Below are 57,671 nucleotides of genomic sequence, written 5' to 3'. Positions count from 1 at the left end.
GAACGTGTATTTAGTAGGGGCGGTTATTATTTCGTTACTACTCATGCTAGTGGTTATATATTATCCACCGTTACAACCAATCTTTAGCACAATGCCGATACAAGCAAGAGATTGGTTATTAATTGGAGGTTTGTCATCAATTCCGACTTTCTTACTAGTAGGTTCTTTATTAACAGGGAAAAAGGCTAAGAAGAAAAAGCCGATATTATATAAGAAGGGATTAAACTTGAAATAGTCAATGTTATGAAAATGTGATATAATTTACAGAAGGTAGTAGAGCCTTGTCTCTATTACCTTTTTCATTGAGTTATTTTATGGCTTGGATGTGATAAAAATGATTTCTAGTATGACAGGGTTTGGAAGATCGAAAGTAGAAAGTGATACTTTTCAAATTACAGTAGAAATGAAATCGGTGAACCACCGTTTTTTAGAGATGAGTATTCGACTTCCTAAGCAAATGATGGTATTTGAGGACAAAATTCGTAAAATAATTGCACAGCAAGTTCGACGTGGACGCATTGAAGTGTCTATTAGTATAGCGGGTGAAGGACTTGTTGAAAGAAAATTAAGTGTGAATTGGTCACTTCTTGAGCAGTACCAATCGATGATGGAAGATATAAAAGGGAAATTTCAATTACAAGATTCTATTACACTTCAGCAATTAATGGCAATGCCAGAAGTAACAGCAATTGAAGAAATAGAAAATGTAAATGAACATTTTGAGAACAGTTTATATGAGGCTGTTCGTCAAGCTGCTCATATGTTGAAAACGATGAGAGATGGCGAAGGAGAACGATTACATAAAGATATAGCGTATCGTTTACAAGAGATTAGCAATTGTGTAAATGCAATTATTCCACATGCACCAATTGTTACACAAAAATATCGTGAACGATTAGAAAATCGCTTAAAAGAATTACATAATCAAGATCTAGATGAACAAAGATTGCTAACAGAAGTCGCAATCTTTGCAGAGCGTTGTGATATTCATGAAGAGTTAGTTCGTTTGCAAAGTCATTTAGAGCAATTTCGTGAAACATTGCAGATTGAAGAGCCTGTTGGAAGGAAAATGGATTTCATCGTGCAAGAGATGCATAGAGAAATTAATACGATTGGTTCTAAGGCAAATGACTTAACAATTTCAAAATATGTTGTAGAAATGAAAAATAACCTTGAAAAAATTCGTGAACAAGTACAAAATATTGAGTAGCTTTCAAAAAATATATAAAGTTATACGTGGTGGAGAAATCGGATAGACTTACTAGGAGGCGCAAACTATGGCCATGCGGTTTTTAAATATTGGATACGGAAATATTGTATCTGCTCATCGAATTATTGCTATTGTAAGTCCGGAGTCAGCTCCTATTAAACGAACAGTACAGGAAGCACGCGAACATAATGCTTTGCTTGATGCTACGTATGGGAGAAAAACAAGGGCGGTTATTGTTATGGATGATGGGCATGTTGTATTAAGTCCAATTCAACCAGAGACGATTGCACATCGTTTGAATAATAAAGAAGATTTAAGTGAGGAAGGGTAGGTTTTACATATTTATGAGAAGTAGAAGAGGATTGCTCATCGTTCTTTCAGGGCCTTCTGGGGTTGGAAAAGGGACGGTTCGTAAAGAGCTGTTTAGCCATGAGGATACACGTTTTCAGTACTCTATTTCAGTAACGACACGTAAGCCGCGTGAAGGTGAAGTAGATGGTGTGGATTATTTCTTTAAAGAAAGAGAAGAATTCGAGGAAATGATTCGTAATGAAAAATTACTTGAGTGGGCTGAGTTCGTAGGTAATTATTACGGAACACCGATTGACTATGTTGAAAAAACATTACAAGAAGGAAAAGATGTATTCTTAGAAATTGAAGTGCAAGGAGCAATTCAAGTTAAGAAAGCTTTCCCAGAAGGTGTATTTATTTTCTTAGCACCTCCAAGTTTATCTGAACTAAAGAGCCGTATTGTCGGACGTGGTACAGAGACTGAAGATGTTATTGAAAATCGTTTAACTGTAGCGAAAGAAGAAATCGAGATGATGGACGCTTACGACTATGTAGTAGAAAACGATCAAGTTGAATTAGCTTGTGATAGAATTAAAGCAATTGTGGTTGGCGAACATTGCCGCCGCGAAAGGGTAGCAAAATATTATAAAGAAATGACGGAGGGTCTATAATTATGTTAAATCCATCAATTGACTCATTACTACAAAAAATCGATTCTAAGTACACATTAGTAACAGTAGCTGCAAAACGCGCGCGTGAAATGCAACTTGCTAATAACTGTGTTGTAGAAAAACCTGTTTCTCATAAATGTGTAGGTAAAGCATTAGAAGAAATCGATGCAGAAGCATTAAGCTACGTACCAAGTGAAGATAAAGTAGCTGAATAAGCCTTTGCCTTCGACAAAATAAAACATAGACTTTATAATTTTCTATGTAACGGTAACAACCTATTTACAAGTAGGTTGTTATTTTTTTACGAAAGGAATGAAATATTGGTACTGACGAGCTGAGAATTCTATTTCAGTATTATAAGTTTGAAAAAGAAAGAGGACGAGTCATATGCTAAAAGGGAAAAAGATACTTCTATGTGTAACAGGAGGCATTGCGGTTTTTAAAGCAGCTGCGTTAACGAGTAAATTGACACAATCTGGCGCGATTGTAAAAGTAATGATGAGTGAGTCGGCAATGAAGTTTGTTACGCCTCTTACATTCCAAGCGCTTTCTCGCCATGATGTATATACGGATACATTTGATGAGAAAGACTCAGCTGTTATTGCTCATATTGATTTAGCAGATTGGGCGGATGTTGTACTTGTCGCACCTGCTACTGCCAATTGTATTGGAAAGTTAGCTGGTGGTATTGCAGATGATATGATTACAACTACTTTGTTAGCTACTACAGCTCCGGTATGGATTGCGCCTGCTATGAATGTGCATATGTATGAAAATAAAATAGTTCAAAAAAATATGATGACATTGAAAACGCTAGGATATACATTTATTGAGCCTGGGGAAGGCTTTTTAGCATGTGGATATGTGGCGAAGGGACGACTAGAAGAACCTGAAGCAATTATTGCACGGTTAGAGGAAGCTTTCTCAGAACACAAACCATTGCAGGGAAAAAGAATATTAATAACTGCTGGCCCAACACGTGAAAAGGTTGATCCAGTTCGTTTTATGACAAATTTTTCTTCTGGAAAAATGGGGTATGCGATTGCAGAAGTGGCAGCGAATTTAGGCGCTGATGTTATACTCGTTTCAGGACCGACAGCATTAAATCCACCGTTACATGTAACGACAGTGCAAGTGGAATCTGCACAAGATATGTTAGAAGCGGTTCTTCAACATTATCAAAACGTAGACGTTGTCATTAAAACAGCAGCAGTTGCAGATTATCGTCCGAAATATGTTCATGAGAATAAAATGAAAAAGCAAAATGGTGATGCTGTCATTGAACTTGAAAGAACGGTGGATATTTTAAAAACGTTAGGTCAGAAAAAGGATAAACAGTTACTTATCGGTTTTGCTGCTGAAACGACAAATGTAGAGGAATATGCAACGAAAAAACTACGTGAGAAAAATGCAGATATGATTGTCGCGAATGATGTAAAAGCGCAAGGAGCTGGATTTGGCACGGATACGAATATTGTAACAATGTATAGAAAAGATGGAAAAGTTATTGAGTTGCCAATTTTAATGAAAAAAGAGGTAGCTCGTGAAATATTGAAGCAAATTGAAATGATGTTAGAAGATGATCGTTTATGAAATTTGCAAGTGTAATTGTTGATGTACCTGCCCGTCAGACAGATCGACCATTTGATTACATTATCCCTAAAAAATGGGAAGATATTGTACAGACAGGAATGCGTGTAGTAGTTCCGTTTGGCCCAAGAAAATTGCAAGGTTTTATTATTGGGATTAAAGATTCGGTGGATGTAGAAAGTAAGAAGTTAAAGACAATCCATGAAATATTAGATGTAACACCGGTTTTAAATGATGAATTATTAAAGCTTGGATATTGGCTTACAAGTGAAACGTTATGCTACATGATTTCAGCTTTTCAAGTGATGCTTCCAACTGCGATAAAAGCAACGTATAAAAAACGTCTACAACTTTGTAAACAGGAAGAAATAGCACCTGAAATACTATATTTATTTCAGGATAAAGAAGCAATTGATTTTGAAGTAATCGAGCAACAGCCACATTTATACCGAACTATTCAACAAGAAATTAAAAATGGTACGGTTGAAGTCGTTTATCAAGTGAAAGATAAAGTACAAAAGAAGAAGCAAAGAGTGGTTCAGCCGGAGTTGCCAGAAGATAAATTGGAATTAGCGGCATTTGAACTGAAAAGTAAAAAACAACAAGATGTACTTTATTATTTTGTGGAAAATTATAAAAGTGCACCGTTGAAAGTAATTACAGAAGAGTTACAAATAACAGATGCTCCAATAAAAGCACTTGTTAAAAAGGGATTCATTTCAGAAAAGTATGTGGAAGTATACCGAAATCCGTATGACGATGATGATTTTGAACAAACAAAACCATTTCCACTTACGGAGGAACAAAAACAAGTTATTACACCGATTTTATCATCAATTACAAATGAAACTTATAATCCATTTTTACTATATGGTGTTACAGGAAGTGGAAAGACAGAAGTATATTTACAATCTATAGCAGCAGTGCTCAAGAAAGGAAAAGAAGCTATCGTTCTTGTTCCTGAAATTGCACTAACGCCCCAAATGGTGGATCGTTTTAAAGGTAGATTTGGCTCGCAAGTTGCAGTTCTTCATAGTGCGTTGTCTGTTGGAGAAAAGTATGACGAGTGGCGTAAGATTTTAAGAAAAGAAGTGAAAGTTGTAGTTGGTGCGCGTTCAGCTGTTTTTGCGCCTTTTGAAAATTTAGGGATTATTATTATTGATGAAGAGCATGAATCAAGTTACAAACAAGAAGATAATCCGAGGTATCATGCAAGAGATGTAGCTGTCTGGAGAGGACAATATCATAAATGTCCTATCGTTCTTGGTAGTGCGACACCAACACTTGAATCGTTTGCAAGGGCGAAAAAAGGTGTTTATGAACTATTAACAATGGAAAAACGTATGAATGAACAAGCTTTACCAACGGTAGAGATTGTTGACATGCGAGAAGAACTTCGTGACGGGAATCGATCAATGTTTTCTAAGGCGCTGCATGAAAAAATAGCAGATCGATTAGAAAAGAAAGAACAAATGGTACTCTTTTTAAATAGAAGAGGTCATTCTACATTTGTTATGTGCCGTGATTGTGGGTATGTTGTTCAATGTCCGCATTGTGATATTTCATTGACATATCATAAAATGAATCATCGTTTAAAATGTCATTATTGTAGTTACGAAGAGAATATGCCAACTGAGTGTCCAGCTTGTCAAAGTACATACATTCGTTTCTTTGGTACAGGTACACAAAAGGTAGAAGAAGAAATTACAAAACTATTTCCAGAGGCACGAGTCATTCGAATGGATGTAGATACGACAAGTCGAAAAGGAATGCATGAAAAATTATTAAAGGCGTTCGGGGAAGAAAAAGCAGATATATTACTCGGAACACAAATGATTGCTAAAGGATTAGATTTTCCGAAAGTAACGCTCGTTGGGGTGTTAACTGCAGATACGATGCTTCACTTACCTGATTTTCGGGCGAGTGAAAAGACATATCAGCTATTGACGCAAGTAAGTGGACGAGCGGGTAGACATGAATTGCCAGGGGAAGTTGTGATTCAAACGTATACGCCAGAACATTACAGTATAGAGTTAGCGAAGAACCAACAATATGATGTGTTTTTTGACCAAGAAATGCAAATGAGACGAACAAGACAATATCCCCCATATTACTATGTTGTACTCGTAACTGTATCTCATCCTGAATTATTAAAAGCGGTACAAGTGACGGAAAAAATTGCCTCGTATTTACGAACGCATTGCTCACAGCAAACAATGGTGCTAGGACCAGTTGCTTCAGCGATTCCAAGGATAAAAGATAGATATCGTTATCAATGCATGATAAAATACAAACGGGAACCAAACTTAAAGAACGTGCTCAAAATGGTAAATGAACATTATCAAGCAGAAATGCAAAAAGAGCTACAAATCTCAATTGATTTTAATCCAACAATGTTAATGTAGCGGAGGGAAATATGGCAGTTTTAGAAATAATAAAGCATCCAAATGAAGTGTTAGAAACACCATGCGAAAGAGTAATTAACTTTGATAAAAAGTTAGTGAAATTGTTGAAAGATATGCATGAAACAATGTTAATTGCGGACGGAGTCGGTTTAGCTGCGCCTCAAGTAGGTGTAAGCTTGCAAGTAGCGGTTGTTGATGTCGATGATGATACTGGGAAAATCGAGTTAATCAATCCATCAATATTAGAAAAACGTGGTGAACAAGTAGGTCCCGAAGGCTGTTTAAGCTTCCCGGGACTTTATGGTGAAGTAGAACGTGCCGATTATATTAAAGTAAGAGCGCAAAATCGCCGTGGGAAAGTATTCTTATTAGAAGCGGAAGGATTTTTAGCGCGTGCAATTCAACATGAAATTGATCATTTACACGGTGTTTTATTTACATCGAAAGTGACAAGATATTATGAAGAAAACGAACTAGAATAGGTGTTAAAAGGAGCGGTTTTTAAATGATAAAAGTAGTGTTTATGGGAACACCGGACTTTTCAGTGCCGGTGCTTCGTCGTCTTATTGAAGATGGCTATGAGGTAGTAGGTGTTGTGACGCAACCTGATCGTCCAGTAGGTAGAAAAAAAGTATTAACACCTACACCTGTTAAAGTTGAAGCGGAAAAACATGGTATCCCTGTGTTACAGCCGTTAAAAATTCGTGAAAAAGATGAATATGAAAAAGTATTGGCATTAGAGCCAGATTTAATTGTAACAGCTGCATTTGGGCAGATTGTACCAAATGAAATTTTAGAAGCACCGAAGTATGGATGTATTAATGTTCACGCTTCTTTACTTCCTGAACTTCGTGGTGGTGCACCAATTCATTATGCAATTATGGAAGGTAAAGAAAAAACAGGTATTACAATTATGTATATGGTAGAAAAATTGGATGCTGGTGATATCTTAACGCAAGTGGAAGTTGAAATTGAAGAGCGTGAAACGACAGGCTCATTATTTGATAAATTAAGTGAAGCAGGAGCACACCTTCTATCTAAAACAGTACCTTTATTAATCCAAGGTAAGTTAGAACCGATTAAACAAAACGAAGAAGAAGTAACGTTTGCGTACAATATAAAACGTGAGCAAGAGAAAATTGATTGGACAAAAACAGGTGAAGAAGTATACAATCACATTCGCGGATTGAATCCATGGCCAGTTGCTTATACAACTTTAGCAGGACAAGTTGTTAAAGTATGGTGGGGAGAAAAAGTGCCTATAACTGAACCGGCTGAAGCAGGTACGATTGTTGCAATTGAAGAAGATGGTTTTGTTGTAGCAACGAGTAATGAAACAGGTGTTAAAATTACTGAATTGCAACCTTCTGGTAAAAAGCGTATGAGTTGTTCACAATTTTTACGTGGAACAAAACCTGAAATTGGAACGAAGTTAGGAGAAAATGCATGAGACAAAATGTTCGTGAATTAGCTCTTGATGGTTTAATTCAAGTGGAAAAAAGTGGTGCATATAGCAACTTACTTTTAAATAATCTAATTGAAAAAAGTGCAATTGATAGAAAAGATATTGGTTTATTAACTGAAATTGTATATGGAACGATTCAACGTCGTGACACATTAGATTATTATTTACAGCCTTTTTTAAAAAAGAAGGTTGAGGCGTGGGTAAGAGTATTGCTTCGCTTATCTTTATATCAAATGATTTATTTAGACCGAGTGCCAGAAAGAGCGGCTATTCATGAAGCGGTTGAGATTGCAAAGCGTCGCGGGCATAAAGGAATTGCTGGTATGGTGAACGGTGTATTACGTTCGATTCAGAGAGAAGGTGTACCTTCTGTAGATGAAATCAAGGATCCAGTAGAACGTCTTGCAATTACAACAAGTCATCCAGTTTGGCTTGTCCAAGAGTGGACTTCAGAATACGGTTTAGAAACTGCAGAAAAAATGTGCGAAGTAAACATGTTACCCCCTGTACCAACAGCGCGTGTGAATGTTGATAAGGTAACGGTAGAAGAAGCGATTGAGTTGTTGGCAAGTGAAGGTATAGAAGCAAAACGTGGTGACTTATCAGATGATGCAATTCAGATTGAAAGAGGAAATGTAGCGCATACAGAAGCGTTTAAAAAAGGATTTCTTTCCATTCAAGATGAAAGTTCTATGCTTGTAGCACGCGCTTTAGAACCGAATACGGGAGATGCAGTTCTTGATAGTTGTGCTGCTCCAGGCGGAAAAACAACGCATATCGCGGAACGATTAAAGGGAACTGGTAAGGTCATGTCCCTTGATTTACATGCACACAAAGTACGTTTAATTAAACAGCAAGCAGAGCGACTTGGTCTAGAAAATGTCGAAACTAAAGCGCTAGATGCTAGAAAAGTGCAAGAGCACTTTGCAAATGAAACGTTTGATAAAATATTGGTAGATGCACCGTGTTCTGGATTTGGTGTAATTAGACGTAAGCCTGATATTAAGTTAGGAAAAGATAAAGGCGATAGTGAAAGATTATCGACGATTCAAATTGCAATACTAGAAAAAGTAGCACCATTATTAAAACAAGGCGGTCGTCTTGTTTATAGTACGTGCACAATTGAGAAAATAGAAAATGAACAAGTAATAGAGAAATTTTTACAAGAACATCCTGAATTTGAATGGGATACTACGCTTAAAGAGCGTATGCCAGAAAAATTAACTCCGTATATTGATGAAGGTCAAGTACAAATTTTACCGCATTATTTTGCGACGGATGGCTTTTATATTGCTTGTTTAAGGAAGAAGGTGTAGCATCATGGAAACGACTGTAAGAAAACAAAAGAAAAATTTAGAAACGAAGAAACCATCAATTTACTCTTTACAACTTCATGAAATGCAAGATTGGTTAAAGGAACAAGGAGAACCGAAGTTCCGTGCTGGACAAATTTTTGATTGGTTATATAAAAAACGTGTAAAAAATTATGAGGATATGTCAAACCTTTCTAAAGGATTGCGTGATAAATTGTCGAATTCCTTTGATATTACTACTTTAAACACGTTAGTAAAACAAACGTCTTCGGATGGAACAATTAAATTCTTATTCCAATTATATGACGGATATTCTATTGAAACGGTATTAATGCGACACGAATATGGAAATTCCATTTGTGTAACAACGCAAGTTGGTTGTCGTATTGGGTGTACGTTCTGTGCTTCGACACTTGGTGGATTAAAGCGAAACCTAGAAGCTGGAGAAATCGTAGCGCAAGTAGTAGAAGTTCAGCGTGCGCTTGATGAAACAGAAGAACGTGTAAGTTCTCTTGTTGTTATGGGGATTGGAGAACCATTTGATAACTATGATAATTTAATGGGATTCTTACGCATCATTAACCATGAAAAAGGACTTCATATTGGTGCAAGACATATGACTGTTTCGACAAGTGGAATTATCCCGAAAATTTATAAGTTTGCTGAAGAAGATCTACAAATTAATTTTGCGATTTCATTGCATGCTCCAAACTCAGAATTACGTTCAAAATTAATGCCGATTAACCGTGCTTATAAATTACCAGATTTAATGGAAGCTATTAAATACTATGTAAATAGAACAGGGCGTCGTATTACTTTTGAATATGGATTATTTGGAGGAGAAAATGACCAAGTAGAGCATGCTGAAGAGCTTGCTGCGCTCTTAAAAGGTGTAAAATGTCATGTGAACTTGATTCCGGTAAACTACGTACCTGAACGTGATTATGTACGTACGCCACGTGAACAAATTTTCTTGTTCGAGAAAACGTTAAAAGATCGTGGAGTGAATGTAACGATTCGCCGTGAACAAGGTCATGATATTGATGCAGCCTGCGGTCAGTTGCGTGCGAAGGAGCGCAAAGAAGAGACGAGGTGACGAGATGAAAGCCGTATTTCTATCGGATAAAGGAAAAGTTCGTCAACATAATGAAGATAGTGCAGGAGTTTTTCACAATTTAGATGGAAATGTATTAGCGGTAGTAGCAGATGGAATGGGAGGTCATCGAGCTGGTGATGTAGCTAGCTCGATGGCCATTCAATTATTCCATGATTATTGGAAGCAAACACATAATATGAATGAGCCGAAAAAAGTAGAACAATGGTTACATACTAGTGTTGGGATTATTAATGAGCGTATATATGAATACGCTCAGCAAAATGCAGAATGTAATGGTATGGGAACAACGCTTATAATAGCTGTTTGTACACCAAGCTTTGTGACAATAGGGCATATAGGAGATAGTCGTTGCTATATGGTATCAGAAGGAGAAATGACGCTAGTAACGGAAGATCATTCACTTGTAAATGAGCTTGTGAAACATGGTGAAATTTCAAAGGAAGACGCAGAGTATCATCCGAAAAAGAATGTGTTATTAAGGGCATTAGGAACAGAAGAAAAAGTTGGGTTAGATGTTAAAACGTTGGTGATTGAGGAAGATGATCAATTACTTCTTTGCTCTGATGGGTTATCAAACAAAGTTTCTATTGATGATATGCGACAAATTTTACAGTTAAATGAACAGCTTGAAGGTAAAGGGCAGTGTCTCATTCAATTGGCAAATGATCGCGGTGGAGAAGATAATATCACACTTGTTCTTATTGATTATGCGGGTTCGACAAACGAAAGTAGGTGAAGTGCAACGTGCTGATTGGAAAACGCTTAAATGACCGTTATAAGCTGCTGAAAATGATTGGTGGTGGCGGAATGGCCAATGTATATTTAGCTCATGATGATATACTTGGCCGAGATGTAGCGGTAAAAATATTAAGACTCGACTACTCAAATAACGAAGAGTTTATTAAACGTTTCCATCGAGAAGCGCAGTCTGTTACAACGTTGTCGCATCCAAATATTGTGAATATGTATGATGTCGGAGAAGAAGATGGTATATACTATCTTGTCATGGAATATGTACCAGGGCAAACATTGAAGCAATACATAATTGAGCGAGGGATGTTACCTATAGGAGAAGCTCTTGATATTATGGAGCAGTTAACATCCGCTATGGCACATGCCCATCATTTTGAAATTGTGCATCGTGATATAAAGCCGCACAATATTTTAATTCGAGCTGATGGAATAATAAAAGTAACAGATTTTGGAATTGCGACAGCTACAAGTGCAACAACAATTACACATACAAATTCAGTGCTCGGTTCAGTCCATTATTTATCACCAGAACAGGCACGTGGCGGGATAGCAAATAAACAATCAGATATCTATTCTCTTGGAATAGTTATGTTTGAATTGTTAACAGGAAGACAACCGTTTTCTGGCGAATCTGCTGTTGCCATAGCTTTAAAACATTTACAAAGTGAAATTCCATCACCAAAAAGATGGAATGAAAATATTCCGCAAAGTGTTGAAAATATTATATTAAAGGCAACTGCAAAAGATCCGTTTCACCGATATCAATCTGCCAATGCGATGAAGCGAGATATTGAAACTGCGCTATATCCAGAGAGGATAAATGAGCAACCATTTTCCATACCGGAAGATATGGAAGCGACGAAAGCGATTCCGATTATTCAACAAGAACAATTATTTGAAAATGTAAGTGATGAAACGATTGTTTTAAATGGGAGTAAGATGGAAGAACCGATAAGAGCAGAAGCAGCTGAGTTAGATAAGAAGAAAAAACGGAGTAGCAAGTGGCTTAAAGTTTTAATTTCAACATTTTTATTTTTAGCAATAGGAATAACATTAGCACTTACGGTTATTCCAGGATTATTTATTCCGAAAGATGTGAAAGTTCCTGATGTGGCTGGTATGAAATACACGACAGCTGTAAATACATTAGTAGAAAAGGGCTTTGAGGTGACGGAGCCTAATATTGTATATACAGATGATGTTGAGGTTGGGGATGTAATAAAAACGGATCCTGTAGCAGGAAGAGTCGTAAAAGAAAACGCTAAAATTACTATCTATCAATCAGGTGGAAAAAAGAAAAGTAAGATGGCAAATTTCACAGGTCAAAACTTTGAGAGTGTAAAAGCTGAGTTAGAAGAAAAATATAAACAAGTTACGGTAAATTATATTGAAAATGATAAGCCGAAAGGTGAAATTGTAGAACAAATTCCGACGCCTGATCAAATGGTTATAGAAGCGGAGCAAGAACTGAAAATCTGGGTAAGTAAAGGCCCTTATCAAATTAGACCAGGTGACTTTTCGGGGTGGACTGAAAATAGTGTAACTGGTTATTTGAATGAGAGAAAACTAACGTCAGATATAAAACGAGAGTATTCAGATACAGTCGAAAAAGGACTTGTAATTTCGCAATTTCCAAAACCAGGTACACCATTAAAAGAGGGAGATAAAGTAACTATTATTATCTCTGATGGTCAAAAGCCTAAAGTGACTAAAACGGTAAAAGTGGACAATATCTCTATCCCATATGAGCCTGCTGTAACAGGTGAAAAAAAGCCGCAAACAATAGAAATTTATAAAGAAGACATGCAGCAAAAAATGGATAGACCGGTTGAAACGAGAACAATTACTGAATCAGCGACTATTTCTTTAGAATTTGTAATTCAAGAAGGTTCAAAGGGACACTATAAAATTGTACGGGATGGAGTAACGATTATTGATAAAGAAGTACCATATCCAACTCAATAATAGTGAAAGTCTACTTATTATTATTGCCTGTTATGCTGTCTACAAAGTGGACGGTATAGCAGGCAAAAATATATGATTCAAAAAGCTAGTAAAGTGATGCAGCTGTAAATGTTTTTTTGCATTTAATGGGAAATTTAATATATATTAGCGAAAGTATATATGGTAGGTTTTGAAATCGTTATTTGGAAAATTTAAATCTATTCATTTTTAAATTCAGCATCACCTTATACAAAAAAGGAGAATTCTATGCCAGAAGGAAAAATTATAAAAGCTTTAAGTGGGTTTTATTACGTGCAGCATGAAGAAGGGGTTACGCAATGTCGTGGGCGAGGTGTATTTAGAAAAAATAAAATTACACCACTTGTAGGAGACCAAGTTGTTTTTCAGGCAGATAATCCAACTGAAGGTTATGTGCTTGAAGTGTTTGATCGAAAAAATGAACTTGTTAGACCTCCTATTGCTAATGTCGATCAAGCGATCCTTGTGTTCTCTGCAGTAGAACCAGATTTTAATCCTGGACTGTTAGATCGATTTTTAGTGCTGATTGAATATCATAACATTAAGCCAATTATTTGTATTAGCAAGATGGATTTAGTAGATGAAAAAATGAAAGCAACTGTTGAAGCTTATGCGAATGATTATCGTGAGATGGGTTATGATGTTTTATTTACTTCTATTAATACGTCAGAAAGTATTGATATATTAAAACCATACTTAGAAAATTGTGTTTCTGTCGTTGCGGGTCAATCTGGTGTTGGGAAATCTTCAATGCTTAATGTGCTACGTCCAGAATTAGAGCTGAAAACAAATGATATTTCCTCCCATTTAGGACGCGGGAAGCATACGACAAGACACGTAGAATTAATTGCAATTGGGAGTGGACTAGTAGCAGATACACCGGGTTTTAGTTCACTAGATTTCATTGATATAGAAGTAGAAGATCTTACATATTGTTTTCCAGAGTTGAAAGAAGCGAGCCAATACTGTAAATTTAGAGGGTGTACACATCTTTCTGAACCGAAATGTGCGGTGAAAGCTGCGGTTGAAGAAGGGAAGATTACAGAATATCGCTATAAGAACTATAAACAATTCGTAGAAGAAATTAGAGAGAGAAAGCCGAGGTATTAGTTATGATTAAAATTGCACCATCGATTTTATCAGCAGATTTTTCAAAATTAGGGGAAGAGATTAAAGATGTAGAAAAGGGCGGAGCGGATTACATTCACGTTGACGTAATGGATGGACATTTCGTACCAAATATTACGATTGGACCGTTAATTGTAGAAGCAATCCGTCCGATTACATCATTACCATTAGATGTACATTTAATGATTGAAAATCCTGATAACTATATCCCGACTTTCGCACAAGCGGGAGCGGATATTATTACTGTTCACGTAGAGGCGTGTCCGCATCTACATCGTACAATTCAGTTAATTAAATCTCATGGTATTAAAGCGGGCGTTGTATTAAATCCACATACGCCAGTTTCAGTGATTGAGCATGTATTAGAAGATATAGATATGGTATTACTTATGACAGTAAACCCTGGATTTGGTGGACAGAAGTTTATCCATTCTGTATTACCGAAAATTAAACAAGTTGCAGACATGGTGAAAGAGCGCAATCTAGAAGTGGAAATTGAAGTTGATGGTGGTGTAAATGCTGAAACAGCAAGACTTTGTGTGGAAGCAGGAGCAAATGTACTTGTAGCTGGGTCAGCAGTATACAATCAAAAAGACCGCGGTGAAGCAATTCGCGTAATTCGTGGGTAGTGATGAACTTTTATCCTAGTAAGGCATTTATAGGATAGGATAAAAATATGTAAAAAGGCAATCTACCAAATGGCAGATTGCCTTTTTACAATGGAAGGAGAAGAAAAAATGATTATTCATATTTTGGCAGGAGGACCTTCGGAATATTGCGCAGATTTTGCTCGATACGAGAATGAGGAAGTAGTGTGGGCAGCGGTTGATAGGGGAGTATACCGTCTATTAAAGAAAGGGATTACCCCGGCTGTTGCGTTTGGAGATTACGATTCAGTTACTGAAGAAGAATTAGTATGGATGGGACAGCAAACGAACGAATTACATATTGTTCCGCGGGAAAAAGATCAAACGGATTTAGAAATTGCAATCAACTGGGCATTAGAACAGAAGCCGGCACTAATTCGTATTTTTGGTGCTACTGGTGGAAGGCTTGATCACGGTTTGGCAAATATACAGATGCTTTTAAAAGGGTTAGAAGTAGAGATAGAAATGTGTATTGTGGACAATAAAAATGAAATAACAGTTAAAAAAATGGGTACACATATAATTGAAGAAAATAAAAATTTTCCTTATGTATCTTTTGTACCAGTTACTGAAATAGTGGAAGGGATTACATTGTTTGGTTTTAAGTACCCTCTTACTAATAAAACAATAGAGTGGGGATCAACACTTTGTATTAGTAACGAACTCGTTGAGGAAAAAGGTACTTTTTCATTTACTTCTGGCATATTAATGTTGATAAGAAGCACTGATTGAAGAAACAATTTTGCTCCTTACATCATATAGTGACCAAGTGGAGTAATGGGGATTAGGAGGGAAACCATGAGATTTTATACAATTAAGTTACCTAAATTTCTTGGTGGAATAGTTCGTGCAATGTTAAATACCTTCAAAAAAGATTAAAAAAAGCACCTATCACCGGTGCTTTTTCCATTGTTATAGTAAAAAAAGAGCCTATCGGCTCTTTTTTTTATTATTAAACACGTTCGATTTTGCCAGATTTTAATGCTCTAGCAGAAACGTAAACACGTTGAACTTTTCCGTCGATGCGTACGCGAACTTTTTGAAGGTTAGCGCCCCATTTACGTTTTGTAGCGTTCATTGCGTGAGAACGAGAGTTACCAGAACGAGCTTTTCTTCCAGTAATAGCACAAACACGAGCCATTTATATTTCCCTCCCTTGATACCTTACCATACGTAATTTTTCAATGTTAGTCTTTTATGCGATGCTAAAAACACTACTATAATTTAACACAACTAAAAAGAGAATGCAACACCGTAGAAAAAAGAAATCAAGAAAATTTACTTGACACTATATGTCAATGAAGAAAAGTTGAAATCCATAAAAATTGCTTGACATATTATAGTGGTACATGTTGTATAATAACAATGGACTATTTTGCTCATCATAAAAAAGTGTAATTTAAAACATAAAATATGAGAGTGAAAAGAAAGAACGATGGAATTTTCTTTAAAAAGATTATATGATAGTAACTAAAGTAGTCTAGCTCACTTTCACCATTTATGAAGGGGGAAACGAGATGTCAATTGAAATTAAAACGAAGTACGGTCAAATTGATATTAGTACAGATGTAATTGCAACAATTGCTGGAGGTGCCGCGGTAGATTGCTACGGTATCGTAGGTATGGCATCAAAAAATCAGTTAAAAGATGGATTAACAGACATTTTACGAAAAGAAAACTTCACTAGAGGTGTTATTGTTCGTAAAGATGAAGATGAAGTACATATTGATATGTATATTATTGTGAGCTATGGTACGAAAATTTCAGAAGTGGCACATAATGTGCAGACGAAAGTGAAATATACATTAGATCAAACTGTAGGACTAGCAGTAGATTCTGTAAACATCTACGTACAAGGAGTTAAAGTAATAAACTTGTAATGTGCATTAAGGAGGAAAATCTGTGTCAATTCAAAAAATTGATGGAAAACGTTTATCACAAATGATCATGCAAGGAGCGAATAATTTAACAAACAATGTTCAGCTTGTTGATGCATTAAACGTATTTCCAGTTCCAGATGGCGATACCGGTACAAACATGAACTTATCTATGACTTCAGGTGCGCGTGAAGTGAAAGCAAACCCTTCACAGCATGCTGGTAAAGTCGGCGTAAGTTTAGCCAAAGGATTATTAATGGGAGCTCGTGGTAACTCTGGAGTTATTTTATCTCAGTTGTTCCGTGGTTTCTCTAAATCCATTGAACAAAAAGAAGAATTAACAACAGTTGATTTTGCTGCAGCACTAGAAGCTGGAGTAGAGGCGGCTTATAAAGCGGTTATGAAACCGATTGAAGGAACGATTTTAACGGTTGCAAGAGAAACGGGTAAATATGCAGTAACAGTTGCGAAAAAACAGCGCGACTTTGTTTTGTTTATGGAAGACGTTGTGAAAGAAGCAAACGCATCGTTAAATCGTACGCCAGATTTATTACCTGTATTAAAACAAGTTGGCGTTGTAGATAGCGGTGGTAAAGGTCTTGTAGTGGTATACGAAGGATTTTTAGCTGACTTAAAAGGAGAAACGATTTCTTCTGATGCACCGACGCAACCATCTATGAATGAAATGGTACGCGCAGAACATCACCGTAGTGTACAAAGCCAATTGAGTACAGAAGATATTAAGTATGGATATTGTACGGAGTTCATGGTGAAATTAGAGGCTGAAAAGGTGAAAGAGCATAATTTCTCTGAACAAAAATTCCGTGAAGATATTAGTGTATATGGTGATTCTCTACTAGTTGTGTCTGATGATGAAATTGTAAAAGTTCATATCCATGCAGAACATCCTGGAGACGCTATGAACTACGGGCAAAAATACGGTAGTTTAATTAAGATTAAAGTAGAAAATATGCGTGAACAGCATACTGCTTTATTAGATGAACCTACTATGGTTCCTGAACAACCAGCTCAATCGAAAGAAAAACAACCATATGGTATCGTAACTGTAGCTATGGGGTCTGGTATTAAAACTTTATTTGAGAGCATCGGCGCAACGAAAGTTATCGAAGGTGGTCAAACGATGAATCCAAGTACGGAGGATATCGTGAAGGCAATTGAAGAAGCAAATGCTGAAAAAATCATTATTTTACCGAATAACGGAAATATTGTAATGGCAGCAGAACAAGCGGCATCAGTTGTAGATCAAGAAGTTATTGTTGTTCGTTCGAAAACAGTTCCTCAAGGTATGGCAGCAATGTTAGCATTTAACCCAGTTGGAACGTTAGAAGAGAATGAAGAAAACATGCAAGAAGCTTTATCTCATGTGAAAACAGGTCAAATTACGTATGCTGTACGTGATACGGAAATTGATGGTGTAGCAATTCAAAAAGATGACTTCATGTGTATTGCAGATGGGAAAATTGTATCTACAAATGCTGAAAAAGTAGGAGCTGCGAAGCAATTACTAGAAGCGCTTATTGATGAAGATTCTGAAATCGTAACGATTCTACAAGGTGAGGATGCAACTGACGAAGAAGTAGCGGAGTTAGTTGAATTTGTAGAAGAGAAATTTGAAGATGCAGAAGTAGAAGTGCATGCTGGAAACCAACCAGTGTATTCTTTCATCTTCTCTGTAGAATAAGATAAGATTCGTTTTGAAAATAAATGGATTACTTACTTGCTAATGGATAAGAAGTAGTAATATGAAGTTTATTACTAGTTTTTATTCAAAAGGCTAGCATATTGAAGAGAGAAAAGAGCCTTGCTGCTAATAGTGAGGCTCTTTTTTACTTGTTTTATATAAGGGATTTGAGTAGTTTCTCTTAGAATGCCTATGATAGAATATATAAGGTGAAAGAGAGCGATTACAGATGCTAATTGGTACTCAAATAAAATGCAATAAAGAAAATAATGTGACGGGGTGTGAGAATCTTGAATGATGTTGTACAAGTTCCTGTTACGGATGTAAAGGGGATCGGAGGAGAAACATCTGAGTTACTACATGAGATGGGTATTTATACAGTTTCTCATCTATTAGAACATTTTCCATACCGTTATGAAGATTATGCGATGAAAGATCTTGCTGAAGTAAAGCATGATGAACGTGTAACGGTTGAAGGGAAGATTCATAGTGCTCCTTTACTGCAATATTATGGTAAGAAGAAATCGCGTTTAACAGTTCGTGTTCTCGTCGGTCGTTATTTAATTACGGCGGTATGTTTTAATAGGCCTTACTATAAGCAAAAATTAAAGTTAGATGAAACGGTAACGATTACTGGTAAATGGGATCAACATCGTCAAACAATTGCTGTATCAGAACTTCATTTTGGGCCGGTTGTACGTCAACAAGAAGTGGAACCTGTTTATTCAGTAAAGGGGAAACTTACAGTAAAACAGATGCGTCGTTTTATTGCTCAAGCGTTAAAGGAATATGGAGATTCTATAGTCGAAGTGTTACCGGATGGTTTGTTAGGGCGATATAAATTATTACCAAGATATGAAGCGCTTAGGGCATTGCATTTTCCGGTAGGACAGGAAGATTTGAAGCAAGCGCGTCGCCGTTTTGTATATGAAGAATTTTTCTTATTTCAGCTGAAAATGCAAACGCTCCGGAAAATGGAGAGGGAAAATTCAAAAGGGACGAAGAAAGAGATTCCGTCAGTAGAATTACAAGAATTTATCGATGCACTGCCATTTCCATTAACTGGTGCGCAGCGCCGAGTTGTAGATGAAATTTTGAAAGATATGACATCTCCTTATCGGATGAACCGACTATTGCAAGGTGACGTTGGTTCTGGGAAAACAGTTGTTGCTGCGATTGGCCTTTATGCATCGAAATTAGCTCATTATCAAGGTGCTTTAATGGTTCCTACAGAAATTTTAGCTGAGCAACATTATCAGTCGCTTGCTGAAACGTTTTCGCATTTTGGTATGAAGGTGGAACTGTTAACAAGTTCTGTTAAAGGTGCGAGACGTCGAGAAATTTTAGCGAAGTTAGAACAAGGAGAACTAGATATTCTTGTTGGAACGCATGCCTTAATTCAAGATGAAGTTATATTTCATAGGTTGGGTCTCGTTATTACAGATGAACAGCATCGATTTGGTGTAGCGCAGCGCCGAGTTTTACGGGAGAAAGGTGAAAGTCCAGATGTATTATTTATGACAGCGACACCAATTCCGCGTACGCTTGCAATTACTGCATTTGGAGAGATGGATGTTTCGATAATCGATGAGATGCCAGCAGGTAGAAAGGTGATTGAAACATATTGGGCAAAACATGATATGTTAGATCGCGTTCTCGGTTTTGTTGAAAAGGAGATAAAAAAAGGAAGACAGGCATACGTTATTTGTCCTCTAATTGAAGAATCTGAGAAACTTGATGTGCAAAATGCTATCGACTTACATAGTATGCTGACGCATCATTACCAAGGGAAATGCCAAGTTGGATTGATGCATGGGAGATTATCGTCTCAGGAAAAAGAAGAGATAATGGGACAGTTTAGTGAAAATAAAGTGCAAATTCTTGTATCGACAACAGTTGTTGAAGTAGGTGTGAACGTACCGAATGCGACTGTAATGGTTATTTATGATGCAGAACGTTTCGGTTTATCGCAGCTTCATCAGCTTAGAGGGCGTGTCGGCCGTGGTAGTGAGCAATCATATTGTTTATTAATAGCAGACCCTAAATCAGAAACAGGGAAAGAAAGAATGCGCATAATGACTGAAACAAATGATGGATTTGTATTGTCAGAAAAAGATTTAGAATTACGAGGTCCTGGAGATTTCTTTGGGAGTAAGCAAAGTGGCTTACCAGAATTTAAGGTTGCTGACATGGTACATGATTATCGAGCGTTAGAAACAGCAAGGCAAGATGCGGCGATACTAGTAGATTCAGAAGCGTTTTGGCACAATGATCAGTACGCTGCCTTGCGTACGTATCTTGATGGGACAGGTGTGTTCCAAGGAGAGAAGCTCGATTAAAGGGAGTCAACAAAAGTTTTTGTTGCATTCTACTTTTAATGATTATATACTACTGTTAGTACCTAGTCATAAAAATGGATGGTGCGGTATGAAAAAAAGAAGAAGTAAAAAAGAAAGACAAGAGTTATTACAACAAACAATCGAATCAAATCCTTTTATTACGGATGAAGATTTAGCGGAAAAATTTCAAGTAAGTATACAAACAGTACGACTTGATCGTATGGAATTGTCTATTCCTGAATTAAGAGAGAGAATTAAACATGTAGCTACAAAGCAACATGAAGAAGATGTGAAATCTTTACCGTTAGAAGAGGTTGTTGGAGAAATTATTGATATTGAATTAGATAGACATGCAATCTCTATCTTTGAAGTAAAGGTAGAACATGTATTTAAAAGAAATCAAATTGCCCGTGGGCATCATCTGTTTGCGCAAGCAAACTCACTAGCTGTTGCGGTTATTGATGAAGAATTAGCTTTAACTGCAAAGTCTACCATTCGATACATTCGCCCTGTAAAATTAGGAGAGCGTGTTGTTGCAAAAGCGCGCGTTGAAGATGTAGAGAATGATAAGGGACGGACGGTTGTCAAAGTGCGTAGCTTCGTTGGAGAAGAACTTGTTTTTACAGGCACTTTTGAAATGTATCGATCTAGTAATTATAGTGAGGAAGGTAACAACTTATGAAAATCGCAATAGATGCAATGGGCGGAGATCACGCTCCAAAGGCTGTAGTATTAGGGGCAATGAAAGCTATTAAGGAATATTCTGATTTACATATTACGTTAGTAGGGAAAGAAGAGGAAATTCGTCAATACTTAACGAGTGATGAACGAATTACTATTCTTCATACAGACGAAAAAATAGAATCAACGGAGGAACCAGTAAGAGCGGTTCGTCGAAAAAAACAAGCTTCAATGGTGCTTGCGGCACAACAAGTAAAGGATGGAGAAGCAGACGCTTGTATATCCGCAGGTAGTACAGGAGCTTTAATGGCAGCTGGATTATTTGTTGTCGGTCGTATGGAAGGAATTGAGCGACCAGCTTTATCGCCTACAATGCCAACTGTAGATGGAAAAGGTTTTGTTATGTTAGATGTTGGAGCAAATGTTGATGCAAAACCAATTCATTTATATCAATATGCAGTAATGGGATCTGTTTATGCTGAGAAGGTAAGAGGAATTGAAAATCCTCGCGTTGGACTATTAAACGTTGGAACAGAGGATGGAAAAGGAAACGAGCTTTCAAAGCAAGTATTTGCAATGCTTAAAGATGCGCCAATTAATTTCGTTGGGAACGTTGAATCAAGAGATTTATTGCAAGGTGTAGCAGATGTTGTTGTATGTGATGGTTTTACAGGGAATGTAGCGTTGAAATCATTAGAGGGAACAGCACTTGCGCTATTCTCTATGTTGAAAGAACAATTAATGAGTTCATTTACGAGCAAATTAGCAGCGGCGGTATTAAAGCCAAAACTTATGGTATTAAAAGATAAAATGGATTATTCGGAGTATGGAGGAGCTGCATTATTTGGATTGAAAGCACCTGTCATTAAGGCTCACGGTTCTTCTAATGACCAGTCGATATTTAGTGCGATTCGTCAAACGAGAGAAATGGTAGCGAAAGAAGTAATTCCTACGATTTCAAGCGTAATGGAGAAAGAGTCACTCCAATAAGAGGAGGATTTGAAATGGGAAAAATGGCATTTCTTTTTCCGGGCCAAGGTTCACAGGCAGTTGGAATGGGTAAACAATTAGCAGAGAATAATAAAGAGGTTGCAAAAGTGTTTGCAAAAGCAGATGAGGTGTTGCAAGATTCACTTTCAGAAGTGATTTTTGAAGGACCGCAGGAAAAGCTTACATTAACAACAAATGCGCAGCCTGCATTATTAACAACGAGTTTTGCTATTTTGACAGCTTTGAAAGAGTATGACATTACACCTGACTTTGTCGCTGGTCATAGTTTAGGTGAATATAGCGCTCTTGTAGCAGCTGGTGCATTAACTTTTGAAGATGCGGTATATGCTGTAAGGAAACGCGGGGAATATATGGAAGAAGCTGTTCCGGGCGGGGAAGGTGCAATGGCAGCTATATTAGGTGCTGACCCACATATGCTGAAACAAGTTACAGAAGAAGTAACAAGTGAAGGATATGCAGTGCAAATCGCTAATATGAATAGTACGAAGCAAATTGTAATTTCTGGAACGAAGCAAGGCGTAGAGGTTGCTTCTCAAAGAGCGAAAGAAAATGGTGCAAAGAGAGCAATTCCACTAAAAGTAAGTGGGCCATTCCATTCTTCACTTATGAAGCCGGCAGCTGAGAAGTTCCAAAGTGTTTTAAATGAAATTACAATTCATGATACGAATATTCCTGTTATTGCAAATGTTACGGCGGATGTTATTACACGTGGTGCCGACATTCAAGAAAAGTTAATCGAACAGCTTTATTCGCCTGTATTATGGTACCCGTCTATTGAATGTATGGTGAAGCAGGGAGTAGATACATTTATTGAAATTGGGCCTGGAAAAGTACTTGCTGGACTTATGAAGTCAATTGATTCATCAGTGAAAGCATATGCGATATATGATGAAGAGACATTAAAAGATACCATTTCAAATTTGAGAGGAGAAAACTGATGTTAAAAGGGAAGGTAGCATTAGTAACTGGCGCTTCACGTGGAATTGGTCGCGCGATTGCGATCGATTTAGCGAAACAAGGGGCAAATGTAGTAGTAAATTATGCAGGTAATGAACAAAAAGCAAATGAAGTAGTAGATGAAATTAAGAAATTAGGTTCTGATGCAATTGCGGTAAAAGCAGATGTTGCAAATGCTGATGATGTTACAAATATGGTGAAACAAACAGTAGATACATTTGGACAAGTTGATATTCTTGTAAATAATGCTGGTGTAACAAAAGATAATTTATTAATGCGTATGAAAGAAGAAGAATGGGATACAGTTATTAATACAAACTTAAAAGGTGTATTCTTATGTACAAAAGCAGTATCTCGTTATATGATGCGTCAACGTCACGGTAGAATTATAAATATCGCTTCTGTTGTGGGTGTTATAGGAAACCCAGGGCAAGCTAATTATGTTGCTGCTAAAGCGGGTGTTATTGGATTAACAAAAACATCTGCAAAAGAGTTAGCAAGTCGAAATATTACAGTGAATGCAATTGCGCCGGGCTTTATTGCGACTGATATGACGGATGTACTAGATGAGAATATTAAAGCTGAAATGTTAAAAGTTATTCCAGCTGCTCAATTTGGTGAAGCGAAAGATATCGCGAATGCTGTAACGTTTTTTGCTTCTGATCAAAGCAAATATGTTACAGGTCAAACGTTAAATGTTGATGGCGGTATGGTAATGTAATAAAAGAATCGATTTCACCTAGTTTTTTTGGTCAATATTTAATATAATATTTGAGGGGAGGTGAATGGAATGGCAGATGTTTTAGAGCGCGTAACAAAAATCATCGTTGATCGTTTAGGAGTAGAAGAGACTGAGGTAGTACCAGCTGCAAGCTTCAAGGAAGATTTAGGAGCAGACTCCCTAGATGTAGTAGAACTTGTAATGCAATTAGAAGATGAATTCGAAATGGAAATTTCTGATGAAGATGCTGAAAAGATTGCTACTGTTGGCGATGCTGTGACTTACATAGAGAGTCATCTATAATGCTTAAGTGAAGTCCCGTTTTTTAGCGGGGCTTTCTGGCTTATATCTGGAGGGACCTATGCCGTACCGAAAATATAGAGAAAAAAAATACGAAACAAAATATCGTGAAGCATTTAAAGTGTTTCAAGAAAAGATAGGTATTACGTTTACAGATGAAAAATTATTGATTCAAGCATTTACGCATTCATCGTATGTGAATGAGCATCGAAAAAAACCGCATGAAGATAATGAGCGTCTTGAATTTCTTGGAGATGCAGTATTGGAACTGACTGTATCACAGTATCTGTTTCAAAAATATCCGACAATGAGCGAAGGAGAGTTAACAAAACTACGTGCAGCTATTGTATGTGAGCCATCTCTTGTTCGTTTTGCGAACGAATTGTCATTTGGCAGCCTCGTTTTATTAGGAAAAGGTGAAGAAATGACAGGTGGACGTGAACGACCAGCTTTATTAGCGGATGTCTTTGAAGCGTTTATTGGTGCCCTTTATCTTGATCAAGGGCTAGAAACAGTTTGGGAATTCTTGAAAGAAATTGTATATCCGAAAATTAATGAGGGTGCTTTTTCTCATGTGATGGATTATAAGAGTCAGTTGCAAGAATTGATTCAGCGTGATGGCAGTGGCAATGTTGAGTATCAAATTTTGCAAGAAAAAGGACCAGCTCACAATCGAGAATTTGTGTCACGTGTTACGTTAAATAACGTAGCTTTAGGTCTTGGTAGTGGTAAGTCGAAAAAAGAAGCAGAGCAACAAGCTGCTGCAGAAGCATTGAAAAAATTAAAAGAACAACTATAAGGAATCCCCCTTTGAATGAGGGGGATTCCTTATGCATAGAATGAAACTTTCTTTTTGTTTATAAAGAAAAAGAAGGTAAATCCGTATAATACTTGTTTTTGTATAGAGAACATTTATAACGACGGAGAATAGGAGGAAGGCCTTTCGTGTTTTTAAAAAGATTAGAAATAGCAGGGTTTAAGTCTTTTGCTGAGCGTGTATCTGTTGATTTTGTCCCAGGTGTAACTTCTGTAGTAGGACCTAATGGAAGCGGGAAAAGTAATATTACTGATGCAATTCGCTGGGTACTTGGTGAACAATCTGCAAAATCATTACGTGGTGCAAAGATGGAGGATATTATTTTTGCAGGCAGTGATACGAGGAGAGCGGTTAATGTTGCTGAAGTAACAATAACTTTAAATAATGAAGATCAACGTTTACCAATTGAATACAATGAGGTGTGTGTAACACGTCGTGTATCTCGTTCAGGTGATAGTGATTTTTATATTAATAAACAATCATGTAGATTGAAAGATATTATCGATTTATTTATGGACTCTGGTATGGGAAGAGAAGCTTTTTCAATTATTAGCCAGGGGAAAGTGGAAGAGATTTTAAGTAGTAAGTCAGAAGAGCGTCGAGGTGTATTTGAAGAAGCGGCAGGCGTACTAAAATACAAACTTCGCAAAAAGAAAGCTGAAGGGAAACTAGCAGAAACACAAGAAAACTTAAATCGTGTACAAGATATAATTCATGAATTAAGTAGTCAAGTAGAACCTTTAGAAAGACAAGCTTCTATTGCGAAAGATTATCTTGAGAATAAAGAAGAATTAGAGAAAGTAGAAGCTGCGCTTATTGTTCATGAAATTGAAGAATTGCATGAGAAATGGGAAGCGCTTCGAAATCAGTTTGGGCATAATAAAAACGAAGAAGCTAAAATGTCAACGGATTTACAAAAAAGTGAAGAAGAGCTTGAGGAATTACGAGGACAATTACAAGCGGTAGACGAGTCTGTAGACTCGTTGCAAGAAGTACTTCTTCTTTCTAGTAAAGAGCTAGAAAAACTAGAAGGGCAGCGTGAGTTGTTAAAAGAAAGAAAGCAAAATGCTACGACGCATTGTGCGCAACTTTCTCAGTTAATTGTTGAATTAACTGAGAAAGCTAAAAGTTACGATGGTGAGATTGAGTCAAGTACAGAATCTTTAATGCAATTTGTGAATGAAGTAAAAGAGTTGGAGCAAAAATTGCATGATAATGAGCAACTGCTTGCTACTTTTGCTGACAATTTAGAGGAACAGATTGAGAATTTAAAAGGTGACTATATTGAGCTTTTAAATCAACAAGCTAGTCATCGTAATGAATTATCTATGATTGAAGAACAATCGAAACAGCAAACGTCTAAAAACGAGCGTCTAGATGAAGAGAATGCGAAATATGTAGAAATGCGTATGGAAATTACAGCGAAAAAGACGAAACTTGTAGAAAGTTACGAACAAGCGAAAGAAAAAGTAGCTGGCATTCTCTCAAATATACAGAAGACAGAGGCGGCGCTTGGGAAATGTAAGACGCAGTATAGTGAAAATGAAACAAAACTGTATCAAGCATATCAATTTGTGCAACAGGCACGTTCTCGAAAAGAAATGCTTGAAGAGATGCAAGAAGATTATTCTGGATTCTATCAAGGTGTACGTGAAGTATTGAAAGCTAGAGAAAATAGGTTGCAAGGTATCGAGGGTGCTGTTGCGGAACTGTTAACGGTACCGAAAGAATACGAAGTTGCAATGGAAATCGCTCTAGGTGCAGCGATGCAGCATATTGTTGTACAAACAGAGGAACATGCTCGTAATGCGATTGCATTTCTAAAGCAAAATAAACATGGACGTGCAACGTTTTTACCGCAAGCTGTTATTAAAAGCAGATCGTTATCATTTGAGCAATTACGCATTGCAAATCAACACCCATCGTTTGTAGGTGTGGCGGCAGAACTTGTGCAGTACAACAATAAATATGAAAATGTAGTTTCAAATTTATTAGGTACTGTTATTGTTGCGAAAGATTTACGTGGAGCAAATGAGTTGGCGAAACAACTGCAATACCGTTATCGCATTGTAACAATCGAAGGTGACGTCGTGAATCCTGGCGGTTCTATGACTGGTGGGGCGGTAAAGCAAGCGAAATCTTCTTTATTAGGACGCCAACGTGAACTGGAAGAGTGGACTCGCAAGTTAACTGATATGGAAGAAAAAACAACGAAGTTAGAAAACTTTGTTAAAGCAGTAAAACAAGAGATTCAAGAAAAAGAAGTGAAAATACGCGAACTAAGGCAAACTGTAGAAGCAGATCGTGTAGATGAGCAGAAATTAAGAGAAGAGATTAATCGTTTAGAATTAGAAGAACATCGTATTAATGATCGGTTGTCTATTTATGATTTAGAGATTGAAGGGTTTTTACAAGATCGAGTAAAAATGCAAGGGCGTAAAGAGGAGTTAGAAGGGGTTTTAACGAATCTTCAAGCTGAAATCACTAAGTTAGATAGTAAAATTGTAGCTTTAACAAAACAAAAAAGTGAGCAACATTCTTCGAAAGAAAAAGTTCAAAAAGAAATGACTGAGTTAAAAGTGCTGGCAGCTGAAAAGCAACAACGCTTATCTAATCAAAAAGAAAAAGTTGAACGATTGACGAAGGAAAAAGAAGAAACGGATGCGACACTTGTAAAAACGAAAGAGGATTTAGCGTTCTTAAAACAAGAAATGACATCTAATTCAAGTGGTGAAGAGCAAATTACGAATATGATTGAGAAGAAAGCATATGATCGTAATCAAACTTCAGAATTAATTCGCTCTCGTCGTGAACAACGTGTATCGTTGCAAGAGAGAGTAGAACATTTAGAGCGCAATTTGAAAGAAACGACAGGTAAACATAAATATGTTCTTGAAATGTTGAAAGATCAAGAAGTGAGAATAAATCGACTGGATGTAGAGTTGGAAAATAGATTACAACATTTACGTGAAACATATACGATTTCATTTGAAGCGGCAAAACTAAAATATACAATGACAATGCCTGCAGAAGATGCGCGTAAGAAAGTAAAATTAATCAAATTATCCATAGAAGAGTTAGGTACAGTGAACCTAGGGGCAATTGATGAATATGAACGTGTAGCGGAGCGTCATACATTCTTACTAGAGCAGAGAGACGACTTAGAAGAAGCGAAAGCGACATTGCACCAGCTTATTACCGAAATGGATGAAGAAATGAAAAAACGCTTTTCTACTACGTTTGAAGGCATTAGAATGGAGTTTCAATCGGTATTCTCTGAATTATTTGGAGGCGGTAGAGCGGATTTAGTAATGACTAATCCAGAGGATTTACTAAATACGGGTATTGATATTGTAGCACAACCGCCAGGGAAGAAACTGCAGAACTTAGGTTTACTTTCAGGTGGAGAGCGTGCTTTAACAGCAATTGCGCTTTTATTTGGTATTTTAAAAGTACGCCCAGTACCGTTCTGTGTACTAGATGAGGTAGAGGCAGCCCTTGATGAGGCGAATGTAGCTCGTTTTGCACAGTATTTAAAGAAATTCAGTGATGAGACGCAGTTTATTGTAATTACACATAGAAAAGGTACAATGGAAGAGTCTGATGTGTTGTACGGTGTAACAATGCAAGAATCGGGGGTATCTAAACTTGTTTCGGTTCGTTTAGACGCCGGAGAAGAACTTATTGCAAGTGAATAGGAAGGATGGGAAAGTATGAGTTTTTTTAAAAAACTAAAAGAAAAAATTTCAAAACAAACGGATACAGTTACAGAGAAATTTAAACAAGGATTAGAAAAAACGAGAAATTCATTTGCGGATAAAGTGAATGATTTAGTGTATCGTTACCGTAAAGTGGACGAAGATTTCTTCGAAGAGTTAGAAGAAATTTTAATCGGTGCAGACGTTGGCGTTGCGACGGTAATGGAATTAATTGACCAATTGAAAGAAGAAGTACAACGTCGTAACATTCAAGATCCAAAAGAAGTACAAGCTGTTATTTCAGAAAAACTAGTAGGAATTTACAAAGGTGACAGCGATTTTAGTAACGAAATTAATATGCAAGAGGACCAATTAACGGTCGTTTTATTTGTTGGTGTTAATGGTGTAGGAAAAACGACGACAATTGGTAAACTGGCGCATAAGTTTAAATCAGAAGGTAAGTCAGTCCTATTGGCGGCAGGAGACACATTCCGTGCTGGAGCGATTGAACAATTAGAAGTATGGGGCGATCGCGTTGGTGTAGAAGTGATTAAACAAGGATCTGGATCTGATCCAGCGGCGGTTATGTATGACGCTGTACAAGCGGCGAAAGCACGTAAGGTAGATGTATTACTATGTGACACAGCAGGACGCTTGCAAAATAAAGTGAACTTAATGAAAGAGTTAGAGAAGGTGAAGCGTGTAATTGAGCGTGAAGTACCAGGTGCTCCTCATGAAGTATTGCTTGTTATTGATGCAACAACAGGACAAAACGGTTTAAGCCAAGCGAAAACATTCCGTGAAGCAACGAATGTAACTGGTATTGTTTTAACGAAGTTAGATGGAACTGCTAAAGGTGGTATTGTATTAGCGATTCGTAACGAAATGGATGTACCGGTGAAGTTTGTTGGATTAGGAGAGCAAATGGATGACTTGCAGCAGTTTGATCCAGAACAATATGTGTATGGTTTATTTGCGAACTTAGTAGAAACAGAAGAAGTATAAGCGAAAGAAGCGGTATTTCCGCTTCTTTTTCTATAAAAAATATATGATGTTAAGAAAAAAACTTGACACTCTTTTGGACTACATGTAAACTAATTCATGTAAAGGGAAATCACTTAACAAAGGATGATCCAACATGCTCGAAAAAACAACGAGAATGAACTATTTATTTGATTTTTATCAATCGTTGTTAACGCAAAAACAAAGAAGTTATATGTCGCTTTATTATCTAGATGATTTATCTCTTGGTGAAATTGCGGAAGAATTTGATGTAAGTCGCCAAGCCGTGTATGATAACATTAAACGGACTGAAGCGATGCTTGAAGAATATGAAGAAAAATTAGTATTACTTCAAAAGTTTCAAGAGCGACAGCGACTTGTTGCAAAGCTAAAACAGCTAATCAGCGAAGAAGAGCATGTGAATGAAGAAATGAAACAAGTTGTTGAAGCTATCGAAAAATTAGATTAGGAGGGCGGCAATATGGCATTTGAAGGATTAGCCGACCGACTTCAACAGACAATGCAAAAAATCCGCGGCAAAGGAAAAGTTTCTGAAGCCGATGTGAAAGAAATGATGAGAGAAGTTCGTCTAGCTCTTTTAGAAGCGGATGTTAACTTTAAAGTAGTAAAAGATTTTGTGAAGCGTGTGTCTGAACGTGCTGTCGGACAAGATGTAATGAAAAGTTTGACACCTGGACAACAAGTAATTAAAGTTGTACAGGAAGAACTTACAGAACTTATGGGCGGAGAGCAAAGCAAAATTGCTGTTGCTAATAAGCCACCGACTGTTATTATGATGGTTGGTCTGCAAGGTGCGGGTAAAACAACGACGACAGGTAAGCTTGCGAATTTGCTTCGTAAAAAGCATAATCGTAAACCGATGCTTGTTGCAGCGGATATTTACCGTCCAGCAGCGATTAAACAGCTTGAAACATTAGGGAAGCAATTGGACATGCCTGTATTTTCTTTAGGAGATCAAGTAAGTCCTGTTGAAATTGCGAAACAAGCGATTGCAAAAGCAAAAGAAGATCATCACGATTATGTTTTAATCGATACAGCGGGTCGCCTGCATATTGATGAAGAATTAATGGATGAATTAGCGAAAGTGAAAGAAGTTGCGAAACCGGATGAAATTTTCCTTGTTGTCGATGCGATGACGGGGCAAGACGCGGTAAATGTTGCACAAAGTTTCCATGAACAGTTAGGTTTAACAGGTGTTGTATTAACGAAATTAGATGGTGATACGCGCGGTGGTGCTGCATTATCTATTAAGGCTGTAACAAACACGCCGATTAAATTTGCTGGTATGGGTGAAAAACTAGATGCAATTGAAGCGTTCCATCCAGAGCGTATGGCATCCCGTATTTTAGGGATGGGCGATGTCTTAACGTTAATTGAAAAAGCGCAAGCTACAGTTGATGAAGAGAAAGCAAAAGAACTTGAGCAAAAAATGCGTACGCTTTCGTTTACGCTTGACGATTTCCTAGAACAACTTGGACAAGTGCGCCAACTTGGGCCGCTTGATGAATTGTTAGGAATGCTTCCTGGTGCAAATAAAATTAAAGGGCTGAAAAATGCGCAAGTTGATGAAAAACAAATTGGGCATATTGAGGCAATTATTCGTTCTATGACTAAATTAGAACGAGAACAACCGGAAATAATCAATGCTAGTCGCAAAAAGCGCATTGCCAAAGGTAGCGGTACAACTGTACAAGAAATCAATCGTCTAATTAAGCAATTCGATGACATGAAAAAAATGATGAAGACGATGACGGGAATGCAAAAAGGTAAGAAAAAAGGACTAGGTGGATTGAAGTTTCCATTCATGTAAGGAAAAAAAGATGGCTCTGTTAAGAAAAAATACTTTACAAAGCAATAGTCTTTTTGCTAATATAATTATCTGTGTGAAATAAATTCGGAGGTGCTTTATAAATGGCAGTTAAAATTCGTTTAAAACGTATGGGAGCTAAAAAAACTCCTTTCTATCGTGTAGTTGTTGCAGATTCTCGTTCTCCTCGTGACGGACGTTTCATTGAGGAAATCGGAACTTACAATCCAGTTGCTCAACCAGCTGAAGTTAAGATCAACGAAGAAGCAGCATTAAAATGGTTAGGAAATGGTGCTAAACCATCTGATACAGTTCGTAACTTATTCTCTAACCAAGGTATCATGGAGAAATTCCACTTATCTAAACAAGGTAAGTAATTGAGGCAATGACTATGAAGAAGTTAGTCGAGACGATTGTCAAGCCTCTTGTCGATTATCCTGAAGATGTAAAAGTTACACAGGAACTTTGCAACGGAGAGATAAAGTATCGATTAACTGTACATCCTGAGGATGTTGGAAAAGTCATTGGAAAGCAAGGGAGAGTTGCGAAAGCGATTCGAATGCTCTTGTATTCAGTGGGACATCATAATGATGAAAAAGTAACACTGGAAATTCAATAAACGTAAAAAGGGCGAGGAGTTATTCCTCTCCCTTTTTTAACATTTAAATAGAGATTGCATGTTCCATCTGCGAAATGGAGATGCTTAATTTATATAGAAACCAGGGGTGACATACTATTTATGACAAAATGGTTTAACGTAGGGAAAATTGTAAATACTCATGGCGTAAGAGGAGAAATCCGTGTTATTTCTCGTACTGATTTTCCAGAAGAGCGATATAAAGTAGGAAACACGCTATACATATCGAATGAGAAAGGCACAGACTATCTTCCGGTGAAGGTAACTTCTCATCGCCAACATAAGACATTCGATTTATTAACATTTGAAGGATATAACAATGTAGATGAAGTAGAGAAGTTTAAAGGTTCTTTAATAAAAGTACCAGAAGAGCAGTTAGGCGAACTTGCTGAAGGTGAATACTACTATCATGAAATTATTGGTTGCAGTGTTGTAACGGAAGAAGGAGAAGCGCTAGGGACAATCAAAGAGATTCTATCTCCTGGTGCAAATGATGTTTGGGTAATTAAACGCCCGAAGGGTCAAGATCTCTTAATTCCTTATATCGATGATGTTGTACTTCAAGTTAATATTGAAAATAAATTAGTAACCATTCATGTAATGGAAGGGCTGCTATAATGAAAATTGATATTTTAACGTTGTTCCCAGACATGTTTACCGGTGTATTTGGATCTTCTATATTAAAGAAGGCGCAAGAAAAAGAAGCGGTAAACCTTCGTGTTGTTAACTTTCGTGATTATACAACAAGTAAGCATAATAGCGTAGACGATTATCCTTACGGCGGAGGAGCTGGTATGGTGCTTACTCCTCAGCCTATTTTTGATGCTGTAGAAGATTTGACGAAAGAGACAGAGCGTAAGCCGAGAGTTGTCTTAATGTGTCCGCAGGGCGAAAGATTTACGCAGAAGAAAGCGGAAGAGCTTGCAGGGGAAGAACATTTAATCTTCGTATGTGGGCATTATGAAGGATATGACGAACGAATTCGTGAGCATCTCGTAACGGATGAGATTTCTATTGGTGACTATGTATTAACGGGCGGAGAATTAGCCTCTATGGTTATTACTGATAGTGTGGTACGTCTCTTGCCAGGTGTGCTAGGAAATCATGCTTCACAAGTAGAGGATTCGTTTAGTACAGGTTTATTAGAGCATCCTCATTATACACGTCCAGCTGATTTTCGTGGTATGAAGGTACCGGATGTATTAATGTCAGGGAATCATAAAAACATTGATGAATGGCGACATAAGGAATCTTTGCGCCGAACGTATACGCGTAGACCTGATTTATTAGATGAGAGAGAGCTATCTAAACAAGAGAAAAAATGGCTTGAGGAAATAAAGCGAGAGCAGTAATAACTTCATATATTTGCTATTGCAACAGGCCTAGTAATATGCTATTATAACATTTGTGCTACTGAAATCAGTAGCCGTATTAACGATGTTCCGCTGTAATTTATTAAGACTTTATAAGAGCATCTGTTTAAAGGAGAGAATTTAATATGCAACAATTAATCGCAGAAATTACAAAAGGCCAATTAAAAACTGACCTTCCTTCATTCCGTCCTGGTGACACTTTACGTGTACACGTAAAAGTTGTTGAGGGAACTCGTGAAAGAATTCAGCTTTTCGAAGGTGTTGTAATTAAACGTCGTGGTGGCGGAATCAGTGAAACATTCACAGTTCGTAAGATTTCTTACGGTGTAGGTGTTGAGCGTACATTCCCAGTTCACACGCCAAGAATCGCGAAAATCGAAGTACTTCGCCGTGGTAAAGTACGTCGTGCTAAGTTATACTACTTACGTAACCTTCGCGGTAAAAAAGCACGTATTAAAGAAATTCGATAAGACATGTATGGGAGCTTGTAAATGCACAAGCTCCCTTTTTCCAATCTATATGAAATTTTGGTATAATACGAGCAGTTTACATAACCGTGGAGGGGAAATGCATGAAAAAAGAGAAGAGTTCACTTTGGGAATGGATTAAAGCAATTTTGATTGCTGTTGTATTAGCTGGTGTTATTAGACAGTTTTTCTTTGCGCCAATTCTCGTAGACGGGGTATCGATGGCACCTACTTTACATGATCGTGATCGAATGATTGTGAATAAAATTGGTTATCACATTGGAGATCCAAAACGCTTTGATATTATCGTATTTCGAGCAACAGAAGATAAAGATTACATTAAGCGCATTATAGGCCTGCCAGGCGATGAAATAGAGTATCGTAATGATAAACTGTATGTTAACGGAAAGGCTTATGAGGAGCCGTATTTAGACAAGCAGAAAAAGCAAATTGCTGACGGACCGCTTACATATGATTTTAATCTTGAAGAAATGACAGGCAAGAAAACCGTTCCAAAAGATCAATTATTTGTTTTAGGTGATAATCGTCGTTTTAGTAAAGATAGCCGTTCAATCGGTACGATTTCAATGGATCAAGTAATTGGTAAAGCTAATATGTTATATTGGCCGTTAGAAGACGCACGTATTGTGAAATAAATGAAAAAGAAGGTGGCAACATGGTAATTCAATGGTTTCCAGGGCATATGGCGAAGGCTAGACGCCAAGTAACGGAGAAATTAAAATTAATTGATGTTGTAATTGAACTTGTAGATGCTCGATTACCATTATCATCTCGAAACCCAATGATTGATGAAATCATTACACATAAGCCAAGGCTTGTTGTTTTAAATAAAGCGGATATGGCAGATGATCGTTTAACAAAACAATGGATCGTATATTTTAAAGAAAAAGGCCATATGGCAATTTCAATTAACGCGCAAGCTGGACAAGGCATGAAGGAAATTGCAGCAGCTTGTAAAGTGCTTGTTAAAGAAAAATTTGATAAAATGGTTGCAAAAGGTATTAGACCGAGAGCGATTCGTGCATTAATTGTAGGTATACCAAATGTTGGTAAATCTACATTGATTAATAAATTGGCAAAGAAAAATATTGCTAAAACAGGAGATCGTCCAGGTGTGACAACAGCTCAACAATGGATTAAAGTTGGGAAGGAAATGGAATTGTTAGATACACCAGGTATTCTGTGGCCTAAATTTGAAGATCAATTAGTGGGTCTTCGCTTAGCGACAACGGGTGCAATTAAAGATTCAATTTTAAATTTACAAGATGTAGCTGTTTACGCATTACGTTTTATGGAGAAACATTATCCAGAACGCTTGAAAGAACGCTATAATTTAAATGAGATTCCAGAAGATATTGTGGAATTATTCGATGCAATTGGAAAAAATAGAGGCTGCTTAATGGGCGGCGGAATGATTGATTATGATAAGACATCTGAGCTTGTGCTTCGTGAGCTTCGTGGTGGCAAACTTGGAAAAATGACGTTTGAAACACCGGAAGAGTTTGCAGAGCAAGTAGAAGATGTGGAAAAAATAGAAGAAGTATAAGACGTGCGTTTGTGCGTCTTTTCTTTTTGGATATGTTTAAAAAGGAGCTTGTATAAATGCAAACTATAACGATAAAAGAAGCAGAAAATGTATTGAAAGAAATTATGAATGAAGAAGATGATCGCTTTCAACTGTTAATGAAAGATGATCGAAAAGGTGTTCAAAAGCTCGTTTTGAAGTGGTATAAACAAAAAGAGTTAGAACAGAAAGAAAAAGAGAAGTTTTTTGAAATGTCCAAGTATGAAAATGCTTTGCGTGAAAAAGGGGTCACATATATCGCGGGTATTGATGAAGTAGGGCGCGGGCCATTGGCTGGGCCTGTTGTGACGGCAGCTGTCGTTCTTCCTGAGGATTTTTATATTCCAGGGTTAAATGACTCGAAAAAGTTGAGTGAAGCGAAACGTGAGCGTTTTTATGATGAAATAAAAGTACAAGCAATTGCAATTGGAGTAGGAATTGTATCACCGCAAGTTATTGATGACATTAATATTTACCAAGCAACGAAACAAGCGATGTTAGATGCAGTTGCAAATTTATCTTGTACACCCCAACATTTATTAATTGATGCGATGAAGCTTCCTACACCAATTCCGCAAACATCAATTATTAAAGGTGATGCGAAAAGTGTTTCGATTTCAGCAGCATCCATTATCGCAAAAGTAACGAGAGATCGTATGATGAAAGAACTGGGAGAGAAGTATCCTCAATATGGATTTGAGCAACATATGGGATATGGCACAAAGCAACATTTAGAGGCAATTCAAGTGCATGGAGTACTAGATGAACACCGCAAGTCATTCGCACCAATTAAAGATATGATTCAAAAATAAGCTGTAAATATACAGCTTATTTTTTTATTTTGGCATATAAACATTACTATTTTCGAAAAAGAATAAAGCGATTTCAGTTTTCTGACACTTTATTGTAGACAGCGTGCCAATCATCTTATACAATGGCAATGTAATGTTTTTTAAACATTAAAAAACTTTTCGAGTAAAACAGGAAAACAGGGGAGGATGGGACCATGAATATCCATGAGTACCAAGGTAAGGCAGTCCTTAGAAGCTATGGGGTTAGCGTTCCGAACGGGAAGGTTGCATTTACAGTAGAAGAAGCTGTAGAAGCGGCGAAAGAATTAGGAACAGATGTATGTGTAGTGAAAGCACAAATTCACGCTGGTGGACGCGGCAAAGCTGGCGGAGTAAAAGTTGCAAAAAATTTAGATGAAGTTCGTACATATGCAGAAAGCATTTTAGGAACTACACTTGTGACACATCAAACAGGTCCTGAAGGTAAGGAAGTAAAACGCTTACTTATCGAAGAAGGTTGCGATATTAAAAAAGAATATTATGTAGGTCTAGTTTTAGATCGTGCAACTTCTCAAGTTGTTTTAATGGCGTCTGAAGAAGGCGGAACAGAAATTGAAGAAGTAGCAGAAAAAACACCTGAAAAAATCTTTAAAGAATATATTGATCCAGCAGTAGGCTTACAAGGTTTCCAAGCGCGCCGAATCGCATTTAACATCAATATTCCAAAAGAGCTTGTAGGACAAGCTGTGAAGTTTATGATGGGCTTATACCGTGCGTTTATCGAAAAAGATTGCTCTATCGCTGAGATTAACCCACTTGTTACAACAGGTGAAGGTAAAGTTATGGCATTAGATGCAAAATTAAACTTTGATTCTAATGCATTATATCGCCATAAAGACATTTTAGAGCTTCGTGATCTTGATGAAGAGGATTCAAAAGAAATTGAAGCTTCAAAATACGACTTAAACTACATTCCTTTAGATGGAAATATCGGTTGTATGGTTAATGGTGCAGGTTTAGCGATGGCTACAATGGATATCATTAAACATTACCACGGTGACCCAGCTAACTTCTTAGATGTTGGTGGCGGTGCAACTGCAGAAAAAGTTACAGAAGCATTCAAAATTATCCTTTCTGACAAAAATGTAAAAGGTATCTTCGTTAACATTTTTGGTGGCATTATGAAGTGTGATGTTATTGCAGAAGGTGTTATTGAAGCAACGAAACAAGTAGGTCTTGAGTTACCTTTAGTTGTACGTCTTGAAGGTACAAACGTAGAACTAGGTAAGAAAATTTTAAATGAGTCTGGCTTAAATATTGTTGCAGCAGAATCTATGGCAGACGGTGCACAAAAAATTGTTTCACTAGTGGGCTAATAGAAAGCGGGGGAGAAAAATGAGCGTATTAGTTAATAAAGATACAAAAGTTATTGTTCAAGGTATTACAGGTTCTCAAGGTTTATTCCATACAAAACAAATGATTGAATACGGTACGAAAATTGTCGGTGGTGTAACACCAGGTAAGGGCGGCACTGATATTGAAGGTGTACCAGTATTTGATACAGTAGAAGATGCAGTGAAAGCAACAGGCGCAAACGCTTCAGTTGTATACGTTCCACCCGCTTTTGCGGCAGATGCAATTATGGAAGCTGTTGATGCAGAAATTGATTTAGTAGTATGTATTACTGAAGGGATTCCTGTATTAGATATGGTAAACGTAAAGAGATATATGGCGGGTAAACATACACGTTTACTTGGACCAAACTGCCCAGGTGTAATCACACCGGATGAATGTAAGATTGGTATTATGCCAGGATATATTCATAAAAAAGGTCATGTTGGTATCGTATCTCGCTCTGGTACATTAACGTATGAAGCTGTACATCAGTTAACACAAGAAGGTATTGGCCAATCTACTGCTGTAGGTATCGGCGGAGACCCTGTTAACGGTACAGACTTTATTGATGCTTTAAAAGCATTTAATGAAGATGAAGAAACACATGCTGTAATTATGATTGGTGAAATCGGCGGTACAGCAGAAGAAGAGGCAGCTGAATGGGTAAAAGCTAATATGACAAAACCTGTTGTAGGCTTCATTGGTGGTCAAACAGCGCCTGCTGGCAAACGTATGGGCCATGCTGGTGCAATCATTTCTGGCGGTAAAGGAACTGCTGCTGAAAAGATTAAAACAATGGAAGCTTGTGGCATTAAAGTAGCTGAAACTCCAGCAGTTATGGGAGAAACGCTAATCTCTGTTTTAAAAGAAAAAGGTTTATTTGAGACTTGTAAAAACTATTAATCTGTTGAAAGACACCTTCTTACTTGAGGGTGTCTTTTTAGACTTTTTCTGTTTACATAATAAAAATTATGGGTAAGGAGAATCAAGATGAAAAGAGAGAGATTATTACATCTTCATTACTTGCTAGCAGATTATTGGAAAGCGATGGAGAGGCTACTATATGTCGATCCAGAATTAGAGAACATATATAATTTTAACGAAAAACAAATGGAACACTACACTGGAATATCCTCGAAAAAATCTTCAGAACTAGTAAAATTTCTTCAAAGTTCAAATCTTCCGCAATATATATCTTATTTAGAGAAAAATCGTATTTTTTATATAACGATATGGGATGAAAATTATCCGCAATTATTACGTGAAATACAAGACCCTCCCTTCGTTTTATATGGAAAAGGAGAGAAAGATTTCCTGAATAAAATAAATAAATTAGCAGTTGTTGGAACGAGAGAACCATCATTATATGGTCATGAGAGTTTGAAGTTTATTTTACACCCTTTATTAGAAAGAGAGTGGCTTATTGTCAGTGGGTTTGCAAAAGGGATAGATACAATGTCTCATGAGATTACAGTAAGGCATCATTGCCCGACTATTGCGATATTAGGGCATGGATTGTCTTTTATGTATCCGAAAGAAAATAGACCTTTATATGAAATGTGGAAGGAATATATATTGTTATTGACAGAGTATCCGCCGCACTATGCACCGAAAAAATGGTATTTTCCAAAAAGAAACCGGATTATTAGTGGTATAAGTAAAGGTGTTTTAGTTGTAGAAGCGAAATCGAGAAGTGGAACACTTATTACTGCGGACCTTGCGTTAGAGCAAAGTAGAGAGGTATTTGCGCTTCCTGGACCTATATTTATAGAGGGGGCATCGGGAACGAATCATCTTATTCAGCAAGGAGCAAAACTAGTAAGAAATGCAGAAGATATCTTGGAAGAGATTTTAAATTAACCTTATATTTTTATGTTTTTATTAAACAATTATTGACAAATGGTAGATTGGCACTGTATGGTATATTCATTCTTGATTGACAAAAACAAGAGAAATCAATAAGATTAATGAAGACTTGAATCCACCTCTTAAGGAGGCACTAGCATGTCAGATTACCTCGTAATCGTGGAGTCGCCTTCTAAGGCGAAGACCATTGAGAAATATTTAGGGAAAAAATACAAAGTTGTCGCGTCTATGGGACATGTTCGCGATTTGCCAAAAAGTCAAATGGGGATAGAAGTAAAGAACAACTTCACCCCGAAGTATATTACCATTCGTGGTAAAGGTCCCGTCTTAAAAGATTTAAAATCAGCGGCCAAAAAAGCAAAGAAAGTCTATCTCGCGGCCGATCCAGACCGTGAAGGGGAAGCGATTGCTTGGCATTTAGCGAATACGTTAAATGTGGACGTTGAATCAGATTGTCGGGTTGTGTTTAATGAGATTACGAAAGATGCGATCAAAGAATCATTTAAACATCCTCGTGCAATTAATATGGATTTAGTGGATGCACAACAAGCAAGACGTATACTTGATCGTCTTGTTGGTTACAATATTAGTCCTTTATTATGGAAGAAAGTAAAAAAAGGATTAAGTGCAGGACGTGTACAATCTGTAGCAGTTCGTTTAATCATCGAGCGTGAAAGGGAAATTCAAAACTTTGAACCTGAAGAATTCTGGACAATTAAAACAGAATTTGTAAAAGGAAAAGACACATTTGAAGCAAGCTTTTACGGTGTAGATGGTGAAAAAGTTCAATTAACAAATGAAACGCAAGTGAATGAAATAATTGAACAGATGAAAGACAATGCGTTTTCAGTTGAAAATGTAACGCGCAAAGAGCGAAAACGTAACCCTGCATTACCGTTTACAACATCTTCCTTGCAACAAGAAGCAGCCCGTAAGTTAAACATGCGAGCAAAGAAAACAATGATGCTTGCACAGCAATTGTATGAAGGGATAGATCTTGGAAAACAAGGAACTGTAGGTCTTATTACGTATATGAGAACTGATTCAACACGTATCTCAGAAACAGCTCAAACAGAGGCTCGTACTTACATCACTGAAGCGTATGGTACGGAATACATAGGAACAGAAAAGAAGAAAGAAACGAAAAAGTCAAATGCACAAGATGCGCATGAGGCAATTCGTCCTACTTCGGTAATGAGAAAGCCAGAGGAACTAAAAAGTTTCTTAGGTCGTGATCAACTTCGATTATATAAATTGATTTGGGAGCGATTTGTTGCAAGTCAAATGGCGTCTGCTATAATGGATACTGTGACAGCGAGACTCATTAATAACAATGTTCAGTTCCGTGCAAGTGGATCGGTTGTAAAGTTCCCGGGATTTATGAAAGTGTATGTAGAGTCAAAAGATGATGGTGCTGAAGAAAAGGATAAGATGTTGCCGCCTTTAGAAGTAGGGGAAACTGTATTTTCAAAGGATTTAGAACCAAAGCAACATTTTACACAACCTCCTCCGCGCTATACAGAGGCTCGCCTAGTAAGAACACTTGAAGAACTTGGAATTGGAAGACCGTCGACATATGTACCTACACTTGAAACGATTCAAAAGCGTGGGTATGTAGGCTTGGATAATAAACGCTTCGTTCCGACTGAACTTGGTGAAATAGTAATTGAACTTATTTTAGAGTTTTTCCCAGAAATTATTAACATTGAATTTACTGCCAATATGGAGCAAAGCCTTGATGAAGTAGAAGAAGGAAATGCGAATTGGGTAAAAATTGTTGATGATTTCTACGTAGGTTTTGAACCGCGTTTAGAAAAAGCGGAAAAAGAAATGCGTGAAGTGGAAATTAAAGATGAACCAGCTGGGGAAGATTGTGAATTATGTAATCACCCAATGGTCTTTAAAATGGGTAAATACGGGAAATTTATGGCTTGCTCGAATTTCCCAGATTGTCGTAATACAAAGCCGATTGTGAAAGAAATCGGTGTTACTTGTCCAAAGTGTGATAAGGGTCAAATTATTGAACGCCGTAGTAATAAAAAGAAACGCCTTTTCTATGGGTGCGGTACGTATCCGGAATGCGACTTTGTATCTTGGGATAAGCCAATTGGTCGTAAGTGTCCGAAGTGCGAAGGCATGCTTGTAGAGAAAAAGTTAAAAAAAGGCGTGCAAGTACAATGTATTTCGTGCGATTATGAAGAAGAACAACAAATGTGAGCGTAACTGCTCACATTTTTTTCGGGAAGAAAAGGAAAGGTGATATAAATGACAACACAAGTAGTAAACGTCATTGGCGCAGGTCTTGCAGGAAGTGAAGCAGCTTACCAAATTGCAAAACGTGGTGTCCAAGTTAGATTATATGAAATGAGACCGGTAAGGCAAACGCCAGCTCATCACACAGATAAATTCGCTGAATTAGTATGTAGTAACTCACTTCGTGCAAACACTTTAACAAATGCAGTTGGCGTTATTAAAGAGGAAATGCGCTTAATGGATTCTGTAATTATTCGTGCGGCGGATGAGTGCTCTGTACCAGCTGGAGGCGCTTTAGCTGTAGACCGTCATGAGTTCGCAGCTAAAGTAACAGAATACGTAAAGAACCATCCAAATGTAACTGTAATGAATGAAGAAATTACAGATATTCCAGAGGGACCGACAATTATTGCTACAGGTCCATTAACATCTCCTGATCTTTCTGCAAAATTGAAAGAATTAACAGGAGAAGATTATTTCTACTTCTATGATGCTGCAGCCCCAATCGTAGAAAAAGACAGCATTGACATGAATAAAGTATATTTAAAATCGCGTTATGACAAAGGTGAAGCTGCATATTTAAATTGCCCAATGACAGAAGAAGAGTTTGATCGTTTTTATGAGGCTCTAATTGCTGCTGAGACAGTGCCTTTAAAAGAGTTTGAAAAAGAAATTTTCTTTGAAGGTTGTATGCCAGTAGAGGTTATGGCAAGTAGAGGGAGACAGACGTTAGTATTTGGACCTATGAAACCTGTTGGATTGGAAGATCCAAAAACAGGGAAAACGCCATATGCTGTTGTTCAGTTACGTCAAGATGATGCAGCGGGAACTTTATACAATATCGTAGGTTTCCAAACACATTTAAAGTGGGGACCGCAAAAAGAAGTGCTACAGTTAATTCCAGGATTGGAAAATGCAGAGATTGTACGTTATGGTGTAATGCATCGTAATACGTTTATTAATTCACCTAATTTGCTTCGTCCAACATATCAATATAAACAACGGGATGATTTATTCTTCGCTGGTCAAATGACTGGAGTAGAGGGATATGTTGAATCAGCAGCATCAGGATTATTAGCAGGAATTAATGCTGCGCGTCTTGTGCAAGGTGAAGAGCCAGTTGTATTACCGCCAGTAACTGCGATGGGTAGCATGGCAAATTACATTACGGCAACGAACGCTAAAAACTTCCAACCGATGAATGCGAACTTCGGTCTATTTGCACCGTTAGAGAAGAAGATTAAAAAGAAAGCAGAACGAAATGAAGCGTACGCAGCACGCGCTTTAGAAACGATTCGAAATTTTGTAAATATTTAGTTAAATTTCTTGCAAAGGCTACTAAGTTGTGATACGATTTAGTAGCCTTTATTGAGGTGAGTTGTGTGAATGTGAAGAAATTGTTACAATTATTCGTTGGATATTTACAAATTGAAAGAAATTATTCAAAATATACAATTGCAAGTTATCAAAATGATTTAGAACATTTTGTGCAATTTATGGAACGAGAAGGCATATCCTCTTTTTTAGACGTTACATACGCGGATGTTCGTTTGTACTTAACGACGTTGCACGATGAGAAGTTAGCCCGTAAATCTGTCGCAAGAAAAGTATCAAGCTTACGAAGTTTATATCGTTTTTTGATGCGTGAAGGTTATCGAAAGGATAATCCGTTTGCACTTGCGTCACTCCCCAAAAAAGAATTGTCAATCCCAAAGTTTTTATATGCTGAAGAGTTAGAGGAATTATTTGAAGTTTCTGACACGGAAACACCATTAGGTCAAAGGAATCAAGCTTTGTTAGAGTTGATGTATGCGACTGGGATCCGTGTGAGTGAATGTGTCAATTTACAACTTACCGATATTGACTTTGCGGTGGGAACAATTTTAGTAATGGGAAAAGGAAAAAAACAAAGGTATATTCCGTTCGGAAGCTATGCGCAAGATTCTTTAATTACTTATATAGAGAATGGGAGAAAACAGTTAGTTAATAAGACTGACGAAGACTCTCATATGGTATTTTTAAATGCGAAAGGTAAACCGCTAACAAGTCGTGGAGTTCGTTATGTTTTAAATGAACTCATTAAAAAGGCTTCGCTGACAATGCGGATAAGTCCCCATATGTTAAGGCATACATTTGCTACACATATGCTAGATGAAGGGGCGGATTTACGTACTGTACAGGAGTTATTAGGCCATGAAAATTTGTCGACGACACAAATTTATACGCATGTCTCTAAAGAAAGATTGCGTTCTGTTTACATGAAGCATCACCCGCGGGCATAAATTGCTTTAAAAGCTATAAAAACAAATAAAGGAGTTTTTTCTATGGGAAATTTCCACGCTACAACGATATTTGCAGTTCATCATAATGGAGAATGTGCAATGGCTGGAGATGGCCAAGTGACAATGGGAAATGCTGTTGTAATGAAACATACAGCTCGTAAAGTTCGTAAACTTTTCCAAGGTAAAGTTTTAGCTGGTTTCGCAGGATCAGTTGCTGACGCATTTACTCTTTTTGAAATGTTTGAAGGGAAATTAGAAGAGTATAATGGCAACTTGCAGCGTGCTGCTGTTGAAATGGCCAAACAATGGCGTGGCGATAAAATGTTACGTCAGCTAGAAGCAATGCTCATTGTCATGGATAAAACAACTATGCTCCTTGTTTCAGGTACAGGAGAAGTGATTGAACCGGATGATGGTATTTTAGCAATTGGATCTGGTGGGAATTATGCACTTTCTGCAGGTCGTGCTTTAAAGCAATATGCAAGTGAACACTTAACAGCGAAGCAAATTGCGAAAGCGAGTTTAGAGATTGCTGGCGATATTTGTGTTTATACGAATCACAACATAATTGTTGAAGAATTGTAGAATCGTAAGGGAGGCATTTTATATGCATTTACATTTTACTCCGCGCCAAATTGTGGAAAAATTAGATCAATACATCATCGGTCAAAAAGACGCAAAGAAAGCGGTTGCTGTAGCGTTGAGAAATCGATATCGTCGCAGTAAATTAGCTGAAAATTTACGTGACGAAATTGCACCTAAAAATATCTTAATGATTGGACCGACAGGTGTTGGGAAAACAGAGGTAGCACGACGAATGGCGAAACTCGTTGGAGCACCTTTTATTAAGGTTGAGGCTACAAAATTCACAGAAGTTGGATATGTGGGTAGAGATGTAGAGTCGATGGTACGTGACCTGGTGGAAACATCGGTTCGTATCGTAAAAGAAGAAATGGTAGTGAAAGTTCAAGATAAAGCCGAAGAGCAAGCGAATCAACGTCTTGTTGAAATTTTAGTGCCGAGTCCAGAGAAACAATCTGGATTCAAAAATCCATTAGAGATGCTTTTTGGAGGCACTCAAAATTCGAATCAAACGTCTGATACACAAGAAGATGTTGAAATCGAAAAGAAGCGTCAGGATGTGGAGAGAAAGCTTGCTGCAGGGCTTCTTGAAGACGAAATTGTATCGATTGAAGTGACTGAACAACAGTCTTCCATGTTTGATATGTTACAAGGAACTGGCATGGAGCAAATGGGAATGAATTTCCAAGATGCGCTAGGAAGTTTTATGCCGAAAAAAACGAAAAAACGTAAACTTTCTGTAAAAGAAGCAAGAAAACTCTTGACAAATGAAGAGGCACAGCGCTTAATTGATATGGATGAAGTTACACAAGAGGCTGTTTATCGTGCTGAACAGCTCGGGATTATTTTTATCGATGAAATTGACAAAATTGCTGGTAAGCAGTCGAATAGCGTAGATGTATCACGTGAAGGTGTGCAACGTGACATTTTGCCGATTGTAGAAGGGTCGAATGTTGCGACAAAATACGGATCAGTAAAAACGGATTATATTTTATTCGTTGCAGCTGGAGCGTTCCATATGTCTAAACCGTCGGATTTAATTCCGGAATTGCAAGGGAGATTTCCGATTCGAGTAGAATTAACAAAATTATCGACAGACGATTTTGTTAAAATACTAATCGAGCCTGACAATGCGTTAATTAAACAATATATGGCATTATTAGCGACTGAAGGTATAGAAATTGAATTTTCAGACGAAGCTATTCGTAAGATTGCTGAGATTGCTTATCAAGTTAATCAGGATACAGATAATATTGGAGCAAGAAGACTTCATACGATTATGGAGAAGCTCCTTGAAGATTTATCGTTTGAAGCATCTGAAATTACGTTAGAGAAAATAACGATAACACCTCAATACGTTGAGGAGAAATTAGCAACAATTGCTAAAAATAAAGATGTGAGCCAGTTTATTTTGTAATAGTGTCATCAGGTGACTCGCCCTAGTTTCCAAGTGATGAAAAAATATGTGAGTAACATGTAGGAGGAACTTTTGAAATGGAATTATTAGCAAAAACGAGAAAATTAAATGCGTTATTACAGAGCGCAGCAGGGAAGCCTGTAAACTTTAGAGAAATGTCTGACACAATGTGTGAAGTAATCGAAGCAAACGTATTCGTAGTTAGCCGTCGTGGTAAATTACTAGGTTATGCAATTCACCAACAAATCGAAAACGAACGCATGAAGCAAATGCTTGCAGAACGTCAATTCCCAGAAGAATATACACAAAGCTTATTCAACATTACAGAAACATCTTCAAACTTAGATGTGAACAGTGCTTACACAGCATTCCCAGTAGAAAACAGAGAATTATTTGGTCAAGGTTTAACTACAATCGTACCAATCGTTGGTGGCGGTGAGCGTCTAGGTACATTAGTATTAGCTCGTCTTGGTCAAGAGTTCTTAGATGATGATTTAATCCTTGCTGAGTACAGCTCAACTGTTGTAGGTATGGAAATCTTACGTGAAAAAGCAGAAGAAATCGAAGAGGAAGCACGTAGTAAAGCTGTTGTTCAAATGGCGATCAGCTCATTATCTTACAGTGAGTTAGAAGCGATTGAGCACATCTTCGAAGAATTAAATGGAACAGAAGGTTTACTTGTTGCAAGTAAAATTGCTGATCGCGTAGGAATTACTCGTTCTGTAATCGTAAATGCACTACGTAAATTAGAAAGTGCTGGTGTTATTGAGTCTCGTTCTTTAGGTATGAAAGGAACATACATTAAAGTGCTAAACGACAAGTTTCTACAGGAACTTGCTAAATTAAAAACAAACTAATTTGTAAAAAACTCTCCTCGATTGAGGAGAGTTTTTTATGTGCAATGGATAGATGGTGCTTGTGAAAAGTGTCATAAGCGTGTTTTCTGAGAAAACTATTAATTGTATTTATTTTTTTGCTTAAAAGAAATGAAGGTTGGTAATACTAGAATTCGAGTATGAACAAAGAAAGTTTTACATTGTTCGCATTTTCGACTTGATTGTAATATTTCAGTATGATATAGTAAGCAGTGGTGTCAGTACAAAGTACACACGTTTACTGATTTAAGTGTTGGTGCTACGTTTGTAGTTTCGCTTAGAGATGAAGTAAACGGAGGATATCAAAAACCATTTAGGAGGAACTATATTATGTCAGTAATTTCTATGAAGCAATTGCTTGAAGCTGGTGTTCATTTCGGACATCAAACTCGTCGTTGGAACCCAAAAATGAAGCGTTACATTTTCACAGAGCGTAACGGCATCTACATCATCGACTTACAAAAAACTGTGAAAAAAGTTGAGGAAGCTTACAGAACGATGCGCGACATCGCTGCTGAAGGCGGAGACATCTTATTCGTAGGTACTAAAAAACAAGCACAAGAAGCTATTAAAGAAGAAGCAACTCGTGCTGGTATGTACTTCGTTAACCAACGTTGGTTAGGCGGAACTTTAACAAACTTCCAAACAATCCAAAAGCGTATCAAGCGTCTTAAAGACATCGAAAGAATGCAAGAAGATGGTACTTTCGAAGTACTTCCTAAGAAAGAAGTTGTTCAACTTAAAAAAGAGTTAGAGCGTCTTGAGAAATTCTTAGGCGGTATTAAAGATATGAAAGGTCTTCCAAGTGCATTATTCGTAGTAGACCCTCGTAAAGAGCGTATTGCAGTTGCTGAAGCACGCAAATTACACATTCCAATCATCGGTATCGTTGATACAAACTGTGATCCAGACGAAATCGATCACGTTATCCCAGCAAACGATGATGCAATTCGTGCTGTAAAACTTCTTACATCTAAAATGGCAGACGCGATCCTTGAAGCAAAACAAGGTGAAGAAACTGTTACTGCGTAACAAAGTTGGAAAGGTGATAAGGGGTTCGGCCTTTTATCACCTTTTTTAAGGTATAAACACCTTTATAAAAGGTATAAATACATATTTTAGGAGGATGAAAAGTATGGCAATCACTGCTCAAATGGTAAAAGAATTACGTGAAAAAACTGGCGCAGGTATGATGGACTGCAAAAAAGCTTTAACAGAAACTAACGGCGACATGGAGAAGGCAATTGACTTCTTACGTGAAAAAGGTATTGCGAAAGCTGCTAAAAAAGCTGACCGCATTGCTGCTGAAGGTTTAACTTTCATCGAAACAAACGGTAACGACGCTTTAATCTTAGAATTAAACTCTGAAACTGATTTCGTTGCGAAAAACGAAGGTTTCCAAACACTAATTAAAGAATTAGCCGCTCACTTATTAACTAACAAACCAGCTAACGTTGAAGAAGCTATGGCTCAAACAATGGAAAACGGTAAAAAAGTTGAAGAGCACATCAACGAAGCAATCGCTAAAATTGGTGAAAAACTTACACTTCGTCGTTTCGAAATCGTATCAAAAACTGATGCAGATGCATTCGGCGCTTACCTACACATGGGTGGACGCATTGGTGTATTAACAGTTCTTGAAGGTTCTACTGATGAAGCTGCTGCTAAAGATGTTGCAATGCACATCGCTGCAGTTAACCCTAAATACATCGACCGCGATGCTGTAACAGCTGAAGAAGTTGAGCATGAGCGTCAAGTATTAACACAACAAGCATTAAACGAAGGTAAGCCTGAGAAAATCGTTGCAAAAATGGTTGAAGGCCGTTTAGGCAAATTCTTCGAAGAGATTTGCTTACTTGACCAAGCATTCGTTAAAAACCCTGATATGAAAGTTCGTCAGTTCGTTGAGTCTAAAGGCGGAACATTAAAAGGATTCGTTCGCTACGCTGTTGGTGAAGGTATCGAAAAACGCGAAGACAACTTTGCTGAAGAAGTAATGAACCAAGTAAAAGGTAGCAACTAATACAGATTAGGGAACACATTGTGTTCCCTTTTTTAAAATAAAGATGTAAGCAATTGGAGGTTCATTATGAGTAAACCGAAATATAATCGTGTCGTTTTAAAGCTAAGTGGAGAAGCTTTAGCTGGAGAGCAAGGATTTGGAATTAACCCAACTGTTATTAAGTCAGTTGCGGAACAAGTAAAAGAAATTGCAGAACTTGATGTAGAGGTTGCTGTTGTTGTTGGTGGCGGTAACATTTGGCGTGGGAAAATTGGAAGTGAAATGGGCATGGATCGTGCAGGGGCAGATTACATGGGCATGTTAGCGACAGTTATGAATTCATTAGCTCTTCAAGATAGCTTGGAGAATATCGGAATTCAAACTCGTGTACAAACTTCAATTGAGATGCGTCAAGTTGCAGAACCTTACATTCGTCGTAAAGCAGTTCGTCACTTAGAGAAAAAACGTGTTGTTATCTTTGCAGCAGGTACAGGTAACCCATACTTCTCTACAGATACAACAGCAGCATTACGTGCGGCAGAAATTGAAGCAGATGTAATTTTAATGGCGAAAAACAATGTAGATGGTGTATATAATGCGGATCCATCTATTGATCCAACAGCTACGAAATATGAAACGCTTACTTACTTAGACGTATTAAAAGAAGGTTTAGGTGTAATGGATTCTACAGCTTCTTCTCTATGTATGGATAATGATATTCCATTAATTGTATTCTCAGTTATGGAAAAAGGTAATATTAAACGTGCCGTTTTAGGCGAAAATATCGGAACAGTGGTAAGGGGGAAATAAATATGGGACAACAAGTATTGAAGTCTTCAAATGAAAAAATGGAAAAAGCAGTTGCTGCTTATTCTCGTGAATTAGCAACAGTTCGTGCTGGCCGTGCAAACGCGTCTGTATTAGATAAGGTACAAGTTGATTACTATGGTGCACCAACACCAGTTGTGCAATTAGCGAACATTACAGTTCCAGAAGCGCGTTTACTAGTAATTCAACCTTATGATAAAACTTCTATCGGTGATATTGAAAAAGCAATTTTAAAAGCAGATTTAGGCTTAAATCCTTCTAATGATGGAACTGTAATTCGTATTGCATTCCCTGCATTAACAGAAGAACGTCGTCGTGATCTTGTAAAAGTTGTGAAAAAATATGCTGAAGAAGCTAAAGTTGCTGTTCGTAACGTACGTCGTGACGGAAATGATGATCTTAAGAAGCTTGAAAAAGCTGGCGAGATTACAGAAGATGATTTAAGAGGATATACTGAAGATATCCAAAAAGAAACAGATAAATATATTGCAAAAGTTGACGAAATCGCAAAAAACAAAGAAAAAGAAATCATGGAAGTGTAATAGCGATAACTTCGCAATTATGACCCTCTTCTTAAGGGGGTCTTTTTACACTTTTAGGCATACGTCTGCTTGCTGGAGGGTATGAATGATGTTTAAAAACTTTCCTTTTTTTAAAGGTAAAAAGGACACATCGTTTGATCATCTCGTTGAAGAAGTGAAAAAAGGATATATCCCAGAACATATTGCCATCATTATGGATGGGAATGGAAGATGGGCAAAGAGGAGAGCAATGCCTCGTATTGCGGGACATCATGAAGGTATGCAAGTTGTAAAGAAAATTACAAAATTTGCAAGTAAACTTAATGTGAAAGTGTTAACTCTTTATGCTTTTTCAACTGAGAACTGGAAAAGACCGAAAAAGGAAGTTGATTATTTAATGAAGCTTCCAGAAGAATTTCTAGGTACATTTTTACCAGAATTGATTGAAGAAAACGTACAAGTCCGAGTAATAGGGCAAAAAGATCGTCTTCCTACGCATACACGCAGAGCGATGGAGAAAGCCATGGAAGATACGAAAGAGAATACGGGATTAATTCTTAATTTCGCGTTAAACTATGGAAGTCGAGATGAAATCGTTTCTGCTGTGCAACATATGATGAAAGATAATGAGGAAGGAAAAATTCGTTCTGAAGAGGTAAGTGAAGAAATGCTTTCCTCCTACTTAATGACGAGTTCTTTACCTGATCCAGAGTTGTTAATCCGAACAAGCGGAGAGCTACGTATTAGTAATTTCATGTTATGGCAAATTGCATATTCGGAGTTTTGGTTTACAGACGTGTATTGGCCAGACTTCAAAGAAGAACATTTGCTAAATGCGATTACTGACTTTCAACATAGAGGGCGCAGATTCGGAGGCGTGTAGAAAGAGAGGGTTTGGTAGTGAAACAGAGAATTATTACTGGAGTGGTTGCTGCCGCGCTATTCATTCCCATCGTAATATACGGTGGCGTGCCTTTTACGGTTTTAGTGTATGCACTTGCTTCTATAGGTTTATATGAATTAATTCGTATGAATAAGCTTACGCTTATTTCAGTACCGACAGTTTTAGCTGCAGTATTATTGTGGATTCTTTTAATTCCAAGTAGTGCATCAGAACTGTTTACATGGATTGGATTAGGTAAATTGGAAATCACATTTGTGATTGTTTTATTACTTTTATCATATACAGTCCTTTCTAAGAATACATTTACTTTTGATAATGCTTCATTTTTACTGATGGCAACGACATATGTGGCAATGGGATTCTTATATTTAAATGAAACGAGAATATTAGGAATTAAATATGTATTTTGCGCATTATTTGTTATATGGGCTACTGATTCAGGCGCATATTTCGTAGGAAAAGCATTGGGCAAGAGAAAATTGTGGCCAGAAATCAGTCCAAATAAAACGATTGAAGGTTCATTAGGGGGCATCGTTTGTGGAATTATTGTGGCACTTGTTTACAACGTGTTCTTCCCAGTCGAATCGAATGTAGTAATTTTAATTGTGCTGACAATTATTATTTCTATTTTTGGACAAATTGGTGATTTAGTACAATCTGCTTTTAAACGTCATTATGGCGTAAAGGATTCAGGTACAATTTTACCTGGGCATGGTGGTATATTAGACCGAACAGATAGTTGGTTATTCGTTTTACCAATTCTCTACTTCTTATTACAATATAATTAATAAATGAACGAGGGGTTGGAGTCATGAAAAACATTAGTTTATTAGGTGCAAGCGGATCAATTGGTACACAAACTTTAGATGTATTACGCTCGCACCCAGACCAATTCCGTCTCGTTGCTTTTTCTGTAGGGAAAAATATTGACTACGCAGTAAAGGTAATTCAAGAATTTTCTCCGCAAATCGTCTCTGTGCAAAGAGAGGAAGATGTTTTAAAATTACAATCTGTTTCTGGTAATACAAAAATTGTATATGGTAGTGAAGGACTTTTAGAAGTAGCATTACATCCAGATGCGGAGATTGTAGTAAATGCTGTTGTAGGTAGCGTAGGGTTGTTACCAACACTTCGTGCAATTGAGGCGAAAAAAACAATTGGAATTGCAAATAAAGAAACGTTAGTAACTGCAGGACATCTTGTAATGGAAGCAGCACGAAAACATAATGTTTCGTTACTTCCAGTTGATAGTGAACATTCGGCTATTTTTCAATGCTTGAATGGTGAAAATGAAAAAAGAATTTCTCGTCTTATTATAACGGCTTCTGGTGGAAGTTTCCGCGATAAAACGAGGGATGAATTGCATCATGTGACCGTAGAAGATGCGCTTCGACATCCAAACTGGTCAATGGGTTCGAAAATTACAATTGATTCTGCTACAATGATGAATAAGGGACTAGAAGTAATTGAAGCACATTGGCTTTTTGGTATCCCTTATGAGCAAATCGATGTTGTTTTACATAAAGAAAGTATTATCCATTCTATGGTTGAATTTGAAGATCGTAGTGTAATGGCGCAGCTTGGTTCACCTGATATGCGAGTACCAATTCAATACGCACTTACATATCCTGATAGATTGCCTCTTTCAGACACAAAACAGTTAAACTTATGGGAAATAGGGACGTTGCATTTTGAGAAAATGGACCAAGAACGATTCCGTTGTTTACGTTTTGCGTATGAAGCTGGAAAAGCAGGTGGAAGTATGCCAGCTGTAATGAACGCAGCGAATGAAGTAGCTGTTGAAGCCTTTTTACAAAAGAGAATTGATTTCTTAACAGTGGAAGACCTCATTGAAAAAGCAATGAACCATCACAATGTCATTGCACGACCGAGCTTAGAGGAAATTTTGGAAATTGATGCGGCCACAAGACGGTTTGTGATGGAACAAATTTAGCAAAGGTGGTTATGGAATTGAATACAGCGATTGCCTTTATATTAATTTTCGGTGCACTCGTATTTTTCCATGAGCTAGGGCATCTATATTTCGCAAAAAGAGCAGGTATTTTATGCCGCGAGTTTGCGATTGGTTTTGGTCCGAAAATATTCTCATTTGAAAAGAATGAAACGGTGTATACGATTCGATTACTGCCCCTTGGTGGCTATGTAAGAATGGCTGGCGAGGATGCGGACACAGTTGAGTTAAAGCCTGGGAAAAAGGTTGGCCTTGTATTAAATGAAAAAGACGAAGTTGTGAAATTAGTTTTTGATGGATATGAAAAGTATCCAAATGTTCGTGTTATTGAAGTCGAACAAGCTGATTTGGAGCATAATTTAACAATTTCGGGCTATGAAGAGTACGAGGAAGAGCTTCAAACATTCCGAGTGAATGAAAAGGCTCGTATTATTACTGCGGGGGAAGAAATTCAAATTGCTCCGTATAATAGACAATTTGGCTCGAAAAAACTAGGGCAACGCGCTTTAACAATCTTCGCGGGTCCTGCAATGAACTTCATTTTAGCATTTGTTATTTTTGTGATTCTTGGATTTGTACAAGGGGTCCCTATTGACAAACCAATGGTCGGAAAAGTGATGGATAACAGTGCAGCACAGCAAGCTGGATTGAAAGAGAATGATACAATTCAAGCTATTGATGGGAAAAACACAAGTACATGGAAAGATGTTGTTACTATTGTACGTGAAAACCCAAATAAAGAAATTACGTTACAAGTAAAGCGTGATAATGAACAGTTTAATGTGAAAGTAACGCCAACACTCGATAAAGAAGGAAAAGACGAAGTTGGTAGAATCGGTGTTTATTCTCCTGTAGAGAAAACAGTAATGGGTTCTATTAAATCAGGATTTGAACAAACGTACCAATGGACGAAACTAATTTTTGAATCTCTTGTTAAATTAGTAACTGGTCAATTTTCTATTAATGAGTTGTCAGGTCCAGTAGGAATTTATAATCTAACAGATCAAGTTGTAGATTATGGGTTTACGCGTGTACTAAGTTTAGCTGCAGTTCTAAGCATTAATCTTGGTTTATTTAATTTATTACCAGTTCCTGCTTTAGATGGTGGCCGTTTATTCTTCTTCTTAATTGAAGCGTTACGAGGGAAACCAATTGATCGCCAAAAAGAAGGAATGGTTCACTTTATTGGTTTTGCATTATTAATGTTACTTATGTTAGTTGTAACTTGGAATGACATTCGTAAGTTTTTCTTGTAAAATAAAGTGAAACTTATAATGAAATAGAGCTCGTAGAATAAAATCCCTCACCTAACTCGAGGTGAGGGGTTTTACTGCGTGTAAGAGTAAAATGAAGAGGTGCAAATAAATGAAACAAAGTATGGTATTCAGTCCTACATTACGTGAAGTTCCAGCTGATGCTGAAATTAAGAGTCATCAGTTATTACTTCGTGCAGGTTTTATGCGTCAAAATGCTTCTGGTATTTATAGCTTCCTACCATTTGGATTAAAAGTATTACACAAAGTAGAACGTATCGTTCGAGAAGAAATGGAGCGCGCAGGAGCTGTAGAATTATTAATGCCAGCTATGCAAGCTGCAGAATTATGGCAAGAATCAGGTCGTTGGTATTCTTACGGATCTGAATTAATGCGTATGAAAGATCGTAACGCTCGTGAATTCGCATTAGGAGCGACACATGAGGAAGTAATTACGGATCTTGTGCGTGATGAAGTGAAATCATATAAAAAATTACCGTTAACATTATACCAAATTCAAACAAAATTCCGTGATGAGCAAAGACCTCGTTTCGGCTTATTACGTGGAAGAGAGTTTCTAATGAAAGATGCATACTCTTTCCATGCTACACAAGAGAGCTTAGATGAAGTATACGATCGCTTATATAAAGCATACTCTAACATTTTTGCTCGCTGTGGCTTGAATTTCCGTGCAGTTATTGCTGATTCTGGAGCAATGGGCGGAAAAGATACACATGAATTTATGGTATTATCTGATGTTGGTGAAGATACAATTGCATACTCTGACACATCTGATTATGCAGCAAACATCGAAATGGCTCCTGTTGTAGCTACGTATACGAAGAGTGACGAAGCAGAAAAAGCACTTGAAAAAGTAGCAACACCAGACCAAAAAGCAATTGAAGAAGTATCTGCATTCTTAAACATTGCAGCTGACAAGTGCATTAAGTCTATGGTGTTTAAAGTAGATGAGAAATTAGTAGTTGTACTTGTTCGTGGTGATCACGAAGTAAACGATGTGAAAGTGAAAAATGTATATGGCGCTTCAGTTGTTGAGCTTGCTTCTCATGAAGAAGTAAAAGCATTATTAAATTGTGAAGTTGGTTCATTAGGACCGATTAATGTAACAGGTGATATCGAAATTATTGCTGATCACGCTGTAGCATCAATTGTTAACGGATGTTCAGGAGCGAATGAAGAAGGGTTCCATTATGTAAATGTAAATCCAGAACGTGACTTTAAAGTAAGTCAATATACAGATTTACGCTTTATTCAAGAAGGAGACCAATCTCCAGATGGAAACGGAACAATTCTTTTCGCACGCGGAATTGAAGTTGGTCATGTATTCAAATTAGGAACTCGTTATAGTGAAGCAATGAACGCAACATTCCTAGATGAAAATGGAAAAACACAACCACTTATTATGGGTTGTTACGGTATCGGTGTATCTCGTACAGTAGCAGCAATTGCAGAGCAATTTAACGATGAGAACGGCTTAGTTTGGCCAAAAGCGGTAGCACCGTTCCATGTGCATGTAATTCCAGTAAATATGAAATCTGATGCACAACGTGAAATGGGTGAAAATATCTACAACTCATTACAAGAACAAGGCTATGAAGTGTTATTAGACGATCGTGCAGAACGTGCAGGTGTTAAATTTGCAGATGCAGATTTATTCGGTCTTCCAGTTCGTGTTACAGTTGGTAAAAAAGCAGACGAAGGTATTGTAGAAGTGAAAGTACGTGCTACAGGTGAGTCTGAAGAAGTAAAAGTAGAAGAACTTCAAACATATATTGCAAATATTTTAAAATAAGAAGGGGTACCTCGTAATGGGGTACCTTCTCTTTCTTTGTAAACGTATTTTGTAAAAGAAGAGGTGAGAAATCTTTCTTTGTGGTACGTTTCAATTTATAATAGCAAATGGAAGGAGAGTGCTTATGTCTTTAACAAATGAACAACAAGAGCGATTTCAAATTTTGCTCCAGCAGTTGCAAATACCAGACGACCTTATAAATCAATATTTACAAGGCGGTGGTATTGAAAGGCTCGTTATTGATAAAGCGAATAAAAGTTGGCATTTTGATTTACAAGTGCCACGTATTTTGCCTACAGAATTATATGAATTGCTAGAAACAAAGCTTAAGCAATCATTTTCTCATATTGCAAGAACAACATTTGCATTAGAAACAGAGAATAAACAATTTACAGAAGAAGAAGTGAGGGCGTATTGGCCGCTTTGTACGGAACGAATTACATTTTCACCTATGTTCGCATACTTAAAGAAGCAGCTTCCACAGGTGAATGGAGTGAAGTTGTTAATAAATGTAAATAACGAGCTGGAGTCTACGGCTTTAAAGAAAAACGTTGCGAAACCAGTAGGGGATCAATACGAAGTTTTTGGATTCCCGCGTTTTCAGTTAGACACACATATACAGCAAAATACAGAAGAAATGCAAAAGTTTCGTGAACAAACGCAGCAAGAAGACCGTGAGCGTGTTATACAAGCTATGGAAGAAATGGCGAAGAAGCAAGCTGAAGAAAGCAGCGTTGTGTATGAAGGACCGATTACACTCGGGTATCTTATTAAGCCAGATGAAGAGATTACACCGATGCGAGAAATTCAAGATGAAGAAAGAAGAAAAACGGTTCAAGGATATGTCTTCCATGTAGAAACAAAAGAGCTTCGTAGTGGGCGTACGTTATTAACTTTAAAAATAACGGATTATACGGATTCTATTATGATCAAAATGTTCTCGCGTGACAAAGAAGATATTCCAATGCTGCAATCCTTGAAAAAAGGAATGTGGGTGAAAGCGCGTGGTTCTGTTCAAAACGATACATTCGTTCGAGATTTAGTAATGATTGCAAATGATATTAATGAAATAACAGGACCGTCTCGTAAAGATAAAGCACCAGAAGGCGAAAAACGAGTAGAGCTGCATCTCCATACTCCGATGAGTCAAATGGACGCTGTCACTCCAGTTTCTAAGCTTGTTGCTCAAGCTGGTAAATGGGGACATGAGGCTATTGCGGTTACAGATCATGCCGTGGCTCAGTCCTTCCCAGAGGCGTATTCTGCAGGGAAGAAGGCTGGTGTTAAAGTTATATATGGTGTAGAAGCAAATCTAGTTAATGATGGTGTACCGATAGCGTATAACGAAG

Annotated in this window: 58 protein-coding genes (2 of these 58 cut by a window edge); 57 read left to right on the top strand and 1 reads right to left on the bottom strand. The window is 37.4% G+C overall.

The genetic code is table 11. From position 1 onward, the window contains the following. From ACQGSG_RS00540 to spoVM, 17 genes are all read left to right on the top strand, one after another. Positions 1-235, top strand: the 3' end of a protein-coding gene (locus ACQGSG_RS00540) for a calcium-translocating P-type ATPase, SERCA-type (RefSeq protein ID WP_001104775.1). Its footprint begins 2,489 nt before the window's first position; 235 of the gene's 2,724 nt are visible here — the last part of the coding sequence; its start codon lies beyond the left edge, outside the window; its stop codon occupies positions 233-235. Between the two features lie 99 nt (positions 236-334). Beyond that, positions 335-1,210, top strand: coding sequence for a YicC/YloC family endoribonuclease (locus ACQGSG_RS00535; protein ID WP_000625869.1), 876 nt, complete (start codon positions 335-337; stop codon positions 1,208-1,210). A 67-nt stretch (positions 1,211-1,277) separates the two neighbouring features. Further along, positions 1,278-1,541, top strand: a complete 264-nt coding sequence (gene remA / locus ACQGSG_RS00530) for an extracellular matrix/biofilm regulator RemA (protein WP_001251456.1) — start codon at positions 1,278-1,280, stop codon at positions 1,539-1,541. 13 nt (positions 1,542-1,554) lie between these two features. Continuing rightward, a complete protein-coding gene (gene gmk / locus ACQGSG_RS00525) occupies positions 1,555-2,172 on the top strand; it encodes a guanylate kinase (RefSeq protein WP_001257741.1) in 618 nt (205 codons plus the stop codon). A gap of 2 nt (positions 2,173-2,174) precedes the next feature. After that, positions 2,175-2,387, top strand: coding sequence for a DNA-directed RNA polymerase subunit omega (gene rpoZ, locus ACQGSG_RS00520; RefSeq protein ID WP_000933960.1), 213 nt, complete (start codon positions 2,175-2,177; stop codon positions 2,385-2,387). 172 nt (positions 2,388-2,559) lie between these two features. Then, positions 2,560-3,765: a bifunctional phosphopantothenoylcysteine decarboxylase/phosphopantothenate--cysteine ligase CoaBC gene (gene coaBC / locus ACQGSG_RS00515; protein ID WP_000911749.1), complete on the top strand. Its 1,206-nt coding sequence runs from the start codon at positions 2,560-2,562 to the stop codon at positions 3,763-3,765. Further along, positions 3,762-6,167 carry a primosomal protein N' gene (gene priA / locus ACQGSG_RS00510; protein WP_000666715.1) on the top strand — a complete coding sequence of 802 codons (2,406 nt, stop codon included), beginning with the start codon at positions 3,762-3,764 and terminating at the stop codon, positions 6,165-6,167. The genes coaBC and priA overlap by 4 nt, the downstream gene beginning before the upstream one ends. Before the next feature lie 11 nt (positions 6,168-6,178). Continuing rightward, on the top strand, positions 6,179-6,649 hold the full coding sequence (gene def / locus ACQGSG_RS00505) for a peptide deformylase (protein WP_000279455.1): 471 nt from the start codon (positions 6,179-6,181) through the stop codon (positions 6,647-6,649). A gap of 23 nt (positions 6,650-6,672) precedes the next feature. Further along, complete coding sequence (gene fmt, locus ACQGSG_RS00500; RefSeq protein ID WP_000598804.1) at positions 6,673-7,617, top strand: methionyl-tRNA formyltransferase; 945 nt, start codon at positions 6,673-6,675, stop codon at positions 7,615-7,617. Beyond that, positions 7,614-8,948, top strand: a complete 1,335-nt coding sequence (gene rsmB / locus ACQGSG_RS00495; protein WP_087967407.1) for a 16S rRNA (cytosine(967)-C(5))-methyltransferase RsmB — start codon at positions 7,614-7,616, stop codon at positions 8,946-8,948. The genes fmt and rsmB overlap by 4 nt, the downstream gene beginning before the upstream one ends. A 4-nt stretch (positions 8,949-8,952) precedes the next feature. Then, a complete protein-coding gene (gene rlmN / locus ACQGSG_RS00490) occupies positions 8,953-10,041 on the top strand; it encodes a 23S rRNA (adenine(2503)-C(2))-methyltransferase RlmN (RefSeq protein WP_000450541.1) in 1,089 nt (362 codons plus the stop codon). Positions 10,042-10,045: 4 nt separating this feature from the next. Then, complete coding sequence (locus tag ACQGSG_RS00485) at positions 10,046-10,798, top strand: Stp1/IreP family PP2C-type Ser/Thr phosphatase (protein ID WP_000648703.1); 753 nt, start codon at positions 10,046-10,048, stop codon at positions 10,796-10,798. 8 nt (positions 10,799-10,806) lie between these two features. Then, entirely contained in the window at positions 10,807-12,780 is a 1,974-nt protein-coding gene (gene pknB, locus ACQGSG_RS00480) for a Stk1 family PASTA domain-containing Ser/Thr kinase (protein WP_325842590.1), read from the top strand. Between the two features lie 246 nt (positions 12,781-13,026). After that, a complete protein-coding gene (rsgA, locus tag ACQGSG_RS00475) occupies positions 13,027-13,908 on the top strand; it encodes a ribosome small subunit-dependent GTPase A (protein ID WP_001113932.1) in 882 nt (293 codons plus the stop codon). A 2-nt stretch (positions 13,909-13,910) separates the two neighbouring features. Then, positions 13,911-14,555 carry a ribulose-phosphate 3-epimerase gene (gene rpe / locus ACQGSG_RS00470; protein WP_000589974.1) on the top strand — a complete coding sequence of 215 codons (645 nt, stop codon included), beginning with the start codon at positions 13,911-13,913 and terminating at the stop codon, positions 14,553-14,555. Between the two features lie 69 nt (positions 14,556-14,624). Further along, positions 14,625-15,305, top strand: coding sequence for a thiamine diphosphokinase (locus ACQGSG_RS00465; protein WP_000752663.1), 681 nt, complete (start codon positions 14,625-14,627; stop codon positions 15,303-15,305). A gap of 66 nt (positions 15,306-15,371) precedes the next feature. Continuing rightward, positions 15,372-15,452, top strand: a complete 81-nt coding sequence (gene spoVM / locus ACQGSG_RS00460; protein ID WP_001213599.1) for a stage V sporulation protein SpoVM — start codon at positions 15,372-15,374, stop codon at positions 15,450-15,452. Between the two features lie 73 nt (positions 15,453-15,525). On the opposite strand, the gene rpmB is transcribed toward spoVM, so the two are convergent. Beyond that, positions 15,526-15,714 (bottom strand): 50S ribosomal protein L28, encoded by a 189-nt coding sequence (gene rpmB, locus ACQGSG_RS00455; protein ID WP_000124776.1) that lies wholly within the window; start codon positions 15,712-15,714, stop codon positions 15,526-15,528. 376 nt (positions 15,715-16,090) lie between these two features. Here rpmB and ACQGSG_RS00450 point away from each other — a divergent pair, with 376 nt between their 5' ends. From ACQGSG_RS00450 to ACQGSG_RS00255, 40 genes are all read left to right on the top strand, one after another. Further along, entirely contained in the window at positions 16,091-16,453 is a 363-nt protein-coding gene (locus ACQGSG_RS00450; protein WP_000021109.1) for an Asp23/Gls24 family envelope stress response protein, read from the top strand. Positions 16,454-16,475: 22 nt separating this feature from the next. After that, positions 16,476-18,152 (top strand): DAK2 domain-containing protein, encoded by a 1,677-nt coding sequence (locus ACQGSG_RS00445; RefSeq protein ID WP_000027129.1) that lies wholly within the window; start codon positions 16,476-16,478, stop codon positions 18,150-18,152. A gap of 290 nt (positions 18,153-18,442) precedes the next feature. Next, entirely contained in the window at positions 18,443-20,491 is a 2,049-nt protein-coding gene (recG, locus tag ACQGSG_RS00440) for an ATP-dependent DNA helicase RecG (RefSeq protein ID WP_098605487.1), read from the top strand. Between the two features lie 88 nt (positions 20,492-20,579). After that, positions 20,580-21,173, top strand: coding sequence for a transcription factor FapR (gene fapR, locus ACQGSG_RS00435; RefSeq protein WP_000747349.1), 594 nt, complete (start codon positions 20,580-20,582; stop codon positions 21,171-21,173). Further along, entirely contained in the window at positions 21,170-22,162 is a 993-nt protein-coding gene (plsX, locus tag ACQGSG_RS00430; RefSeq protein WP_000684100.1) for a phosphate acyltransferase PlsX, read from the top strand. The genes fapR and plsX overlap by 4 nt, the downstream gene beginning before the upstream one ends. A gap of 14 nt (positions 22,163-22,176) precedes the next feature. After that, on the top strand, positions 22,177-23,121 hold the full coding sequence (gene fabD, locus ACQGSG_RS00425) for an ACP S-malonyltransferase (protein ID WP_098877503.1): 945 nt from the start codon (positions 22,177-22,179) through the stop codon (positions 23,119-23,121). Next, on the top strand, positions 23,121-23,861 hold the full coding sequence (gene fabG, locus ACQGSG_RS00420; protein WP_000911768.1) for a 3-oxoacyl-[acyl-carrier-protein] reductase: 741 nt from the start codon (positions 23,121-23,123) through the stop codon (positions 23,859-23,861). Before fabD ends, fabG begins: the two co-directional genes overlap by 1 nt. Positions 23,862-23,930: 69 nt before the next feature. Beyond that, complete coding sequence (acpP, locus tag ACQGSG_RS00415) at positions 23,931-24,164, top strand: acyl carrier protein (RefSeq protein WP_000786062.1); 234 nt, start codon at positions 23,931-23,933, stop codon at positions 24,162-24,164. A gap of 58 nt (positions 24,165-24,222) precedes the next feature. Further along, complete coding sequence (rncS, locus tag ACQGSG_RS00410; protein ID WP_001146875.1) at positions 24,223-24,960, top strand: ribonuclease III; 738 nt, start codon at positions 24,223-24,225, stop codon at positions 24,958-24,960. 146 nt (positions 24,961-25,106) lie between these two features. Beyond that, positions 25,107-28,676, top strand: coding sequence for a chromosome segregation protein SMC (gene smc, locus ACQGSG_RS00405; protein WP_325842592.1), 3,570 nt, complete (start codon positions 25,107-25,109; stop codon positions 28,674-28,676). Positions 28,677-28,691: 15 nt separating this feature from the next. Next, positions 28,692-29,681 carry a signal recognition particle-docking protein FtsY gene (gene ftsY, locus ACQGSG_RS00400; RefSeq protein WP_000007655.1) on the top strand — a complete coding sequence of 330 codons (990 nt, stop codon included), beginning with the start codon at positions 28,692-28,694 and terminating at the stop codon, positions 29,679-29,681. 133 nt (positions 29,682-29,814) lie between these two features. After that, positions 29,815-30,147 carry a putative DNA-binding protein gene (locus ACQGSG_RS00395; RefSeq protein WP_000891062.1) on the top strand — a complete coding sequence of 111 codons (333 nt, stop codon included), beginning with the start codon at positions 29,815-29,817 and terminating at the stop codon, positions 30,145-30,147. 12 nt (positions 30,148-30,159) lie between these two features. Next, entirely contained in the window at positions 30,160-31,509 is a 1,350-nt protein-coding gene (gene ffh, locus ACQGSG_RS00390; RefSeq protein WP_000863460.1) for a signal recognition particle protein, read from the top strand. A 101-nt stretch (positions 31,510-31,610) separates the two neighbouring features. Continuing rightward, entirely contained in the window at positions 31,611-31,883 is a 273-nt protein-coding gene (gene rpsP / locus ACQGSG_RS00385; protein WP_000268750.1) for a 30S ribosomal protein S16, read from the top strand. A 14-nt stretch (positions 31,884-31,897) separates the two neighbouring features. Next, on the top strand, positions 31,898-32,125 hold the full coding sequence (locus ACQGSG_RS00380; RefSeq protein ID WP_000737401.1) for a KH domain-containing protein: 228 nt from the start codon (positions 31,898-31,900) through the stop codon (positions 32,123-32,125). A gap of 120 nt (positions 32,126-32,245) precedes the next feature. Then, complete coding sequence (gene rimM / locus ACQGSG_RS00375) at positions 32,246-32,761, top strand: ribosome maturation factor RimM (RefSeq protein ID WP_000170278.1); 516 nt, start codon at positions 32,246-32,248, stop codon at positions 32,759-32,761. Beyond that, positions 32,761-33,495, top strand: a complete 735-nt coding sequence (gene trmD / locus ACQGSG_RS00370) for a tRNA (guanosine(37)-N1)-methyltransferase TrmD (protein ID WP_000686903.1) — start codon at positions 32,761-32,763, stop codon at positions 33,493-33,495. Before rimM ends, trmD begins: the two co-directional genes overlap by 1 nt. Positions 33,496-33,641: 146 nt before the next feature. Beyond that, complete coding sequence (gene rplS, locus ACQGSG_RS00365) at positions 33,642-33,986, top strand: 50S ribosomal protein L19 (RefSeq protein WP_001186516.1); 345 nt, start codon at positions 33,642-33,644, stop codon at positions 33,984-33,986. Positions 33,987-34,087: 101 nt separating this feature from the next. Next, a complete protein-coding gene (gene lepB / locus ACQGSG_RS00360; RefSeq protein WP_000711853.1) occupies positions 34,088-34,639 on the top strand; it encodes a signal peptidase I in 552 nt (183 codons plus the stop codon). Between the two features lie 20 nt (positions 34,640-34,659). Next, the gene (gene ylqF, locus ACQGSG_RS00355; RefSeq protein WP_098601454.1) at positions 34,660-35,550 is read left to right on the top strand and encodes a ribosome biogenesis GTPase YlqF; all 891 of its coding nucleotides are present in this window, start codon (positions 34,660-34,662) and stop codon (positions 35,548-35,550) included. A gap of 56 nt (positions 35,551-35,606) precedes the next feature. After that, positions 35,607-36,380 carry a ribonuclease HII gene (locus tag ACQGSG_RS00350; protein ID WP_001193513.1) on the top strand — a complete coding sequence of 258 codons (774 nt, stop codon included), beginning with the start codon at positions 35,607-35,609 and terminating at the stop codon, positions 36,378-36,380. 194 nt (positions 36,381-36,574) lie between these two features. After that, entirely contained in the window at positions 36,575-37,735 is a 1,161-nt protein-coding gene (gene sucC / locus ACQGSG_RS00345; RefSeq protein ID WP_001020791.1) for an ADP-forming succinate--CoA ligase subunit beta, read from the top strand. A gap of 19 nt (positions 37,736-37,754) precedes the next feature. After that, on the top strand, positions 37,755-38,657 hold the full coding sequence (sucD, locus tag ACQGSG_RS00340; RefSeq protein ID WP_000115178.1) for a succinate--CoA ligase subunit alpha: 903 nt from the start codon (positions 37,755-37,757) through the stop codon (positions 38,655-38,657). 87 nt (positions 38,658-38,744) lie between these two features. Next, positions 38,745-39,614 (top strand): DNA-processing protein DprA, encoded by an 870-nt coding sequence (gene dprA, locus ACQGSG_RS00335; protein WP_098508283.1) that lies wholly within the window; start codon positions 38,745-38,747, stop codon positions 39,612-39,614. A 144-nt stretch (positions 39,615-39,758) separates the two neighbouring features. Further along, on the top strand, positions 39,759-41,837 hold the full coding sequence (gene topA, locus ACQGSG_RS00330; RefSeq protein ID WP_001286963.1) for a type I DNA topoisomerase: 2,079 nt from the start codon (positions 39,759-39,761) through the stop codon (positions 41,835-41,837). 48 nt (positions 41,838-41,885) lie between these two features. Then, positions 41,886-43,190, top strand: a complete 1,305-nt coding sequence (trmFO, locus tag ACQGSG_RS00325; RefSeq protein ID WP_000213002.1) for an FADH(2)-oxidizing methylenetetrahydrofolate--tRNA-(uracil(54)-C(5))-methyltransferase TrmFO — start codon at positions 41,886-41,888, stop codon at positions 43,188-43,190. 65 nt (positions 43,191-43,255) lie between these two features. After that, positions 43,256-44,155, top strand: coding sequence for a tyrosine recombinase XerC (gene xerC / locus ACQGSG_RS00320; protein ID WP_001101241.1), 900 nt, complete (start codon positions 43,256-43,258; stop codon positions 44,153-44,155). Between the two features lie 42 nt (positions 44,156-44,197). Then, the gene (hslV, locus tag ACQGSG_RS00315; RefSeq protein ID WP_000526272.1) at positions 44,198-44,740 is read left to right on the top strand and encodes an ATP-dependent protease proteolytic subunit HslV; all 543 of its coding nucleotides are present in this window, start codon (positions 44,198-44,200) and stop codon (positions 44,738-44,740) included. A 22-nt stretch (positions 44,741-44,762) separates the two neighbouring features. Continuing rightward, positions 44,763-46,154, top strand: coding sequence for an ATP-dependent protease ATPase subunit HslU (gene hslU, locus ACQGSG_RS00310; protein WP_000550087.1), 1,392 nt, complete (start codon positions 44,763-44,765; stop codon positions 46,152-46,154). Positions 46,155-46,231: 77 nt separating this feature from the next. Further along, complete coding sequence (gene codY, locus ACQGSG_RS00305) at positions 46,232-47,011, top strand: GTP-sensing pleiotropic transcriptional regulator CodY (protein WP_000421290.1); 780 nt, start codon at positions 46,232-46,234, stop codon at positions 47,009-47,011. A gap of 348 nt (positions 47,012-47,359) precedes the next feature. Continuing rightward, positions 47,360-48,061 (top strand): 30S ribosomal protein S2, encoded by a 702-nt coding sequence (rpsB, locus tag ACQGSG_RS00300; protein WP_000111485.1) that lies wholly within the window; start codon positions 47,360-47,362, stop codon positions 48,059-48,061. Between the two features lie 103 nt (positions 48,062-48,164). Beyond that, positions 48,165-49,052 carry a translation elongation factor Ts gene (tsf, locus tag ACQGSG_RS00295; RefSeq protein ID WP_001018578.1) on the top strand — a complete coding sequence of 296 codons (888 nt, stop codon included), beginning with the start codon at positions 48,165-48,167 and terminating at the stop codon, positions 49,050-49,052. Between the two features lie 66 nt (positions 49,053-49,118). Further along, a complete protein-coding gene (gene pyrH / locus ACQGSG_RS00290) occupies positions 49,119-49,841 on the top strand; it encodes a UMP kinase (RefSeq protein WP_000042668.1) in 723 nt (240 codons plus the stop codon). A 2-nt stretch (positions 49,842-49,843) separates the two neighbouring features. Beyond that, complete coding sequence (gene frr / locus ACQGSG_RS00285) at positions 49,844-50,401, top strand: ribosome recycling factor (RefSeq protein WP_000531501.1); 558 nt, start codon at positions 49,844-49,846, stop codon at positions 50,399-50,401. 85 nt (positions 50,402-50,486) lie between these two features. Continuing rightward, positions 50,487-51,263, top strand: coding sequence for an isoprenyl transferase (gene uppS / locus ACQGSG_RS00280; protein WP_000971296.1), 777 nt, complete (start codon positions 50,487-50,489; stop codon positions 51,261-51,263). A 17-nt stretch (positions 51,264-51,280) separates the two neighbouring features. Further along, a complete protein-coding gene (cdsA, locus tag ACQGSG_RS00275) occupies positions 51,281-52,072 on the top strand; it encodes a phosphatidate cytidylyltransferase (protein ID WP_000813592.1) in 792 nt (263 codons plus the stop codon). Positions 52,073-52,095: 23 nt separating this feature from the next. Further along, complete coding sequence (dxr, locus tag ACQGSG_RS00270) at positions 52,096-53,238, top strand: 1-deoxy-D-xylulose-5-phosphate reductoisomerase (protein ID WP_000790372.1); 1,143 nt, start codon at positions 52,096-52,098, stop codon at positions 53,236-53,238. A gap of 17 nt (positions 53,239-53,255) precedes the next feature. Then, positions 53,256-54,512 (top strand): RIP metalloprotease RseP, encoded by a 1,257-nt coding sequence (gene rseP, locus ACQGSG_RS00265; protein ID WP_001090243.1) that lies wholly within the window; start codon positions 53,256-53,258, stop codon positions 54,510-54,512. 109 nt (positions 54,513-54,621) lie between these two features. Further along, positions 54,622-56,322 carry a proline--tRNA ligase gene (locus tag ACQGSG_RS00260; protein ID WP_000814299.1) on the top strand — a complete coding sequence of 567 codons (1,701 nt, stop codon included), beginning with the start codon at positions 54,622-54,624 and terminating at the stop codon, positions 56,320-56,322. Positions 56,323-56,446: 124 nt separating this feature from the next. Further along, positions 56,447-57,671: the start of a PolC-type DNA polymerase III gene (locus tag ACQGSG_RS00255; protein WP_000060005.1), read on the top strand. 3,077 nt of this gene lie beyond the right edge of the window; 1,225 of the gene's 4,302 nt are visible here — the first part of the coding sequence; it begins with the start codon at positions 56,447-56,449; its stop codon lies beyond the right edge, outside the window.

The organism is Bacillus sp. GMa5/1 (assembly GCF_050172015.1).
Taxonomy (GTDB): domain Bacteria; phylum Bacillota; class Bacilli; order Bacillales; family Bacillaceae_G; genus Bacillus_A; species Bacillus_A cereus.
Note: the sequence above shows the minus strand (reverse complement) of the source record. Positions and strands in the feature narration are given on the sequence as shown.

Coding starts and splice junctions, on each gene's coding strand:
- ACQGSG_RS00535 (WP_000625869.1), top strand. CDS start 335: ATGATTTCTAGTATGACAGGGTTTGGAAGATCGAAAGTAGAAAGTGAT.
- remA (WP_001251456.1), top strand. CDS start 1,278: ATGGCCATGCGGTTTTTAAATATTGGATACGGAAATATTGTATCTGCT.
- gmk (WP_001257741.1), top strand. CDS start 1,555: ATGAGAAGTAGAAGAGGATTGCTCATCGTTCTTTCAGGGCCTTCTGGG.
- rpoZ (WP_000933960.1), top strand. CDS start 2,175: ATGTTAAATCCATCAATTGACTCATTACTACAAAAAATCGATTCTAAG.
- coaBC (WP_000911749.1), top strand. CDS start 2,560: ATGCTAAAAGGGAAAAAGATACTTCTATGTGTAACAGGAGGCATTGCG.
- priA (WP_000666715.1), top strand. CDS start 3,762: ATGAAATTTGCAAGTGTAATTGTTGATGTACCTGCCCGTCAGACAGAT.
- def (WP_000279455.1), top strand. CDS start 6,179: ATGGCAGTTTTAGAAATAATAAAGCATCCAAATGAAGTGTTAGAAACA.
- fmt (WP_000598804.1), top strand. CDS start 6,673: ATGATAAAAGTAGTGTTTATGGGAACACCGGACTTTTCAGTGCCGGTG.
- rsmB (WP_087967407.1), top strand. CDS start 7,614: ATGAGACAAAATGTTCGTGAATTAGCTCTTGATGGTTTAATTCAAGTG.
- rlmN (WP_000450541.1), top strand. CDS start 8,953: ATGGAAACGACTGTAAGAAAACAAAAGAAAAATTTAGAAACGAAGAAA.
- ACQGSG_RS00485 (WP_000648703.1), top strand. CDS start 10,046: ATGAAAGCCGTATTTCTATCGGATAAAGGAAAAGTTCGTCAACATAAT.
- rsgA (WP_001113932.1), top strand. CDS start 13,027: ATGCCAGAAGGAAAAATTATAAAAGCTTTAAGTGGGTTTTATTACGTG.
- rpe (WP_000589974.1), top strand. CDS start 13,911: ATGATTAAAATTGCACCATCGATTTTATCAGCAGATTTTTCAAAATTA.
- ACQGSG_RS00465 (WP_000752663.1), top strand. CDS start 14,625: ATGGCAGATTGCCTTTTTACAATGGAAGGAGAAGAAAAAATGATTATT.
- spoVM (WP_001213599.1), top strand. CDS start 15,372: ATGAGATTTTATACAATTAAGTTACCTAAATTTCTTGGTGGAATAGTT.
- rpmB (WP_000124776.1), bottom strand. CDS start 15,714: ATGGCTCGTGTTTGTGCTATTACTGGAAGAAAAGCTCGTTCTGGTAAC.
- ACQGSG_RS00450 (WP_000021109.1), top strand. CDS start 16,091: ATGTCAATTGAAATTAAAACGAAGTACGGTCAAATTGATATTAGTACA.
- fapR (WP_000747349.1), top strand. CDS start 20,580: ATGAAAAAAAGAAGAAGTAAAAAAGAAAGACAAGAGTTATTACAACAA.
- plsX (WP_000684100.1), top strand. CDS start 21,170: ATGAAAATCGCAATAGATGCAATGGGCGGAGATCACGCTCCAAAGGCT.
- fabD (WP_098877503.1), top strand. CDS start 22,177: ATGGGAAAAATGGCATTTCTTTTTCCGGGCCAAGGTTCACAGGCAGTT.
- fabG (WP_000911768.1), top strand. CDS start 23,121: ATGTTAAAAGGGAAGGTAGCATTAGTAACTGGCGCTTCACGTGGAATT.
- acpP (WP_000786062.1), top strand. CDS start 23,931: ATGGCAGATGTTTTAGAGCGCGTAACAAAAATCATCGTTGATCGTTTA.
- rncS (WP_001146875.1), top strand. CDS start 24,223: ATGCCGTACCGAAAATATAGAGAAAAAAAATACGAAACAAAATATCGT.
- ftsY (WP_000007655.1), top strand. CDS start 28,692: ATGAGTTTTTTTAAAAAACTAAAAGAAAAAATTTCAAAACAAACGGAT.
- ACQGSG_RS00395 (WP_000891062.1), top strand. CDS start 29,815: ATGCTCGAAAAAACAACGAGAATGAACTATTTATTTGATTTTTATCAA.
- ffh (WP_000863460.1), top strand. CDS start 30,160: ATGGCATTTGAAGGATTAGCCGACCGACTTCAACAGACAATGCAAAAA.
- rpsP (WP_000268750.1), top strand. CDS start 31,611: ATGGCAGTTAAAATTCGTTTAAAACGTATGGGAGCTAAAAAAACTCCT.
- ACQGSG_RS00380 (WP_000737401.1), top strand. CDS start 31,898: ATGAAGAAGTTAGTCGAGACGATTGTCAAGCCTCTTGTCGATTATCCT.
- rimM (WP_000170278.1), top strand. CDS start 32,246: ATGACAAAATGGTTTAACGTAGGGAAAATTGTAAATACTCATGGCGTA.
- trmD (WP_000686903.1), top strand. CDS start 32,761: ATGAAAATTGATATTTTAACGTTGTTCCCAGACATGTTTACCGGTGTA.
- rplS (WP_001186516.1), top strand. CDS start 33,642: ATGCAACAATTAATCGCAGAAATTACAAAAGGCCAATTAAAAACTGAC.
- lepB (WP_000711853.1), top strand. CDS start 34,088: ATGAAAAAAGAGAAGAGTTCACTTTGGGAATGGATTAAAGCAATTTTG.
- ylqF (WP_098601454.1), top strand. CDS start 34,660: ATGGTAATTCAATGGTTTCCAGGGCATATGGCGAAGGCTAGACGCCAA.
- ACQGSG_RS00350 (WP_001193513.1), top strand. CDS start 35,607: ATGCAAACTATAACGATAAAAGAAGCAGAAAATGTATTGAAAGAAATT.
- sucC (WP_001020791.1), top strand. CDS start 36,575: ATGAATATCCATGAGTACCAAGGTAAGGCAGTCCTTAGAAGCTATGGG.
- sucD (WP_000115178.1), top strand. CDS start 37,755: ATGAGCGTATTAGTTAATAAAGATACAAAAGTTATTGTTCAAGGTATT.
- dprA (WP_098508283.1), top strand. CDS start 38,745: ATGAAAAGAGAGAGATTATTACATCTTCATTACTTGCTAGCAGATTAT.
- topA (WP_001286963.1), top strand. CDS start 39,759: ATGTCAGATTACCTCGTAATCGTGGAGTCGCCTTCTAAGGCGAAGACC.
- trmFO (WP_000213002.1), top strand. CDS start 41,886: ATGACAACACAAGTAGTAAACGTCATTGGCGCAGGTCTTGCAGGAAGT.
- hslV (WP_000526272.1), top strand. CDS start 44,198: ATGGGAAATTTCCACGCTACAACGATATTTGCAGTTCATCATAATGGA.
- hslU (WP_000550087.1), top strand. CDS start 44,763: ATGCATTTACATTTTACTCCGCGCCAAATTGTGGAAAAATTAGATCAA.
- codY (WP_000421290.1), top strand. CDS start 46,232: ATGGAATTATTAGCAAAAACGAGAAAATTAAATGCGTTATTACAGAGC.
- rpsB (WP_000111485.1), top strand. CDS start 47,360: ATGTCAGTAATTTCTATGAAGCAATTGCTTGAAGCTGGTGTTCATTTC.
- tsf (WP_001018578.1), top strand. CDS start 48,165: ATGGCAATCACTGCTCAAATGGTAAAAGAATTACGTGAAAAAACTGGC.
- pyrH (WP_000042668.1), top strand. CDS start 49,119: ATGAGTAAACCGAAATATAATCGTGTCGTTTTAAAGCTAAGTGGAGAA.
- frr (WP_000531501.1), top strand. CDS start 49,844: ATGGGACAACAAGTATTGAAGTCTTCAAATGAAAAAATGGAAAAAGCA.
- uppS (WP_000971296.1), top strand. CDS start 50,487: ATGATGTTTAAAAACTTTCCTTTTTTTAAAGGTAAAAAGGACACATCG.
- dxr (WP_000790372.1), top strand. CDS start 52,096: ATGAAAAACATTAGTTTATTAGGTGCAAGCGGATCAATTGGTACACAA.
- ACQGSG_RS00260 (WP_000814299.1), top strand. CDS start 54,622: ATGAAACAAAGTATGGTATTCAGTCCTACATTACGTGAAGTTCCAGCT.